Source organism: Paenibacillus sp. FSL H8-0260 (genome assembly GCF_045040625.1).
In the GTDB taxonomy this organism is placed as follows: domain Bacteria; phylum Bacillota; class Bacilli; order Paenibacillales; family Paenibacillaceae; genus Paenibacillus_AQ; species Paenibacillus_AQ odorifer.
Genome location: NZ_CP150298.1, coordinates 4,958,988 through 5,016,658, shown reverse-complemented (window position 1 = coordinate 5,016,658; position 57,671 = coordinate 4,958,988). Strand labels below are relative to the sequence as shown.

Genomic DNA, 57,671 nt, shown 5'->3' with positions numbered 1-57,671 from the left:
GAGACTTGTTGGAGGCGTTCCGTGCAGGCGTTGCCTCGGGCAGTGCAACCGCATTCTCTGATGACTTAGCGGACAGAGAATTCATTGAACAGCTGAGACCGCTGATCCAAATCTCAGAAGTGTAAGCCGACAGCATTCAAAGTACTTAAGGGAGTTGAGCATGATGAGAATAACGGATTTAATGATAAAAGAAACGATGATCATGGATCTAAAAGCTACAGCTAAGGAAGCTGCAATTGATGAATTGATTGCGAGTCTTGCTGCAAGTGGCCGAATTAATGATCCGATCCTTTTTAAAGAGATGATTCTGAAGCGCGAAGAGCAGTCCAGCACTGGGATTGGCGGCGGCATTGCAATGCCGCACGCTAAGACTAAAGCGGTAAATGAAGCGACGGTTGTATTTGCTAAGAGCGCAAAGGGAGTGGAGTTTGAATCCCTTGATGATGAGCCAGCACGTATCTTCTTTATGATTGCCGCTCCAGAAGGAGCAGGCAATATGCATCTTCGTACACTGGCCTCATTGTCCAGACTACTGATCGATAGCGAGTTCATTGAACAGCTTATGAATACTCAGACTCCTGACGAGGTATCCGCTTTGTTTGATGCCAAGCAGGCGGAAGGTGAAGCTAAGGAGAAAGAGAACGAAGCTGCTGAAACTGCCGCGAAGTCAGAGCCTGAACGTGTAATCGTGGGCAACCCGGATTCCCAAGCTTTTGTCGTAGCTGTAACTGCTTGTCCTACAGGCATTGCACACACTTTTATGGCTGAAGATGCCCTTAAGAAAAAAGCTCTGGAAATGGGAGTTAATATCCGTGTAGAGACGAATGGTTCAGAAGGGGCCAAAAACGTACTTACCCCTGATGAGATTCGGCGTGCAAGCGGTGTAATTGTTGCAGCTGATAAAAAGGTGGAAATGGCCCGTTTTGACGGTAAACCTGTACTGCAAAGACCTGTAAGTGATGGCATCCGTAAGCCGGAAGAGCTTATTCGTAAAGCTATGAATGGGGAAGCGCCGATTTATCACAATGAAGGTCGCGGTGGCAATGACGAAGGGTCTAAAGAGAAATCTGGCAGTATCGGCAGTAAAATATATAAGGACTTAATGAATGGGATCTCCCACATGCTCCCGTTTGTAGTCGGTGGCGGTATTCTGCTAGCAATCTCCTTCCTGATTGAACAAGTAGGTGGAGCAGATCATCCGCTGTTCCAGTTACTGCAGACAATTGGTGGCGGAGATGGTGCCTTCCATTTCCTAATTCCAGTCCTTGCTGGATTTATAGCGCTTAGCATTGGTGATCGTCCGGCTTTGATGCCAGGTATGGTTGGGGGTTACATGGCCTTGAATTCCAACGCTGGGTTCCTCGGCGGGCTGGCTGCTGGTTTCTTGGCGGGTTATGTAATTATCGGATTACGTAAAGTATTTGCAGGACTGCCTAAAACACTTGACGGACTGAAGCCGATCCTGTTATATCCGGTATTCGGGCTTCTAATTACCGGTGGATTGATGTATTACCTGTTCGATCCGGTCTTTAGCTGGATCAATGTAGGACTGATTGATTGGCTTAATGATCTTGGAACTGTTAATGCTGTTATTCTGGGTCTGGTTCTCGGTGGCATGATGGCCATAGATATGGGTGGACCTTTCAATAAAGCTGCTTATACTTTTGCCATCGGTGTATTCACTACCAGTGGCAATACCAACGGCTTCATGATGGCTGCTGTAATGGCGGGGGGGATGGTGCCTCCACTTGCAATAGCACTGGCTTCTACTTTCTTTAAGAATAAATTCACGGAAGAAGAACGTAAATCAGGCTTAACGAACTATGTGCTGGGCTTGTCGTTCATTACGGAAGGGGCCATTCCATTCGCCGCAGCCGATCCGCTTCGTGTCCTAACCTCTTGTATTCTTGGTTCGGCCGTTGCTGGAGGTCTTACACAGCTTTGGAATATCAACGTGCCGGCTCCGCATGGCGGGATCTTTGTAGCTGCCCTTTCAAGCCACGCGCTGTTGTTCCTCTTAGCTGTTCTGATCGGTTCGGTCATCTCCGGATTGATGCTCGGATTATGGAAGAAACCGCTTGAAGCAAAGTAACTTTATAAGCAAATTGAACTGCTGGGTGCCAGAATTTTCATTCTGGTGTCCAGCAGTTTTTGCATGGATTTTAATCACCCGCCTCCTCGCCCATAGGTAGATTTATCTCCATAAATGAGGTTTAATTTTATATAATTGAAAATATATATAATCAGAAGGAAAAGGAGCGAGCGAGATGATATTACATAAGGGGGAAGTCTTGTTCCGCCAAGGAGACAGCTGTGATTTTTTATTTAAGGTAAAAAGCGGGCTGTTCAAGGTCACAAGACTTCATGAGAATGGGAACATGGTGTTATTCAACATCCTGTATCCCGGTGAGATGGTTCCCCATCATTCACTCATTTCGCCAAAGGAGGCGCATGGAACGGCAGTTGCGATGATGAAGAGCGAGGTGGAGGCAGTTCCATCAGCAGAATGGTATCAACAGCTGCGGGAGGATTCTGGTCAAGCGATGGAAATCGCCAGACTGCTTCAGGAGAAGGTACGGTTTATGCAGACACGGCTGGATCATCTTACTGTAGGTACGCCTGCAGAACGTATGGAATTGTTAACCCGCTGGTTTAATGACTACTCTCATGGCGCAGCGCTAACAGAGTTATTGACCCAGGAAGAAATAGGACAATTGATCGGTGTAAGACGTGAAACAATCAACCGTTTGCTGCGGAGTACAGAGTGATTCCTGCTTTTTTCTGGCAAACTGTTTAGAGTAGGGTGGCTCCGTGGTATAATGTAAACAGAACTTATCAAATTAGAGAAAGGATCAGGATACCATGTGTCCCCGAAGGACGATTCCCCAAAGGACGATTTGGAAACGTTATGATCTGTCTTATACTTAGCTTCCCTGTAGAAGGTGCGTAAACCGTTGTTACTTGACGAACCGCCTCTGCGAGGGGAAGGAGTATATATATGCGAAGGAGCAATACCTCCGGTTTTACCCGTCGTAGAGGTTGGTGGGACGTCTAGCCGCCATATACGATAAGGGGAGACCTGTATGAGGAACCACAATTACGGAGTGAATGTACTGCTCCGGTTGACAGTCATTTTGTTTGGAACATTTTTGCTTGCATTTACTTATTATCACATCAATTTTCAGAATCATTTGTCAGAGGGCGGATTCGTAGGATTATCGCTGCTTGGCAAATACGTATTAGGAATTTCACCTTCGATTTCAACTCTGCTTCTAGACGTTCCAGTACTCTTGATAGCATGGATGTTCAAAGGGAAAGCGTTCGTGTGCAACACTTTTGTTTCTGTAGGAGCTTTTACAATCTTCTATGGTCTCATGGAACGTTATTCCGGTTTGGTCATCAACTTGCAGGACAATTTGGCATTAGCAGCTCTATTGTCCGGCGTACTGACAGGTTTAGGAGCGGGAATTATCCTGCGGAGTGGCGGGGCTAGCGGTGGAGACGATATTTTGTCGCTGCTGGTTAGTGAATGGAAGGGAATCAAAGTAGGTACGGTATTCATCATGATGGATGTAATCGTTCTGGCACTATCACTCTTTTATATGCCTGTTAAAGAAACGATGTATACAGTGATGGCAGTAGTCGTAGCCGGCTATGTGATCACCTTTACAACCTCTTTAGGCAAACCAAAGCTAGTGAAGGCGCCAAAGATTCAATCTACACTGCGTAAACCGCATGATGGTACGGTAATGTGAAGAAGGCTGGTATAAACAGCTTATTCGGGGATATACTACATTTAAGGTCAGCCAGAGTTTCTGGTTGACTTTTTTTTGCTGGATATGACGTATATAATGGGTGCAGTCCTTAGGGGAGTTGCTCGGACGTTTCGCTCATAACAAAAGGTGACGTACAGTGAAAATCCTGTACACCACCTTTTAGTTAACTTAAGACTCACTAGTGCTCGTCTTTGAATCGTGTTGAAACAATTGCGGCCAGCTTGTCCTTTTATTTAGCCCACGGCATTCGTGATTGCTTCGCATTCGTCCGAGCAATGACCACTGTGCTGTGTTTCACAGTCCTCACAGCAAATATGCTGAAGATGACAAGCATCGTTAGCACAATTGATAAATTGGTCAGCTGGCTGACCGCAGTGATGGCATCGTCCGACAACGATATCCCCGTCGGTATGATTAATCTGTACGGAAATCCGCTCATCGAAGACATAACATTTTCCATCAAACAGTTGGCCCTGTACCTCAGGGTCTTTACCGTAAGTCACAATGCCGCCATCCAGCTGGTACACCTGTCCAAAACCTTCCTTCATCATAAACCCGCTTAATTTCTCGCAGCGGATCCCGCCTGTACAGTAGGTCAGGATTGGTTTATCCTTAAGGTCGCTCATATTCTCGCGAATCCAGTCCGGGAATTCTTTGAAGCTGTCTACTTCGGGGCGGATGGAGCCGCGGAAATGACCAAGATCGAATTCGTAACCGGTACGACCATCCAGAATCACCACATCGTCGCGCTGCATCATTTCATAGAAATCTTTAGGCGCCAGATGCTTTCCGGTAATCACGTTAGGGTCCAGTTCATCCTCGACCCGGAACGTCACGAGTTCTTTTTTATAACGAACGAAGATCTTTTTGAAGGCATGACCCTCAGCCTCATCGATCTTGAAGACGATATCGCTAAACAGAGGGTTTGCGCGCAAATCCTTCATATATTGCTCGGTTTGGGCAACCGTACCTGATAGTGTTCCGTTAATGCCTTCATCTGAGATGAGAATTCGTCCCTTTACATCAAGCTCTTTGCAGTAAGCCAAATGCTCCTGGGCGAATAGTTCTGCATCCGGCACTTTTACAAATTTATAGTATAGCAGAATTGCATATTCCGATTGTGGATTCATTCATTTCACCTTTATCATTAGAATTAGACTACTAAATAAACATTTAAGTATAAAAAGTATTGTAACATATTATCAAGTATTGACAAGAGATATGGTACAGTAACCTGAAGAAAGCTGGTATAAATAACATTTTTCAGGGATACCAGGATTAAGGTCAGCCAGAACTTCTGGTTGATTTTTTTTGCTGGATATAGGCGGTTTTCATGGATAGTTAGGATTAGCGAAACCGTGAACCACAACGCACGTATATATTTTCATTCATAAGTCACATGTTGACTTTAATTATAAGGAGGAACTGCGGGATGAGTGCTCATGAGATTGATTATGCCATTATGGGTGAGGAAATACAGTGTGTAGAGGTGCAGCTTGACCCAGGAGAGAGTGTAATTGCCGAAGCCGGGAGTTTCATGATGATGGATCAGGAAATAACAATGGAGACGATATTTGGCGACGGCAGCGGAGGCTCGCGTGGAAGTGGGTTGATGGGAAAGCTGATGGGCGCGGGCAAACGTCTGTTGACAGGTGAAAGCTTGTTTATGACCGTCTTTACACACAGTGGTTCTTATGGACGTAAAAGTGTCACCTTTGCTGCTCCGTACCCAGGCAAAATCATCCCGCTCGACCTGCAGCAATACGGTGGAAAAATCATCTGTCAAAAGGATTCATTCCTTTGCGCGGCAAAGGGCGTTTCAATCGGTATTGAATTTCAGCGTAAGCTGGGTACCGGCTTTTTTGGTGGTGAAGGTTTTATTATGCAAAAGCTGGAGGGTGACGGACTTTCATTTGTACACTCTGGTGGTTATGTTATGGAACGCACACTTCAACCGGGAGAGACGCTTAAGCTGGACACTGGCTGTCTAGTCGCTATGACGTCTTCGGTGGATTATAATATTGAGTTTGTAAAAGGGGTCAAAACTGCGTTGTTCGGCGGCGAAGGCCTGTTCTTCGCAACGTTGCGCGGACCCGGCAAGGTGTGGGTACAGTCGCTGCCATTCAGCCGAATGGCCGATCGCATCCTGTCCGCTGCCGGCAACAGCGGTCGGAAAGAAGAAGGAAGCGTACTTGGCGGACTAGGCAATCTGCTGGATGGTAGATAAGTCTGCGTGAGCGCATTGCACAGCGTGGAAGTAGAGGATATATAGAATGTGGAGTGAGCGTGTGAAGTGCTGAGTAGATGAGGCAGAGAGCGTGCGAAATATGGAGTGAGCGTGGCATTGCTGAGCATATGAGGCAAAGAGCGTGCGAGATGTGGAGTGAGCATGGAAATGCTGAGCATATGAGGCAAAGAGCATACGAAATGTGGAGTGAGCGTGGAAATGCTGAGCATATGAGGCAAAGAGCGTGCGAAATGTGGAGTGAGCGTGGAAATGCTGAGTATATGAAGCAAAGAGCGTGCGAAATGTGGAGTGAGCGTGGAAATGCTGAGCATATGAAGCAAAGAGCGTGCGAAATGTGGAACATACGAGGTATACAACATTACAAGAGGACGCGTCGTTTCAGCGGTGGCGCTATAGGGTGTGGTGAAACAAGGGCAGAAATGCCCTTGTTTTGCTGTAAAGGTTTAGTATCGTGTGAGACAAGGGCAAAAGTGCCTTTGATTTGTATGTATTGGCTAGTGTGGCGCGAAAGAAGGGCAATAATGCCTTTGATTTGCTCGAATGAGCTAGTGTGGCGCGAAAGAAGGGCAAAAGTGCCTTTGATTTACTCGACACTGTCAAATGTACGGTATAAATCCCGTAGAATGGAGCCGATGAAGCGTATATGGTCAGATGTACGGTATAAATCCCGTAGAATGGAGGCGATCGAGCGTATACGGTCAGATGAGCGGTATAAATCCCGCAGAATGAAGCTGGTGGAGCAGTTGCGGCCAGATGTACGGTATAAATCCCGCAGATAGAGCCGATGGAGCACATATAGCCAAATGTACGGTATAAATCCCGTAGAATGGAGCCGATCGAGCGTATACGGTCAGATGTACGGGATAAATCCCGCAGAATGGAGCCGATGGAGCGTATACGGTCAGATGTACGGTATAAATCCCGTAGAATGGAGCCGATCGAGCGTATACGTCCAGATGTACGGTATAAATCCCGTAGAATAGAGCCGATGGAGCACATATAGCCAAATGTACGGTATAAATCCCGTAGAATGGAGCCGATGAAGCGTATATGGTCAGATGTACGGTATAAATCCCGTAGAATGGAGGCGATCGAGCGTATACGGTCAGATGAGCGGTATAAATCCCGCAGAATGAAGCTGGTGGAGCAGTTGCGGCCAGATGTACGGTATAAATCCCGCAGATAGAGCCGATGGAGCACATATAGCCAAATGTACGGTATAAATCCCGTAGAATGGAGCCGATCGAGCGTATACGGTCAGATGTACGGGATAAATCCCGCAGAATGGAGCCGATGGAGCGTATACGGTCAGATGTACGGTATAAATCCCGTAGAATGGAGCCGATGAAGCTAGAATAAAAAGTGGACAGTAGTTAACAGACTGGCGATAATGAGTCCACGGAGGTGTGTTCACATGGGAGAACATCGACAACGGTATAACGAAGAGTTTAAAAAACAGACAGTGCAGTTCATTCAAGAGCAAACAAAGACAGTGGGCGACTTGGCGGAAGAGCTTAACATCCCAAAAAGTACCCTGCATCAATGGATGAGCCAGTATCGAGAACTAAAGAATGAACCGGCAGCTAGCGTGGATCGAGTACGGGAACTCGAGGCACAGTTGAAAGAAATGAGCCGTCAACTTCAAGAAAAAGATAACAAGATTGCCGATGTGGAAGAGGAATTAGCGATCGTAAAAAAAGCAGTGCACATCTTCAGCAAACCAAGGAACTGAGATTCCAGTTTATTGAAAAACATCGCTCCGAGTTTCTCTTGGAGAAGATGTGCATGACCCTACATGTGTCACGGAGCGGGTACTACAAGTGGCGGACAGAAAAAACCAGTACGCATATGCTTCGTAAGGCTGCGATAATGAAGCGAATTCAGTATCATTTTACAGACCATCAAAAGCGGTATGGGAGTCCGAAGATCACCCGCCTGTTACATCAAGAAGGTTATACCGTTACCGAACGCACGGTGAGTGTGTACATGCGACATATGAAGCTTCGCTCCATTGTCTCCAAAACGTATCGGGTACAGACCACTGACTCCAATCATGACCATCCGATTTCCCCGAATACGCTGAACCAGCAATTTAAAATACGCAGACCCAATTCAGTATGGGTTACCGACATTACGTACATTCCTTGCCGGGGAGGGCGCTTGTACCTGGCTAGTGTGATGGACCTTTGCACGCGCGAAATCGTGGGGTGGCGCTTGGAGAACCATATGGAAACTAGCTTAATTTCGGGCGCCTTACAAGATGCTTACGAAGCTAAACAACCGGAAAAGGGTCTATTACATCACTCCGATAGAGGTTCTCAATATACTTCTCATGAATACACGAAGCAGTTGAAAGCGTATGGCATGGAGTCCAGCATGAGCCGCAGAGGTAACTGTTATGATAACGCCTGTATCGAGTCGTGGCACAGCATTTTGAAAAAGGAGCTCATTTATTGTAATCCGCGATTCAAAACTAAGGAGCAAGCCTACCAAACACTTTTTCAATATATTGAGTTTTACTATAACCGCAAGCGAATGCATGGCGCGCTGGGGTATCTTTCTCCAGTTCGTTTTGCTGAGCAATTGACTAGAATGTCTGTTGCGTGACTGTCCACTTTCTTGACAGAGGTCCACGATGGAGCATATATAGCCAAATACGGTATAAATCCCGTAGAATAGAGCCGATCGAGCGTATACGTCCAGATGTACGGGATAAATCCCGCAGAATGAAGCCGATCGAGCGTATACGTCCAGATGTACGGTATAAATCCCGTAGAATAGAGCCGATCGAGCGTATACGTCCAGATGTACGGTATAAATCCCGTAGAATGGAGCCGATGGAGCGTATACGGTCAGATGTACGGTATAAATCCCGTAGAATGGAGCCGATGGAGCATATATAGCCAAATGTACGGTATAAATCCCGCAGATGAGCTACTCCAACAAGCAATAAGTTACTTATGTTCGATGGGATATCACCGTTCGGCGTCTGCAATATCAACTTTACATTGTCCTCCACTACCGCTATCGCTACCACTACTACCGCTATCGCTATCGCTACCACTACTACCGCTACCACTACCACTGCTACTGCTACCACCACCACTCCTACACTATCACCACCACTCCTGTATCTTTAAACCAATTTATAGTTTGTTAGAGCCGTAATGAGCTATGCTCATTTACGGTTTTTTATGTTTTTTAAGTAATGGTTGGCCGAAGTAGATGACCACTCAGGTACAATTGGGATAGTTTAATTGATAACTATATAATACCAGCTCATGAGTAGCTGGTTCAGGTATGATGTGTTCAACACTATTTCGTACTTTGGAGGAATGTATATTGGTAATGGACGTGGAATTTGGCAAGGAAATTGAGAGTGCCATTAGTTGGGCTAAGGAGCGGCTGGGGTCGCAGGAGTATCCGCTGCGTTGTCTTGCTTTTGTTGAAGATGCCTATGAAAGAAGCAATGGAATTGAAATGTGGGGAGGCAGCGATGCACGCGAATCCGCAGAGCTGTACGATGCGCACAAGAATACCGGGGCTCCGCCAGCTGGCGCGTTTGTTTTTTATGCTTGCTCAGGGTTGGTAGACGGTGAGCTTAAGGATTGGGGGCATGTAGCTTTGGCCTTTGGGAATGGCGAGGCCATTCATGCCTGGGATATAGTTAGGATAGATCACTACATGGAAATTTGCCATCTGCAAGCTGCTCCGGGCTGGAGCCAACCAGAACTTATCGGCTGGGCACCTGTAGAGAGAGTTCTTGCCGGGATTCAGAAGAAACAATGGGACTAGTTGATATCCTTAAACCTAACTTATCCAAGAACCTAGAAGGTGCCGTAAACAGGAGCTTCATGGGTTCTTTTTTCTTCCTTCCGATTTGACTAACCCTATGCACGGTGTATATATTATTTGGCAGACCCCCTTATATTGTTAAGGCTGGACCGGAGGCATGATATGTTCAAAATATTTATTATAGAAGATGACCGTGGACTTGTGGCTTTGCTGCAGGATTATTTACATAAGTTTGGATATGAAACGCAGGCGGTGAGTGATTTTGAGCAGGTCCGCACTCAGTTTGAGGCGTTCACGCCACATCTGGTACTCCTTGATGTTAATTTGCCAAAATACGATGGTTATTACTGGTGCCGCCAGATTCGCGGAATTTCAACCTGCCCTATTCTTTTTATATCTGCCCGCGATGGCAAAATGGACCAAGTAATGGCACTGGAAAATGGAGCGGACGATTATATCACTAAGCCTTTTGATTACGAAATCGCGATGGCCAAAATCAAAAGTCAGCTGCGGCGCGCCTACGGCACCTATGCCGGTGGGAATAATGAACGCACACTAAACGTTGCCGGAATGACGCTGGATGTAGAGCGGCTAATCCTTACCCGAGGCGAAGCTAAAGTGGACTTAAGCCACACGGAAGCCAAGATACTAGATGAGCTAATGCAAAAATCAGGAGTCATCGTTACCCGGGACAGGCTGCTCGAAAAAATCTGGGATGATCAAGCCTTCGTGGATGAAAATACCTTAAATGTATATGTTACACGTGTACGCAAAAAACTTGCCGCTCTCGCTATCACAGATGGACTACAAACCGTGCGCGGTCAAGGCTATCGTTTGATTCCGAATTGGGGGGATGAGGAATGAAGTTGTTATTACGGGAACAGTTCCCCCTGATTGTGGTCTATCTAGCCCAGCTAGTCCTGATCACATTAGTGTACCGGCTGGATGGAGGCAGCGGTCTGAATGTAAGTTTATATGCCGCGCTGCTCAGCACTTGTCTACTGATTGGCTACCTCGCTTACCGTTACGTCACCAATCGCACGTTTTATGAACGTTTGGAGACTACGCCCTCCTCTCTCGATGAGGCAGGTGGCCCTACACAGGATTCTCCGCTAGCCGTAAGCTTGCGAGGTTTACTGGGGTCGCAATTCCGCCTCTACAAAAATGATTTGCACAGCTACCGCCACAAATTAGAAGAACATATTCACTTTATTAATCAATGGGTACATGGCATGAAGACGCCGTTGTCTGTCATTCATCTGATCATTCAGGATAAGGATGGCCCTCCTTTTACGGCAATTGGTGATGAACTGGATCGTCTGAAAAAAGGACTGGATACCGTGCTTTATACGGCCCGTCTGGATACTTTTGAGCACGATTTCTATGTGGAACGGCTGAATCTGGAGACCATTGTACGTGGTGTGACCTCTGAGCAGAAGCGGCTTTTTATTCGAAAAAGAGTATTTCCAGCTATACAAATAAATGAGCAGATTACCGTAACCACGGATGAAAAATGGCTCACTTTTGTCCTTACGCAGCTGATTACGAACGCTGTACGTTATACGACTGAAGAAGGCAAACATGTTTTTTTCCACGGGATGGTCACGGAAGATAAGCAGACTGTGCTTGAGATCCGGGATGAAGGAGTAGGCATACCAGCAGGAGATCTGCCGCGCGTGTTCGATGCATATTTTACCGGGGTGAATGGACGAACCTTTCAGGAATCTACGGGGATGGGTTTATATCTCGTGAAGCAGATCTGCGGCAAGCTTGGACATGAGGTGAGTATCCGTTCCGAAGAAGGAAGCGGGACCACCGTGCGGATTGTATTTAGGGAGCAGGATATAACAAACCTTACAAATGTGTAAGGGCATTGTAAGTTTCAGAAATAGCAACCTATGTGTACACTTTGTATAATGAAGGCAATCCAGTCGAAAGAAGGAGAGGTAACACTTGCCCATTCTAGATGTTCATAATTTATCAAAAATATATGAGGGTAAAGTGTCCACTCAGGCGCTGAATCATATCCGCTTTTCTGTAGAAAAGGGGGAGTTTGTTGGCATAATGGGTCCATCCGGGAGCGGGAAAACAACGCTGCTCAACACGATTGCCACCATCGACCAACCGACCTCTGGTCAGATTCTGATCAACGGCCGAGATCCTAATCTGCTTAGCAGAAAAGAAAAGGCGCTTTTTCGCCGTCATGAGCTAGGCTTCGTCTTTCAGCATTTTAATTTACTGGATACGCTCACTGTAGAGGAAAACATCGTATTACCTTTGACGCTTGCAGGTGCTCGTGTCCCAGAGATGGAGAGCAGGCTGAAAGAGGTCACTACCTTGCTTGGCATCGAACATTTGCTGAAGAAGCGCACGTACGAGGTCTCAGGCGGACAAATGCAGCGGGCGGCTATCGCCCGGGCGATGATTCATCGTCCATCGTTAATTTTGGCGGATGAGCCCACAGGCAATCTGGACTCCAAAGCCTCAGGGGAAGTCATGAATATGTTGACAGAGGTGAATAAGGAAGAAGGAGCTACGGTGCTGATGGTCACACATGACGCAGTGGCTGCAAGCTTTTGCAACCGGGTCATCTTTATTAAAGACGGACGTTTCTATAGTGAAATGTACAAGGGCAGTAATAGAGGCGCTTTCTTCCAAAGTATTATTGATATGCTGTCTCTGCTTGGGGGAACCAGCCATGACCTTTCGGCAATTCGCTTATAGGAATGTAACACGTAATAAACGCAAATATGCCGCTTATTTTGTCGTCAGTGCTTTTTCGGTGATGATCTTTTTCGTGTGCGCTTTGTTTATTTACCATCCGGATATTTCAAAGAGCTTAATTTATAGTACGGCGGCTCATACGATGATGGTGGCAGAGGCAATTATTTATGTCTTTTGTTCTTTGTTCGTACTCGTATCCGTTGGATCCTTCCTGCAGTCGCGCAAGATGGAGTTCGGAATTTTATTGATGCATGGAATGACGAAGAGACAGCTGAACACCATGGTTTTCCTGGAAAATATGATGATCGGCACCTCTGCCATCCTGACAGGTACCCTTCTCGGGTTACTTCTGGGCAAATTATTTTTGATGATCGGATCTACTTTTTTGGGAATTCCCCTGTTAACCTTTCATCTCCCATGGCAGGCACTTGTGCTTACGATTTGCAGCTTCGTGTTATTGTTTTTTCTGATATCGCTTTGCACCTTTGTTTTTATCGGCAATGAGTCACTGATGCGTCTGTTTCAGGGAGAGCGTAAGGCAGAAGAAGAACCCAAAGTATCCTTTGTATTATCTATTATTTCTGCTGTACTGCTGATCAGTGGTTATTATATGGCGGCTACTGCAAAAGCTGCTTCCGTAGAGAAAGTCATGTTTCCGGTCGTTGCGATTACGGTTATCGGGACGTATCTCTTTTATACCCAGCTAAGTATTTGTTTGGTTAAGCTGCTTAAGGACATTCGGCGCTTGTATTGGCATCGTACGAATATCATCACTTTATCCGGTTTGTCCTACCGCTGGAAAGAGAATGGCCGAATGTTTTTTATGGTGACGATTGTATCCGCAGTCTCCTTCACTTCCGTAGGGGTATTTGCATCGATACATACACTTTCCAGAGAGCTGAAATTGGATTATCCCGCAGCAGTGGGTTATGTAGCCAAAGGAAATCAGACGGGTGTACCCTTTGATCAGCATCTGAACGAAATTAAGGAAGAGCTCAAGACGCACGGACTCCCTTATGAAGCGCTTAGTATCCCGATTAAATATGCCGAGGTTGAGGCTCAGACTGGACCCGATCGCACTTTACGCCTTCCCTTGATTGCTTTCAGTGATTATAATCTCGCCCTGCAACGTGCAGGTTTCCCAACAGATGAGCATGCTCTGGTGGGCAACGAAGGTCTGGTGATGATTGGTTCACAGCGGGATCGCAGTTTAACAGAAGGCAGAGTAAAAGCGGTCTATTCCTTGCAGCACGGACTTGCCATTAAAGAAATAGGTTATACCGAGCAAGTTCCCATCGCCGAATATTTATTGCCGGAGCTGGATGGTAGAGATGGCGGGGATTTTAGTGGTGTCGTGATCAGTGATGAGCTCTACAGCGCTATTGATCCCGTGCAGACGGATCTTTATACAGGTTTTTATGTAGAGGATTTTCCACAGACGGTAGGTATTGCTGCTGATCTTGCCCATAAAGGCAAACAGTCCTATGAAAGTGATTCTCCGTATGCGATTGTGATCAGCGGCACGCTGTTTGAGCTTCAGAAAACATTGTATAACACAATGCTTTTTGCTTCCTTGCTGGTGGGTACTGTCTTTTTTATCGCGGCAGGCAGCTTTCTTTACTTCCGGTTATATACCGATCTTGATCATGATCGCAATCAATATTCCACTTTGTCCAAGATGGGGCTTACGGATAAAGAACTCAATCGAATAGTTACGATTCAGCTGTCTTTGTTGTTTTTTGTGCCGGTCGGAATAGCTATTTTACACAGTGTGTTTGCCTTTATTGCGCTTCAACGGTTGTTCTACTTATCTATCGCAACGGAGACAGGCGCGGTGTTACTCGGATATTTGGCTGCTCAAGGACTATACTTCTTTTTTATTCGCAGCCGCTATTTACGCAACCTGAAGAAGAACTTGATATGAGAAATGGGGGTAACAAGATGCAAGCATGGATTACAGATTTTATGGAGCAGTTTGGTTACTTCGGTATTTTTCTGATGCTGGCCTTTGAAAATATATTTCCACCAATTCCTTCAGAAGTGATCCTGCCCTTTGGAGGATTTATGACCACTACGACGAGCTTAACGATTCCTGGTGTAATCATTGCTGCCACGGCTGGATCACTACTGGGTGCAGTAATTCTCTATTATATTGGCCGATTATTGGATGTGAGCCGGTTAGAGAAACTGGTTGAACGCTGGGGTAGCCTAATTAGGGTCAGTAAAAAAGATATCCACAAGGCTGACGCCTGGTTTGATAAATATGGCTATTGGACTGTATTGTTTTGTCGGATGGTTCCGCTGGTCCGCAGTCTGATTTCGATTCCGGCGGGAATGTCGGGCATGAAATTTGGAGTATTTATGATCTTCACAACGATTGGCACATTGGGATGGAATTTGCTGCTTGTGCTTATTGGCGCGGCATTGGGCGAATCCTGGGAAGACATTGCCATGTACATGGATGTGTACTCCAATGTAGTCTATGTACTAATTGCTGGCGGATTAGTTATTCTTGGGTTTCTGTACTTCCGCAAACGCAGCCGGAGAATGAACACTGAGGGCTAAGCGGGTAGTGGACTGATAATAGAAATGACTATTAAAAAGGAGGGAAACACATGGAGCTATTAACGATTATTAAAGCCATTATTTTGGGGCTTGTTGAAGGTTTAACCGAATTTGCTCCAGTATCCTCCACGGGTCATATGATTATTGTTGATGATATGTGGCTGAAATCTCAGGAGTTATTTGGACAATATACGGCAAATACCTTCAAAGTAGTTATTCAACTGGGTTCAATATTAGCGGTTGTTGTGATTTTTAGAAATCGGTTCATTGATTTGTTAGGCTTAAAGCGTTTCAGCCGTAAGCAGTTGGATCCTGTAACAGAGGAGCTACCGCAGTTGGAGCAGGGCGGGCACCTCAAGCTGACTCAGGTTCTGGTAGGGTTAGTGCCTGCAGGTGTGTTAGGTGTTCTGTTTAATGATTATATTGATGAGCATTTATTCTCTACCTCAACAGTGTTAATTGGTCTAGTGATTGGGGCTGTATTAATGATTATTGCCGATCTGTTTGGGCCGAAGAAGATCAGAACTGAGAGTGTAGATCAGATTACATACAAACAGGCACTTGGTGTAGGTCTTGTACAGTGTTTTTCGTTATGGCCTGGATTTTCACGCTCGGGCTCGACGATTTCTGGTGGAGTACTCCTCGGGATGAGCCATCGTGCCGCTGCTGATTTTACTTTTATTATGGCAGTACCCATCATGGCAGGTGCCAGTCTGTTGTCACTGATGAAAAACTGGCAATATTTCACCATGGACGCGTTGCCGTTTTTTATTGCAGGCTTTATTAGTGCCTTCCTATTTGCGCTGTTATCGATGCGTTTCTTCTTAAAACTGATCAATCGTATCAAGCTCTTACCGTTTGCTATATACCGTATAATTCTTGCTGCTGTAGTATATTTCGTATTTTTCTAAGTCCGTTATAAGGAATCGATATAACAGAAGCCCCAGTAATCTATTGCAGATTGCTGGGGCTTTCACGTATGATGACATCAGATTAAGACACTCAAATGATGAATGATATCGGAGACAGGTGCTGACCGGAAAATAGTAATTCGGTAGGCTTAATAGGGAAATTCGGTTCGAAGCCGATGCGGTCCCGCCACTGTAACGGAAGAATCTCGAGCAACAGAGGTCACTGGCAATTTACTACTGCTGGGAAGACTGCTCAAGATGTTGACGCCGCTAGCCAGGAGACCTGCCTGTTTCAACAGCACTGCTTCACCTACGGAAGATAGGGAGGTGTTAGACGTTAACCATGGGTATATCATGGGCGTCTTTCCCTTTGACTTTTTTAGGGAAGGGCGCTCTTTTTTATAGGAAAGCAAGTAGCTTTGGAGTTTGAAATAAGAGATGGAAGAGGGAGTGTATCGAGATGACGAATAAAGTAAAAGTAAGTAATCTTGGATATCCGAGAATCGGAAAGAACCGCGAGTGGAAAAAGACACTGGAAGCCTACTGGCAGGGGAAAATAAATGAAGAGCAATTCCGCTCCGAAATGGCAGCAATTCAGCTGCAGCATTTGAAGACCCAGCAAGAGGCAGGAATTGAGCTTATTCCGGTGAATGATTTTACTTTTTATGACCATGTGTTGGATACGGCTGTTATGTTTGGAATTGTACCTCCACGGTACACGTATGATGGCGGCGACATCGGGATTGATCTTTATTTTGCAATGGCCCGTGGTAATGCTGAAGCTACTGCCTGTGAGATGACCAAATGGTTCAATACGAACTATCACTATATCGTTCCAGAGATCGGCACACAAACACCACGCCTGACTGAAAATAAACCTCTAGCGGCTTATCGTTTTGCTAAATCGCAGGCAGGGATTGAAGGTAAACCGGTACTTTTAGGTCTGTATACCTTCCTTAAGCTGTCCAAAGGTTACGCAGCGGCAGATATCGCCAAGATTGCTGCACGTTTTGTTCCAGTCTATGTTCAACTGCTACAGGAACTGAAGCAAGAAGGGGTAAGCTGGGTACAAATCGATGAGCCAGCGATTGTTACAGGCATAAGTAAAGAAGAATTAACACTGCTTAACTCGATATACACAGAAATTGCCGGCTCCGTGCCGGGCTTGAATATTATTTTACAGACGTATTTCGAAGCTGCTGAACCGTTGGAGGCACTTCTAGAGTTGCCTGTTCAAGGCTTGGGTCTTGACTTTGTGCACGATGGTGGAGCGAATCTGGCTTCTATCGAACGTCTTGGTTGGCCGAAGGACAAATGGCTGGGTGCCGGAATTATTGATGGACGGAACATCTGGCGTTCCGATTTAGACGCTAAGCTGCAACTGGTAGAAAAGCTCAGCGTTCATGTGCCGCTTGATCGTCTTATTCTTCAGCCTTCTTGCAGTCTGCTGCATGTCCCAGTCACCGTTCAAGGTGAGGTGAAGCTGAAGGCGACTGTTAAGAATGCGTTAGCGTTTGCCGATGAGAAGCTTGCAGAGCTTAGTCTGCTCGGAGCAGCCCTCGCAGATAAAGGAGAAGCTTCTAAAGCAGCGCTGGCCGCTAGTCGTGAAGCTATTGCAGCATTCCGTGCACTACCTGAGCGTGGCCGTAAGGATGTGGCGGAGCAAGTGCTTGCACTTGCAGCTTTGCCTGACCAACGCAGTTTGCCTTTTGCTGAACGCTTAAAGGTGCAGCAAGAGAAATGGCAGCTTCCACTTCTGCCAACCACTACAATTGGTAGCTTCCCGCAGACAGTAGAAGTGCGTCAGGCGAGATTGAAATGGCGTAAAGGGGTCTGGAATCAGGAGCGTTATGATGGATTTGTTCGTGAGCAGATCGCGGATGCAATTACCTTCCAAGAAAAGCTAGGTTTGGATGTTCTGGTCCACGGTGAGTTCGAGCGTACAGATATGGTGGAGTTTTTCGGAGAAAAGCTGGACGGATACTTGTTTACTAGTAATGGCTGGGTTCAATCCTACGGTTCCCGTTGCGTTAAGCCACCGGTGATCTACGCGGATGTTGCATTTATACAGCCTATGACTGTTAAAGAAAGTGTCTATGCACAATCGTTGACGAAGCTTCCGGTTAAAGGAATGTTGACGGGTCCTGTAACTATCCTCAATTGGTCATTTGTACGTGATGATCTCAGCCGGGAAGAGGTAGCCAATCAAATTGCTCTTGCCCTTCGCCATGAAGTAAAAGCGTTGGAAGATGCAGGCATCGAAATGATTCAAGTGGATGAGCCGGCTATACGTGAAGGACTTCCGCTTAAGGCAGAAGACCGTGAGCATTACCTGAACTGGGCAGTGAAGTCGTTCCGCGTTGCTACGAACCATGTGAAGGCTACGACACAAATTCATACGCATATGTGCTATAGCGAATTCAATGACATGATCGATTCCATATCGGCTATGGATGCTGATGTAATCTCCATTGAGACTTCACGTAGCCATGGGGAGCTGATTATCAGCTTTGAGGAGCAGGCCTATGATAAAGGAATCGGTCTTGGAGTGTATGACATCCATAGTCCGCGGGTTCCGGCTGTAGAAGAAATGACGGCGAATATCGATCGTGCGCTGCGGGTGCTGGACCCTGAACAATTCTGGATTAATCCGGATTGCGGTCTGAAAACACGTGGCTGGCAGGAGACAGAGGATGCACTACGTAACATGGTAAGAGCTGCTGCTATTGCGAGGGAAAAGTCAGGGGTTATTGCATCAAAATAGACATAAATAAATTAGAGCCAGGGTAATTTACCCTGGCTTTTTAGTTCACTTATTTTTTTATAATCAGCTACTTGATAATAATTCTCAATCTTGTTAGAATGAAAAAGAAGGAACCGTGGAGGGTCCCTTCAGGCATTTACTTATTTACTTTCGAAAGTTTTGCAATCTGTTTCTTCTGCGCGTTTTGGTTCTTGGGAGCTGTGGAAAGCTACGAAGATCGATTCAGCGCTGCATTTGTTCTCTTCTGCCCAGTGGGTGCAGGAGTTAACTTCACAAACTACGTCTTTTGCCATGAGGGTTCACCTCCCCTTTTAGTAATTGATAGTATCATTCAATGAACGGCTCTGTTCAGCAAGGTGGAGCTTGTCTCAACAAAGCCGTGTCACGCCCTCATTCATTATGAATAGAGGGTATTTGGCTTTTTTTACTAGGTTAGACGTGGTAATTGTACCAAATAATGAGTTTGTAAGCAAATGAGTTCTTTAACTTTCGGGTCACCCTCCCACATCAAAAATATGTCCAATAAGAGCCGCAGAAATGCGGCTTTTTGTGTATTCAACAAGAAAAACCAAAAGAAATTTACCGAAATTCCATATTCCAGTGCAACCTTCCAAGTTTTGGGGCGTTATAGAAATGAGAGACGGAAGAGATCTGTACAGAACATGACATTCCGTAACGTTACAATGCTAGGGATAACCACTACACTTTTGGAGGAATGAGAATGCGCAAATGGGGTCTGCATTACTTATGTTTATTAATTCTTGCGGTGGTATTGGCAGGTTGTGGCTCGGGTGATAACAATTCGGCGGCAGACAAATTAGCTGGTGACGGCGGAAATACGAGTAATTCTGCTGCAGCAACCACTGAGCAATCTTCGAAAGCTGCATTAGCGGATAAGAGCACCTCAGCAGAAGCTGAGACAGCAGCGGGAGGCAACGAAGCCCCAGTTGAAAAAGGTTTGACATCAGAGAACACGGATCAAGGGAACGCGGGATTCACGGGCAGTGATGTCGTGGAAGGATTGAACAAGAAGCTAATCTATCATGCCAATCTGACTATGGAAGTAGAAGATTACGGTAAAGCTCAGACTGAAATCCGCAACATGGTAACGATGGCTAAAGGATATATTATAGAGTTTAACGAAAACATGTCGCAATATGAGCAAGGAGGGACGTTTATCCTTAAGGTGCCTGCCTCCGGGTTCTCTCCTTTTCTGAATAATTTGGAAAAAGTAAAACACGAATCGCTACAGCGCAGTATTCAAGGTCAGGATGTCTCGGAGGAGTATGTTGATCTGGAGTCGCGTCTAAAGGCAAAGCAGTTAATGGAAGCTCAATACACAGAGTTTATGAAAAAAGCAACGAAATCAAGTGATCTGGTCGCCTTTGCAAACGAGCTTGGTTCGATTCAAGAAACGATTGAGCAGATCAAAGGCAGAATGCGATATATAGATCAGAACGTATCTTTTTCAACGGTAGAGCTTAGAGTGTACCAGACGGATGAGAGCTTAGCCGTGAAGGAAAAGGCAGAGCAAGGTCCATTGCTAGAACGGGCATCGGATGCTTTAAAAGGAAGCCTGAACGCACTATCTGTTATGTTTCAGTGGATTTTTGTAATTCTTGCAGGTGCATTGCCGATTCTAATCGGTGCGGGCATTATTTTAGTCATCGTTTGGTTTGCCCGCAAAAATATCCGTGCACGACGGGAGCAGCAGACCCAGCGGATACGGCAGGAAAATCGGGAACTGAACAAGGCGGTACTCCCTGGACCAGCAGAGCCAAAGGTGACAACCTCAATAAAGGATAAGAAAGCTAACGGGGACGAGAATAAAGAATAAGCTCCTATGAATTAAAAAGCCTCCAATTCATGGTATACCGTGAATTGGAGGCTTTTCTATAAGACAGTACAGTATTTCGCTTTTATCGAAGATTAGGCAGGCTGGAAGAGTACACGATACTCGCCATAGCCCTCTTTCTCCAGATCCTCTTTTGGTATAAAGCGCAGTGCCGCTGAATTAATGCAGTAGCGCAGGCCGTTTTCCCCTGGACCATCGTCGAAGACATGACCTAGATGGGAATCTGCTACTTTGCTGCGCACTTCTGTGCGAACCATCAAATGGCTGAGGTCCGTCTTTTCCTTCACGGCGTAATCGCGAATCGGACGTGTAAAGCTGGGCCAGCCACAACCGGAATCGTATTTATCCTGCGAACTGAATAATGCTTCACCAGATACGATATCTACATAAATGCCTTCTCCGTGGTGATCCCAAAAATCATTTCGGAAAGGTGACTCTGTAGCGCTATTCTGAGTGACTTCATATTGAAGTGGCGTCAGACGTTCTTTTAAGCTTAGTTTGTCTTCTTTATGTGTCCAGTGGGTTTCGATAAAATCCTCTCGGCCGGAACCCTTACGGTAACGTTTGTAGTGACCCGGGTTCTTACGATGGTAGCCCTGATGATATTCTTCGGCAGGATAGAAGGTTGCTGCCGGGAGGATCGGGGTAACAATCGGGCTAGCGAATCGGCCGCTTTCTTGCAAAGCTGCCTTGGAAGCCTCTGCTTGTTGCTTCTGTTCTTCAGAATGGGTGAAGATAGCCGTTCCGTAAGAGGTGCCGCGATCATGGAATTGTCCACCCGCATCGGTTGGGTCAATTTGCTGCCAGAATAACTCAAGCAGCTTGCTATAAGGGAAAATTTCTGGATTGAACGTAATTTGTACGGCTTCAACATGTCCTGTAGTTTCGGAGCATACCTCTTCATAGGTAGGATTCACTGTATGCCCGCCAGTATAGCCGGAGACGACACTAATAATGCCTGGCAATTCCTCGAACGGCGAGACCATGCACCAGAAGCATCCACCTGCAAAGGTTGCTTTTTCCGCCTTGGAATTTATATGGTTAGTCTGATGTTCACTCATTAATATCCCTCCATTCATGTAATGCAATTAAATAGATCACAATCTAATTATAAAGCAAATAACCACAGCCTGCCAGCTTCCGCCAAATAAGCTCTCTGTTACCTAGTGTTTTTTACTTCCTGTGAACTGTAACGAAAGCTTAGTCCGGCTATAATAAGCACAATGGCATAAACAATAATGGCTATAATCGCATTACCTGGGTTCTGGAACAGTTGATCCCCAAGGAAGGCATACAAGGCGATGCCTGGGATTTTTCCAATAGCTGAGGCAGCAAGATAACCCCAGAAGGGCAGTCCGGCTGCTCCGGCATAGATGTTAACTGCTGTCTGCGGGATAATCGGCAAGAGACGTGCTAAGACAATAGAAGCAAAGGGCCGCCGTTCTATGCCTTTTGTGAATTTTTCGAGTAGGGGAATAGAAGTCAGATAAGCTCTCGCTTGATCTTGAAATAAGAATTTCACTACGCCAAAAAGGAATGCGGCAGCAAGGGTTGTAGCTACCCAGCAAATTAAAGCACCTGCCAAACTTCCGTATGCATAACCAAAAAATCCGATGACCGCTTTGTACGGTACAACTGGAAAGAGAGCCAGTAAAGTTGCGATCCCTATAGAGCTGAAAAGATTATGATCCTCTTTCATCCAGCTAAGGATGTCATATCTGTAGATAAACGCAAGGATTGTGCCCGAAACATAAAGAATAATCGAGAACCATTTTCTCATAGCTAATATACCCTTTCTTCCACTCATTCATCTCATCATACGGGATAAAAAGTAAATATTGAAGTGTAGATCATTGTCGGCGGACGCCAAGCAGGTATAATAGCATTTATAGAGAACAAAGAGAGAGATAAATTCTTGAATTATAAAGAGGGGAGTTAGATCATTGATTGTTTCTGCACGCAAAAGAGTCGCCATCATCGGGATTGGAAATATCGCCCGCAAAGTATATTTGCCACTGCTCTCTCAGCATGGACAAGTTGAGGTAGTGGGGGTTCTCAGTCACTCATCCACAACAGTAGAGCAAGCTGTTAAAGCCTACCGTTTTCCTAAAGGTACGACAAATTTGGACGAGCTGTTGTCTTGGGATCTGGATGCAGTATTTGTGCATAGCCCAACGACGACCCATTATGATATAGTAACAAAATGTCTCGAACATGGGATTTCGGTGTATGTAGATAAGCCGCTGTCCTATGATCTGGAAGAATCCAGAAGGATGGCAGAACTGGCAGAAAATAAAGGGCTGCTGCTAGGCGTGGGCTTTAATCGGCGTTTTGCCCCAATGTATGTCACTGCCAAGAGTTGGCTCGAGGAAGCCGGAGGCATTAGCCATTGCCACGCGATTAAACATCGCACGAAGCTGCAGTTAGGCAGCAGCCGTGAGACTGTGCATGACGACTTGATTCATATGCTTGATCTGCTGTTATGGTTATGTGGAGATCAGTATGAGCTGCTTCGCAGTAATCTTCAATCCAATGGAGAGGGGCGACTTGTGCAGGCATCTGGAATGCTGGGTTGGGAGCAAGGCTCAGTGGGGATGTATAGCATGCTTCGTGAGGCGGGTGTTGATTTGGAGAAGCTGGAGCTGCACGGTAATGGACGTTCGGTGGAAGTGGCAGATCTGGACCAAGCCATCCTATATGAAAAAAATGCTTTGCCACGGACCCAGAGCTTTGGAAGCTGGGATACGGTGCTGGATAGAAGAGGTTTTGGTGGAGTGGTAGATCATTTCCTGAACAATATAAATACACCAGAGTTATGCAGTATTGCTGCTTCAGCAGTTCTGCCTAGTCATAGATTGGCAGCTCAGCTTGCTGAATGATGTCTCTAAGAAAGGAGTAAATTATGGAAGACAACCGTAAATTAGTGGAGGAACAAATCATCGAAAGCTATAAGCGTGAGGAAGAGATGATGATCCTTGTATTCGCCCAGTGGTGCGTGAATCAAGGACTCGACCCGCACAGTTTGTATTTGCAGGCTTATCCACAGCAAGAAGGGAATGAAGCCTTGCGAAAAGCGCTTGCCCTAACGGTTTCAGCGGAGGAAGCAGGGGATATTTCTGATGACACAGTTCTGGGCGTACTCTCCTTATTCGGAAATGATGACTTGGCGCAAATCGTGACAGAAGCGATCTCTAAAAGGGAATCTAAAGCACATACAGGGGATTGACAACGAGGATATAATGATAATGTCAGATGAACTTTTTTTAGTAAACGATGTTCATCAGGGATGAAATGTGTTAATATTATATATACTAACTAATAGTAAGTTTCGCTAGTGAGAGGTGAGAACAATGGAAGAACATCAAATTTCGATGTGTCCCAGATTTGAGACAGCCTTCTCTTTCTTAGGCAAACGTTGGAATGGACTTATTATTCAGACATTGATGAGTGGACCGAAGCGGTTTAAAGATATTTCCGGCCTCATTCCTTCAATGAGCGATAAGATGCTGTCCGAGCGGATGAAGGATTTGGAAGGTGAGGGTATTCTGGTTAGACATGTATACCCGGAAACACCTGTGCGTATTGAATATGAACTAACAGACAAAGGCCGTGCGCTGGAGCCTGTTATGCAGCAGATTCAGTCTTGGGCTGAGAGCTGGGTAGAGTAGAAATCAAAGTCGTGTTGTGGCCCTTTTTCCTGAAGAACGGAGGAGGGCTTTTCAATTTTCAAATAAAAACCTTGCACAGATCGAAAAAATCTGTAATATAATAGAAAAAACGTTGTATGTTCCTTGCATGGAAACGCTTGCAATATTGGTTTTTGCTCAAATCTACTCAGCTGGAGTACAGGCATAGCAAAACTATTAGGAGGCGAGGGAGATGAAGACCACCCTGTTTTCCCGGGAAATAACGTATGGAAAAAAGGATGTTGCTGAGCTGGAGAACGCTTCGATCAAAGTACAGCTCATCTATGACAAGACGTTGTTCATGCTGCATAGCCATCTTCCAGATTCCTTATGGGATGCGTGGATTGGCGTGCCTTACAGCATTATCTCTTCACTCTACAAAGGCAACAATGATAGCGGGACTATTTTTCAAAAATGGATTCAAAGTCCTTCTGGCTGGAAATGTATCGGCTGTGAACGGCATTGCCTGGAGTCGACGGAACCTCTTCAAGAAGTGAATGTGGCGAGTAATCAACGACAATATAAGTTCCATAATGGCATTCGCCAAAGCATGGTGCTACAAGCCCTAATTTGGTCCATGTACGAGAATACCGTATTATTCAAACCCTTTTTAGGGGATGAGCCCTTTTTTGATGAAGATGATTTGCATACGATATCCTCTTATTTCGTGCCAACTTACCTTAATGATCTACGTCTTCTGGAGCAGTCTAAGCCTTGTAAAGAGTACAAAGATCAGAATATACAGATTTATCAGGAATGGATAGCCGCCCCTGACCTTGTCCTCAAATGGAACGGAGGCCTAACAGAAGGCAGATGGATGACTGGTGTTTATATGGATCACTCCCGCTTTGCTGGTTTAGGACCTTATTTGAAGGACGCAAAGGGTAAGCGAACGTATATGCAGGCTTATGTTCAATAGAAGATACAGATTTTAGTGTCAGGTCGATTGTGGAGATTTATCTCCATGATTGACCTGTTTTTGTTATCTGCTATTTTCAGGGCAGTAATTAGAATTAAAAAATTAATAGAAAGGATTTAAAGTAAAATAATGGGAAGTTAAGCCGATATATAGGTTAGATACGCGCTCCTTTTACTTAAGTATTTAAAGATAAAATAGTACATAAAGATCTGGAATGATGAGTCGAAGAGTGTAGCACATTGGATGGTCTAAGTGTAAGAACTGGAGGTCATGAATGGCAAGCTTCATATTGGGAGAGGGCATTCCTTTTTGGCAAATGGGGAGTCTGTTCAAGCGGCAGGAAAGCTAAAACTTAATAATCAGGGACAGGTCCGAAGCATATCTAACTTATCCGGTCACTATACTCCTTCAATTGAGCAAGCAAAATTATTCTCACAAGTTCTTGAGCAAATAGGGGTGAAAACTAAAAATGCATGGCTTGAAATATACACCATAGAAACAACTCCTTCAGGTTACGTTAATACAAATGAACTTGTTAAGATTTCTAGTATTCAGATAAAGTAGGTGATGAACGTGGAAGAGATAAAACAGATGAATAAAGATATTTTTAAAGGGAATTTATTAAAAACTATTGAGGAAATATCAAGAAAGAAAGGATTGATTTTTACCGATTGTAAATTTGTTATAGAGCCTGTGAAAGAAAAAGACAAGCCGCTAAACGGTGCAGATGATATGATGAGGCTAAACATTTTAAGTGAAGAAAACATTGGGAATAAGCAATTAACGCTGGATAAAACTATAAATATACTTTGTGGACTAGAACCATTAGTACCAATATGGATAGATGTAATCTTCATTGAAATGAATGAAGACACGGCTATTTATAAGTTGCGGTGCAGTTTAAGGTTTAGAAAGCCGACTTTATTAAGAAATGCAGAAACTGGACACGCTCCTTTTAAGGCTGTAACAGAAGAAACTTTTTAAGTATTGCTCAAGTTTCTTCTTTTGGTGGGGCTACCGAGTGCCTAAGTAATCTATTATTCAGCCAATAACACATATAATACCTGTATAAAATTTCGTCATTTCGTTTGTACATACAATAATGCTTGGTAATTTTAACCTAAAGTACGCTAAAGCGTTATGTAAACAGGTTGATTGTGGTCAGAGATCACCATAATTGACCTTTTTCGTTCAACAAAGAGATACAATTTTCGTGAGTACAATCACAAGTCAAAAGTCCTTTCAGGGTTAAGGTGAACAGGTAGAAAAGATTTTTTTCAGAACCTGATCACATATCCCGAGGAGGAACTATTATGGAAACTAAACTACCTAATGATAGAATTTCGGATTTACAGCATACGCAATCGGTGCAACCTGGATTTACTCCAGATGCCCTGGTAAAAGATATTGTGCTGCAATTCCCAAAAGCTGCGGATTATTTCAAGTCCAAACGGATTGATTTCTGCTGTGGAGGCGCCAAACCTCTTGCTGAAGCAGCTGTAGAGCGTGGACTAGATCAAGAGATGATCATTAGTGATCTCAACAAGCTGTTCGAGGAATATCCGGTACCTCAAGAAGAACTCGCATGGAACACAGCACCTTCTGCAGAGTTAATCGAGCATATCGTGAGTAAACATCACCATTACCTGCGGGAAGAGCTGCCCCTGATTAGCCAAAATGTAAGCAAGGTATACCGGGTTCATGGCGGAGATTCCCCCCATTTAGAAGAGTTATATAGTTTGTTTAATGCACTTAAGGAAGATCTGCTTCAGCATACAGCTAAAGAAGAGGAAGATGAGTTTCCAAAATTATTAGCGTATGATGCCAATCCAAGTGAAGAAGGGCTGACCATACTTCGCGAGGCATTAATTGAACTCGAGAGTGAACATGACACAGCAGGCGATATATTGAGACAAATACGCAAAATAACAGCTGATTTCACCCCACCGGCTCATGCTTGTACAACCTATCGTTTGACTTATGCCCGGCTAGAGGAGCTGGAGAGCATGACTTTTGAACATGTTCATCTGGAGAATAATATATTGTTCCCTAGATTCCAGTAGAAAAAATGAGTTTCATAGAGTCCCTTAGGGGACTTTTTTTATATTTGAGAACAAAGCTTATTTACGTTATTCTTAAATAGACAGTATGCATAACTTACTACAAGCCTGAGACGCTGTGTGGTCATTAGGCGGGACAAGGCGGTGTCACTATGCCCACGAAATATATGTGGAGGTTGTTACTAGGATTAGTCATCGTATTCATAATAGGTGGGTGTTCCACTCTTGCTGACATTAATAATGAAGGGAATAATGGCTTAGCAGGATCAGACGGGCCTACGCTTTCGCTTATCGTTGCGGGAAATGACTTGCTTACCAACCCTTTGGACAAGCAGCTTAGCGAGAGCTACAGAAAAGGGATAACGATCTTTGACCTACTGAAAGGTAGTGGGAAGGCCACCTTTTCTGAGGATAACACAAGCATTCTAACGGTAAATAATATTTCACTCGGTCCAGGAATGAATTGGGAGCTGCAAATGGATGGGGGGACCATTGGACCTGAGGATTGGGGTCGAACAGTCGGGCATGAATCAAAATTAGTAATTACGGCGATGTCTAAGGAACAAGAAGAACCCCTTCAAATTGTGTTGTTGACCGTGAATGGTGGAAGTGAGCAAGTGAATTTGAATCATTCATATGTTATGGGATTTACTGAAGATTTAACAGTGAGAGGTTTGTTGAAGAACAGCAGTGTGGTGCAGTTAACCGAAGACAACAAAAAGGTGTTATCCATTGGTGATTATACTCCTCTTAGCAATGAAGTTTGGAAGATGAAGGTGAATGGGAAGCAGCTGCTTGAGAATGGAATGGACATGAAGCTTAGAGTGCAGGATGAATTGGAGATTTTATTGGCTATACGTTAAAAAAAAGTACATAAATGCCAGATCTACGGTTGCTCAGAACCCGTGATCTGGCTTTTTTTATTGGAAGTTATAACCTAATAAAGTTGCCTTACTTTTATGTGAAAACATTCACATTTAATGTGACTGTAATCACAATCTCTCTTAAATTTTGAAATGTATAATTCCATTATGTAGAAGAGAAGTTGAAGCAAAGTTCAACAAACGGATAAGAATGAGGAGGCACCTAACCATGGCAGCGAAGAGAGAAAAATTAGTATTAGTCGGCAACGGTATGGCAGGCATAGGTACGCTAGAGCAAATATTGAAGCTAGGTGGAGCTTATGACATTACGGTCTTTGGAAGCGAACCTCATCCCAATTATAATCGGATCATGTTGTCCTATGTTCTCGAAGGGAGCAAAACCATCAACGATATCATCCTAAACGACTGGAATTGGTATGAAGATAACAACATTACCTTGCATACAGCAACAACAGTTACACGAATTGACGAGCATTCTAAGCAAGTAATTGCGGATAACGGTATGGCTGTTTCTTACGATAAAGTGATTATTGCAACGGGTTCGAATTCATTTATTTTACCTGTACCTGGTTGTGATAAGGAAGGCGTTGTGGGTTTCCGGGATATTGCAGATTGTGATGCAATGCTGGCTGCGGCTAAACAATACAACAAAGCGGCGGTAATCGGCGGGGGTTTACTTGGCTTGGAAGCGGCAAAGGGTCTTGTGAACCTTGGCATGGACGTTACTGTAGTGCATCTGATGGAAGATCTAATGGAGCGCCAGCTGGATCGTAATGCCTCCTCTATGTTGCAAGCTGAGCTAGAGCGTCAAGGCGTGAAATTTGCCATGGGCAAACAAACAGTAGAATTGACCGGGGAACAGAGAGTAAGTGGATTACAATTTAGTGATGGCACTTCACTTGCGGCTGATTTTGTAGTTATGGCTGTAGGCATCAAACCGAATATAACTGTGGCAAAAGAAAGCGGAATTGCTGTTAATCGTGGGATTGTAGTGGACGATTATCTGCAGACCTCTATGCAAAATGTATATTCCATTGGCGAATGTGCCGAACATCGCGGAGTTTGTTACGGATTAGTAGCTCCGCTATTCGAGCAGGGGATGGTTCTAGCTAAACATCTCTGTGGAAGCGATACAAACCCATATGAAGGTTCTGTTGTCTCCACCAAATTAAAAATTTCCGGTGTGGATGTATTTTCTGCAGGTGAGTTTATGGATTCCCCTGGACATACTGTAATCTCAAGCAAAGATGAATGGAAGCGAACCTATAAGAAAATTCTGCTCAAAGACAATGTCATTGTTGGTGCAGTCCTGTTCGGCGATGTGACAGAGTCGGCTAACCTGCAAAAGTTAGTAAAACAAGGCGCTGTAATGACCGATGAAATTTATACAGAGGTTATGAGTACGGGCTGCTGCGGAAGTGGAGCCAAAAAGAGTACATCCGTAGAAGCGATGGCGGACGAAGAAATCGTTTGTGGCTGTAACGGGGTTACGAAAAAAGCGATTGTGGATGCGGTCATAGAAAATGGTTTTACTACTGTGGACGAAATAAAAGCATGTACAGGAGCGACGCGCTCTTGCGGAGGTTGTAAACCGGTTGTAGAACAAATTTTACAATTTGTCCTGGGTGATAGTTTTGAGCAGTCTGCCAAGCAAGGAATTTGTAGTTGCACAACGCTTAGCCGGGATGAGATTGTTGCTGAGATTACAGCTAAAGGTCTTAGTACTACTAAAGAGGTTATGCATGTACTGGGTTGGAAACAAGAGGAAGGCTGCTCTAAATGCCGTCCGGCGATTAACTATTATCTGGGGATGATAAATCCGGATACACATCAAGACGAGAAGGAATCACGCTTTGTTAATGAACGTATGGGAGCCAATATTCAGAAAGACGGAACCTATACCGTTATTCCACGCATGTACGGCGGGGTAACGACACCGGAGGATTTGAAGAAAATCGCTGATGTCTCCCTTAAATATGATGTGAAAGTTGTTAAGGTGACTGGTGGGCAACGCCTGGATCTAATCGGGGTGAAAAAAGAGGATCTGCCGAAAGTATGGGAAGAGCTCGATATGCCATCAGGTTATGGTTATGCTAAGTCGCTACGTACCGTTAAGACTTGTGTGGGTTCACAGTTCTGCCGTTTCGGCACACAGGATTCGCTGGGAATGGGCGCGCTCATAGAACGTAAGTATGAACGTCTTGATTTTCCTGCCAAGTTTAAAATAGCTGTCAACGGCTGCCCGCGTAACTGTGCGGAATCCTGTACGAAGGATATTGGCATCGTCGGTAATGATGGCGGTTGGGAAGTGTTTATCGGTGGTAACGGTGGGATCAAGCCACGGATCGCTGACTCCTTTTGCAAAATAAAGACCGATGAAGAGTTGATCGAAGTGTGCTCCGCTGTGATGCAATATTACCGTGAGACCGGCAATTATTTGGAGAGAACCTCCGAGTGGGTTGAGCGTATGGGACTTGAGCAGATTCAAATGGTCATTTTGAATAATGAAGATAACCGCAAAGAGCTGGCCGCACGGATTGACTTTGCTCTGACTCAGGTTACGGATCCTTGGAAAAAAATGCTCAATGACAGCAGCACTCGTACTGCGCTTTTTGAAGAAACAAGAGTCTAGCGGATATAACGCACACAGAAGGGGAGAGACCAATGAATAAGACCACACAAACGTATGCAATAGGATCAGTACAGGATTTCCTGCTGCAAATTGGCCGCGTAGTGATTGCTGGAAATGTTGAACTGGCTGTGTTCCGTGCCTCTGACGGAGCCATCTATGCAGTAGAGAATCGCAGTCCTCATCCTAAGGGGGGCCCGCTTGCTGAAGGGATCGTGTCAGGTCACTATCTGTACGATCCACTGTACGATTGGAAAATCGATCTGCGCACGGGTGAGGTGCAGGCACCAGACCAAGGTAGTGTGGTGACTTATCCAGTCACACTGGACGGAGAGAAAGTTACAGTGAGCATGTAGACACCGAAGAGTGTAGTAATAGATTTAATAGAAAACGGTGGGGTGGAGTATTATGTTTACGCAAAGTGTGGAGAGCATCGTAGAGACGGCAGTCAGTAAGCGGGACAAAATGAATGAAAGCTTGCCAAGATATTTTCTAGCAGCCCTATTGGCAGGTGCTTATGTAGGCATTGGGATTATCCTTATTTTCTCCCTAGGAGCACCGCTAGCGGCTGCCAAATCTCCCTTCCAACCGCTTATTATGGGCACATCCTTCGGCATCGCCCTGACGCTTGTAGTATTTGCAGGCTCAGAGCTGTTTACCGGGAATAATATGTTTTTTACTGTAAGTACACTGGCAGGCAGAACCAGTATCTGGGATACCGTTAAGAACTGGATTCTTGTATTCATCGGGAATGTGGTAGGTGCAGTGATTTTAGCACTTTTAATTCGTGGGACTGGGTTGTTCAGTGCTGCGCCGCCGGAGCATTTGATTTTTACAGCTGCTGCTAAAAAAATGAGTCTCCCGTTCTCTGAGCTGTTTTTTCGTGGAATCCTATGTAACTGGCTGGTCTGTTTAGCGCTATGGATGTCCTCACGCGCTAAAAGTGAATCTGCTAAGCTAATCTTAATCTGGTGGTGTCTGTTTGCCTTTATCGCAAGCGGATATGAGCATAGTGTGGCTAATATGACTCTGCTTAGTGTTGCTGTGTTGCTTCCAAATCATCCGGAAACCATTACGATAGCTGGATGGCTGCATAATATGATCCCTGTAACTTTGGGGAATATCATTGGTGGAGGCGTATTCGTCGGTATGGCCTATTGGGTGATCTCACCAGTGCGTGGTGCTCGCAACAACCGTTAAGATCCATTTTTAATTAACTATATTAGAGCTGAACCGATCTTGGGTTTAGCTCTTTTTTTGTTGAATATAAAAAAAAGACACCTGCATTAGGCGCCTTGGACCACTCTATTTTATATTATGCAGAATAATTGGGTCATGTATGTTTCATTGAGGTGAATAGAGGGTATATTATAACGGAATTAGATCCGGCAGATTTCGTTCGGACACAATTCGCAGTGGCAAATTTCTTGCAGCATGCCAAGGTCCTTGATGACAATCATACCGTTCTCATACTCAACAGCATCTTTTTTACGCAGGTCGCTCAGCATCCTGTTAACACTTTCACGAGTGGCACCGATCATGTTGGACAAATCTGTATGCGTAATTTTTTTGTTGATAAGGATATTCTCACCGTCGCTGCTCTTCTCACCGTAGGTGTTGCCAAGACGAATGAGCGTGGAGCAGAGTGCACCTGGTTTGCCGTACATCATTAGATCACGGAATTTAGTTTGGGTGAGACGGTGATGAATACCCATCCATTTCATAAAGTCGATAGCAAAGTCACAATGTTGGCAGATGAGAATTTCTAGATCCTTTTGTTCGATGACGCCAACTTCACTTTCTTCAATCACTTCGGCTGTAAAGCTATGCTTAGTGCTGAAGAATGGATCTGCTTGACCTACCATATCACCAGCTTGATACATATAAAGAATGAGTTCTTTACCTTCATCAGTAGATTTAGTTAATTTCACACGTCCACGTTTGATATAAAACAATTTATCCGAGTAGTCGCCTTCCCAGAATAGATGTGAACCCTCTGGAACTATGCGCTCTTTCATTGTAACTAGAAGTCTGTTGAAATTCTGTTCGGAGAAACAGTTTGTATTTCCGTGGGCTTCGATAACATTGTAATGTTCTTTTAGCATAATCGACATCCCCTTTATTCCCTCAGTTTTTCAGTAAATTTTAAATTAATTATACCTTGAAAATCCCTCGAATTGGTTATAAAAAATCGTTTAAAAGTGTCGAATTTTCAACATTGTGATAAATTTCACTTCTAAAGTGTTCGATGTAATATTCTTTTTAACTAAAAAAGAGTAAGTGATCTCACGTTTATGATATATGAACAGCGGCTATCCATTATTCTCAAATACTGGGTTAATCGCTGTTTTTTTGCGTCCCCGTTAGATTGTAACATATAACACAGTTGAAATTCATGTTCAAGAAATTAGTTTTATCTCAACTCCGTATAAATGCACACATCTTCATTACGGTCGGACATTGGCTCTACTGCTATGCAGCGATATCCTGAAATTGGAGCAAAAATCAGGAGAAGGAGAAATCATAAATGGCTAAAGTAGCAGACAAATATCTTAAGGTTGATCCGTGGGCAATTATTGAAGAGGGCTTTGATCCAGAGCGAAATCGGACTTCGGAATCTATTTTTTCATTGGGTAATGAATATATGGGTGTACGGGGATATGCAGAGGAAGGGTATTCAGGTGACACCCTGCAAGGAAGTTATTTTAATGGATTAAATGAACAATTGGATATTGGCAATCACTACAAAGGGATTATTCGCTCGCTGAGATATATGGTGAATGCAGTGGACTGGCTGTATACACGTCTATCTGTAGATGGTGAACAGCTTGATTTAGCAAAAAGTAACGTAACGGATTATGTGCGTAGGTTGGATCTTCGTAAGGGTACGTATCGGAGAGAGCTAATCTGGCATCTAAACGATGGCAAGTCACTAAAAGTAGTCTTTACACGTCTGGTCAGCATGACTATGTCTCATTTGGGGTTGCAGCGGGTGGAATTTGAACCCCTTAATTTCTCGGGGAGCGTGGACATTTGTGCAGGTCTTGATTTCGGCATTATTCATGAAGAACGCGGCGAATGTATGTGGAACAGTCTCCGCAGCGGAGTAAGTGGAGCGTCCTCTGCTATTATGGCGAGTACAGTGAATACTGGGAATAAGCTGTTCTCAAGCTTTACCTTACAATCCTCGCAGCCGTTACAGCTCACTGCTACTGAGAGTGATAAGTTTATTGGACAAAATTTCACCCTCAACCTTACGAAAGGAGAAGTCTCCTATTTTACCAAACTGGTTATGAACTATTCGGATAGTGATTCTGCCCATACAGATGAAGAGCTGTGGAGCAAAGGTCAGTCTCTTGCTGAAACCGCAAGCCAATTGACGGATACTCAAATAATCGCTGATCAGACAGCTTATTGGAAGGGCATCTGGGAGACAAGTGATATCCGAATTGAGGGCGATCCTGAGAATCAACAGGGTATTCGTTTCTGTATCTTCCAGCTTTATCAGACCTATCATGGCGATCATCCCGGTTTTAATATTGGTGCCAAAGGGCTGACGGGGGAAGTATATCGTGGGTTGGCTTTTTGGGATACAGAATCCTATTGCTTACCGTTCTATATGTTCAATAATCCAAAGGCTGCCCGGAGCTTATTGGAATTCAGATATAAAACATTGCCACAGGCTATGCAGCGCGCTAAAGAGGTGGATTGTGAGGGAGCTTGTTATCCTATTGCTACTATAGATGGAACAGAAAGCTGTGATCTCTGGCAGCACTCTAATCTTCAGCTTCATGTAGGGACTGCTGTTTCTTATGGGATTTGGCATTATGTCAAAAATACCGGTGATAAAAGCTTCCTGCATAGTAAAGGGGCTGAGATGCTGATTCAGATCAGCAGATTCTATGCTACACGTGGTCAATGGGGGCAACGCAGCGGGGAATATGGTTATTTTGGCGTAATGGGTCCTGATGAGTTCCAATTGATGGTCAATAACAACTGTTACATTAATCTGATGGCTCAACAATCTTTTGAATACACCCTAGAGACTCTTCGGGAGATGAAAGAACAGGCTCCTGCTGCTTTTGCAGCTGTGGTAGAGAAAACAGAACTTCATGACGAGGAACTCACCGATTGGGAAAATAAGGCGCAGCATATGCGGATTCCGGTTGACGAAGTGACAGGAGTTTATGAAGAGCATGATGGGTTCTTCGATATGCCACATATTGATATTCATTCGATTCCGGTAACAGAATTCCCATTATATTCGAACTGGTCATATGATCGTTTGTATCGCTATGACATGATTAAGCAGCCGGATGTACTTATGTTTATGTTCTTGTACAGCGGACAATTCTCTAAAGAAGCGAAGCTGGCGAACTACGAATACTACGAGCCTAGATGTATTCATGAGTCTTCGCTGTCACCTTCGATCCACTCCATTTTGGCAAGTGAAATCGGCAAACCCGAGGAAGCATATTCGTTTTTTGAATTTGCTACTCGACTGGATTTAGACAACTATAACCGCAATACCCGTGAAGGGCTGCATACTACCTCAATTGCTGCTGCTTGGATGAATATTGTTTACGGCTTTGGCGGAATGCGTTCGGATGGAGCGCGTCTGTCCTTTCAGCCAACCCTGCCAGAACGCTGGGATGAATATAGCTTCCAAGTGTTGTATGAAGGAGTGCTTCTGAGAATTGTGGTGGACAAAAATTCAGTAACAATCACTGCGGTTAATGGTGGAAGTACCGAAATTATAGTGTACGGACAGTCGATTAAAGTGGATGCTTCCGGGAAGACGCTTCCGCTAGGCGAAGGGATGCTGGCAGGATGAATTGGACCGCAAAGGATAGTTGTTTTGATAAACAGCTGGTGACGACAAACGGTAACAAATATATGTTAGGCAACGGCTACATGGGATATCGCGGCACACTGGAGGAATTCAGCAAAACCGAGCTAGTAGCTGTCACCCTCGCAGGTCTATATGACAGAGCAGGAGACAAATGGAGAGAACCCGTTAATGCCCCTAATGGATTGTTGACCAAGATTTTCTGTAATGATCAGCTCTTAAGTGTGCTTGACCGTGAACCGGCCGCTCATACTCAGGAGCTAAATATCCGAAATGCCATTCATCATCGGAGCACTGAATATGCTGTATCTGACGGAGGGACGTTGACGTTTACCGCAGATCGATTCGTAAGCCAGGATAATCTTCACTTGCTCGTTAGTAAATACTCTATTCGCAGCACACAAGACTGCCGAGTAGTCATTGAGACGGGAATTGACTTAGATGTGTGGGATATCAATGGACCTCATCTCTACGGACAAACGGTGCAATTGAAGGACGAGGTGCTGATCTCTTCATCTGTCAGCGGAGAATTGAAGATTCCGGTTGTTGTGGCGGAGAGGGCGGTATTCAGTTTTGGTGAGGAGCTACTGGAAGATGGGGCTGCTGTTCGCCGGATTTCTTTTCATGCCCGTGCGGGTGAGACGTATGAATGGTTTAAGTGTGTAGCAGTCTATACTGGACTTGATGCTGATCAGCCGGAGACGGAAGCTGTTAAATCTGTCCATGCTGCTGAGGCGCTGGGTTATGAGGCGTTATTTAAGTCTCACCGTCTGATATGGGATGAGAGATGGTCACACAGTGATGTAATCATCGAAGGTGATGAAGCTGCCCAATTTGCCTTGAGATATAGTATCTATCAGCTGTTAATCATTGCGCCTACAGTTTCGGAGAAGGTGTCTATTCCAGCCCGGGGATTATCGGGTCAGGTATATAAGGGAGCTGTATTTTGGGATACGGAAATGTTTATGTTGCCGTTTTTCCTGCACAGTGATCCTAAGGTAGCGCGGAACTTGATGATGTACCGGATTCATACATTGGATGGTGCACGCCGTAAGGCAGCGGAATATGGATTTTTGGGCGCATTTTATGCTTGGGAAAGTCAGGATACGGGAGACGATGCCTGTACTTTGTTTAATGTGAATGATGTATTTACAGGCCGGCCGATGCGCACCTATTTCCGCGATAAGCAGGTTCATATCAGTGGTGACGTTGTGCATGGGATCTGGAAATATGTTCAATTCACAGGCGATGAAAGTCTGCTTACTAGTGGAGGAGCAGAGGTGATCTGGGAATGCGCTCGCTTTTTCTACTCTTACGCTTACTATAATTCGGTTAAACAGCGGTTTGAGATTCTGGATGTTACAGGTCCGGATGAATATCATGAACGTGTGAACAATAATGCTTTTACGAATGCACTGGTTAAAGAGACGCTTGAGATTGCCTTGCGTACGGCAGCTTTGCTGCAAGAGAAGTATCCTGAGGATTACAGTCAATTGTCCGCTCAGTTTAGCTCAGGGCCATTCCTAGAGGAGTTCAAAACGATGCTGGATAGCTTTTATGTTCCACAGCCTGATCCTGCCAGTCTTGTTATTGAACAATTCGACCGGTACCTCACCTTGGAGGATGTAGAACTAACAGAACTGAAATCACGTGTGCTTAATAAAAATGAGTATTTTGGCGGCGGCAATGGCTTAGCTACCACCACAACCATACTTAAACAAGCAGACGTTGTGTTGATGCTGAATTTGTTCAAGCACTCCTTTAGCAAGGAAGTGAAACAAGCGAACTGGGAATTTTACGAACCGCGTACGGAACACGGATCAAGCTTAAGCCCTTGTATCTACGCTTTGGTAGCTGCTGATATTGGTTCACCGGATTGGGGCTATCCGTATTTTATGCGTACGGCTACCGTCGATCTCACCGGCGAATCTAAGCAATATGTAGGGGATCTCTACATCGGAGGGACTCATCCGGCTGCGAATGGTGGTGCTTGGATGGCGGCGGTTCTTGGCTTCGCTGGGTTGGACTACGATGGAGGGGTTGTGCACATCAATCCATCTCTGCCGAAACATTGGCAGTCCGTTCAGCTTCCGGTTACCCTGCGCGGCGATACCATCCAACTGCGGATTAGTAAGGATGAAGTCACTGTGATCACAGCTGCTGATTACAGTGGAGACTTGGTATTCTCGGTGCAAGGCGGAGAAGGTAAGTCCTGCTCTGCAGGTGAGACCCTTCGACTGGCCTTTGACGAAACGGGATTATAAATATTAATACACAACGGAGAGGAAGCAAATCAATGTTGGAAAATATGAAAGGCGCCATCTTTGATCTGGATGGCGTGATCGTAGATACAGCCAAATATCATTATTTGGCGTGGGCGAGTCTTGCAGATGAGCTTGGCTTTAAATTCACGGAGGAGGATAACGAGCGGCTTAAAGGTGTGAGCCGGATGAGATCGCTTGATATCCTGTTGGAAGTGGGTGGCCTGGAATTTAAGGAAGTAGAGAAGCTGGCAATGGCGGAGAAGAAAAACCGCCTGTACGTAGAATACATTTCTCGACTCGAGGAATCGGAGCTGCTGCCTGGAGTGAAAGAATACCTGACAGGAATGAGATCACGTGGGATTGGGATTGCGTTAGGTTCAGCCAGTAAGAACGCTGAGTTTATTTTGAATAAGCTGAACATTACAGACTTATTTGATGCAGTTGTTGACGGCAACAAAGTGTCACTAGCCAAACCAGACCCAGAGGTGTTCCTGATCGCGGCTCAGGAGATAGGCTTGCAGCCGGATGAATGTGTTGTGTTTGAAGATGCTGAGGCAGGCGTTCAAGCAGGTAAAGCTGCTGGGATGAAGGTTGTAGGTATCGGCAAACCTGAGGTGCTGAAGGAAGCTGATCTGGTCGTAAAAGGATTGTATGAGCTGCTGACAGACTAAAGCTCTAAATGAACATGGGACCGACTCCAAAGTAGCGGATGATTTTGGGGGCGGTCTTTTTTTTGTGCAAAGTCTCTGTATTTAGCTAGCTCTGACTGTCTATCGGACCTCATAGTCGCTATTAGCTGCAAATTAAGTCATTCAGATAGTTAGTCTTAAGCTCAGACGGTGATCGGACCGTATAGTCGCTATAAGTAATAATCCGGCTCATTTGCGATCCTATCGGACCCCATAGTCGCTATTGGCTCGAAAAGTCCTCGTTTCGCGCATGTTTGGAACGAATAACGCCTCTGGAGTCCGAACCTCCCTGTAAAAGCCAAAAATCATCCCAATAGCTGCATCTGAGTCCGATAGCTTATCATGAAAATAGTGTGTGTTGGAATGCAAAACGCCGAATAAGTAGCTGAGCTGCAAATTAAGTCATTCAGATAGTTAGTCTTAAGCTCAGACGGTGATCGGACCCCATAGTCGCTATTAGCCGTATATTAAGTCATTCAGAACGTTAGTCAAAAGCTCGGACAGTGTATCGGACCTCATAGTCTCTATAAGTAATAATTCGGCTCATTTGTGATCCTATCGGACTCCATAGCCGCTATTGGCTCGAAAAGCCCGCGTATCGCGCATGTTTGGAACGAATAACGCCTCTGGAGTCCGAACCTCCCCGTAAAAGCCAAAAATCAGCCCAATAGCTGCATCTGAGTCCGATCGCTCATCGAGAAAAGAGTGTGTGTGGGAATGCAAAACGCCGAATAAGTAGTAAGTCGCACATCAAGCAATCCAACGCACAATAAGCACCACCATCGCACATCAAGTAATCCAGACGCCCAACAACAAAGCACATCCAAGTATTGAAGTACTTGAGTATTCAAGTGTTCAAGAACATACATCGCACTTCTTCCATATAGAGATCATTCCTCCTAGCCCCACGCAGTGATCTTTACGCCGCCCTCCCTTTTTCTGTTTGCGGTTTTTAGAAAGGGAGGAAGATCATGGAGAGGAAATTTGGAACTGGAGGAGCGGAAGCGTCCGCCTTTGTCTCCGGATTTTATCCGCCAGTAGCGGTATAAATCAAAAAATCTGGAGACAACAGCGGCCGGAAGTCCAAAGTTTCCTCGTAATGACCCCATGACTCCCTCTCTCACAAATTCGCCCAACAGAAAAAACTACATACAAATGAACATAAAAAACTTTAAAATAAACATATGTAAGCGTTTATCACTTTGATATAGTTATTGAACCCGGAGGTGTATCTCGATGTTGTCTAGGCTGATTAGGCCGATTTTGAAGCTAAACGTCAAACAACAGCTTATCCTGCTGTTTCTGATTATGATCTCGCCGATTCTGTTTTTGAACATTTACGGGAATATGAAGGCTGAGCAAATTCTGAAGCGCCATGTGACGAATGCTTATGTAGAGCTGAACAAGCAAAACTTCACCATTATTAACCGAGATATCGATACCGTAAATAAAATTACTACCACTGTAATTCAAAATCCTCTGATTCAACAGATTAATATGACGGGTTCGGATACCATTCTGGAGCGGGTTAAACGTTATGAGACGATAGAGAAGCTGTTGGTCAGTTACTCGCAGGGAGCGGAGCGTGGGGACGGCATCTATTATTCCCTTTATATATACGATCCCGAGGATTATTATTTTTTTGCACCCAATTTCCCACAGGTTAAGAAGGCGGGGGTATATTTCTTTTCTAAAGCGGAAGAGCCCTATTGGTTCGAGGAGGTTGTCCAGAAAAAGGGCCGCGGATCTCTAAAATTTACAGGGAAGCTAAGTGCACAAGCAGAAAACTTGAAGACTCTTACCTATATGAGAGCTGTCAATAACATCTCCAGAAAAGCTGAGACCATTGGGGTTTTAGTCATTACCAAAATGGACGCAAAAATCGGAGAATCCCTTAAATCCATATCGTTGCCTGATGGTGATATTTACTTAACAGATCTGGATAATCGTGTACTCGCTTCTACTACGAATAATACTGGTGAGATCATTACGCTGCCGGAGACGGTCGTTGCTGAGGATTTGGAGGGAACCGTGGATGTTATTACCTCGGATTTTATTTATGTGGTCAATAATAACCATGCCTTAGGACAGAAGCTAGTCTACAAAATCGCCGTAAAAGCGCTGCTGCAGCAACAAAACGAAATGAAAAGTGTGATTCAATACATAACTGTGGCCTATGCTGTTTTTGGATTAATCATGATTACTTATTTCTGGCGTTCATTAATGACGCCTTTGCAAAAGTTAGCTTTTTTCGTCCGGAAGTTTGAGCCAGGCAATCGTGTCCCTGAGACGCCAAAAAGAGGGAGTAACGATGAGGTCAGTGTGCTGATTGGATCTACCTATGACATGGCCCGCAGGCTAAATGGACTAATTACTTATAAATACCAGATGGAGCTAAAACAGAAGGAATCACAGCTTCAACTGCTCTATCAGCAGATCAATCCGCATTTGCTCTACAACACTTTGGAGAGTATTTACTGGAAAAGCTCGCTGGAAGGTAACGTTGAATCCGCCGAGATGATCAAGGAATTATCCAAGCTTATGAAGATTAGCCTCAGTCGGGGAAGGGAGCTGATTAGCCTTGAAGAAGAGCTGGAGCATGCAACGGCCTACATCAAGCTGCAGCAGCACCGGTATGATTATATATTTCGTGTAGTAATGGAGATTCATCCAGATACGAAAAGAAATCTAATTCCTAAAATTACCCTGCAGCCGTTAATTGAGAATGCTATTATTCATGGTGTCAAAAATATGGGCGAGGATGGGGAAATCATCATTAGCGCAGTTTGTGTGGACGATACCGTCGAGATCACTATTGAAGATAATGGCTATAAGACTGTTGATTATCAGGCCATCGAAGCTGTGCTGAATGACGACAGTCCAAATCCGGCCAGCGGTTACGGGATTCGCAACATTAACCAGCGTATTCATTTACACTTCGGCTCTGATTATGGCATCAGCTATACCCCTCGTAAAGAGGGCGGTACATTGGTGACGGTTAAGCTTCCGAAATCAGAGAATCAGGACTAAGGAAGGGGAGCATACAGATATGTTCAATATATTAGTTGTGGATGACGAACCCTTGATTTGTAAAGGGCTGAGCAATTTATTAGCTTCTTCGGGGTTAAACATAGACCATATTTATACAGCAAACAGTGGTTTTGAAGCGCTGGACTGCATTCGGATGGAGGAAATAGACCTGCTCGTTACTGATATTCAGATGGGTGCAATGAGCGGGATTGATCTAATGCAGCATGCAAAATTGGCCAAACCCTGGGTACAGACCATCGTGATTTCTGCACACGAGACGTTTCAATATGCGCAAATGGCCGTTAGGCTTGGAGCGAAGGATTATTTGATCAAACCTTTGAATAGTGAGCAATTTCTGGATTCGGTGCGAAATGTGCTGCTTAAGATGGGGAAACCATCACCAGAATTGGATATTTTCATGTCAGGAATTAACGAAAGCTTTCGGCTGGAAGAGCCGCTTCCGGAATACAGCAAGTTATTGAATGAGCTGCTCATTGAGCCTGAAGGTGTACTGTGTGATGCAGAATGCTTGCAAAAGCTGGATAACCTGAAGCTGCAAGGGCCGTATTTTTCCGTCTTAAAAATTAAGGTACCTCTGGCTGGAACGAATCAGGAGAAGCACTACACCCTGCGGGACAGACGGCTTCTTTGTTATGCCGCGCTGAATATCGCCAAAGAGCTGATGGATCAGGAGTGGAACTCGACAGCCTTTTACGCAGAGGATGAAGAGATTACGATCATTATTCAGTGGGATGAAAAAAGCTATGAAGATTCGTCTGCCAGCCAAATTAATAGGCTAGATATCCTTGGCCGTAGTCTTCATTTTAATATTCAAAAATATCTGCACTTAAATGCAGTTATCGGCATCAGCCAGATTCTCAAGGGTCTTTCTTTTATGGCTGTATTGAACCGTCAAGCCTCCAAAGCCATTCTCTGGAATAAAGAACACAATGACCATTATGTGTTTTACTACGGGGATTTTAATTGGAACAGCTACACAACCGATCCTTCAGTAGAAGAGCTTCATACACGCAGCAATCTGATTGTAGAGAAAGCGAGAGAGTATATTGACGAGAACTATGCGCAAAAAGGATTAACCATCCATGAAGTGGCTAAGAAAAACCATGTCAGCCCCAATTATTTGAGCTATCTGTTTAAGAAAAATACAGGTTACAACCTGTGGGAATATGTAATTAAGCTGCGGATGGAAGAAAGCCGGGAGATGATTTTGAACACAGATCTTCGCAGATACGAAATCGCCGAGCGTGTAGGTTATGAATCACCGGAGCATTTTAGTAAAATTTTCAAAAAATATTATGGGATTAGCCCCAGTGAATTGAAGAAGTAAAAACACATACTACTTCGGTAGATTTAGACATGTTCAGTACAACCCTCATTTTCTACAATTTAAGGTAGGAAGCATTTTGCGAAAAATGCTGAAAGAAAAATGGAATGAGGGAGCCTGATGAATCAAACCGCAGTTGTATCCGAAAATCCGCCGGCGCTGAAGGGTACACCTTACAAGCAAAACCGCTGGAAGAAAAACTTTTGGGGATATATGTTCCTCGTACCTGCTGTGATTATTTTTGTAATGTTCTTGTGGGTGCCAATTTTTAAAGGCTTGTTGTACAGCTTCTACCATGTTGATTTTGTAAAAGGGAATAGCTTTGTTGGCTTTGAGAACTATGCTAGAGCCCTTAGTGATCCGGATGTTTTGACCGCGTTAAAAAATACAGGGTATTACATGCTTCTATGTCTTATTATCGGGTTCTGGGTTCCGATTGCTTTTGCTATTATGATCTCGGAGCTGAGAAGGTTCGGGGGCTTTGTGCGGGTAGCGGCTTACCTACCTTTTGTAATGCCTGGTGTGGTGCTATATGGACTCTGGAGATGGCTTTATGATCCTGTGGGCCCAATCAATGCAGTGTTAAGCTCGCTTGGTGTGGACCAGGTTGCCTTCCTGACAGATACAAGGTGGTCGATGATTTCCCTTGTTTTTATGGAGACGTGGCAGCAGTTTGGATCAGGGATGTTAATATACTTGGCTGCTGTACTCAGCATTCCGCGGGATTGGTATGAAGCAGCTGAGATTGATGGGGCGGGTGTGTGGGCACGTATAAAGTACATCACATTGCCTTCGCTACGTAATTTGATCATTTTGATGTTTATATTACAGATTATCGGGACTTCACAAGGGTATCAGTCACAAATGGCGCTGCTTGATGGTGGGCCGAATAATACTACGCTTACCTATGCGCTGCTGATCGTAAAATATGCTTTTACGCGACTCGATTATGGAACAGCGACTGCGCTTGGCATGCTAATGTTCATAGTCCTAGGTGGTTTGGGCATTTTACAGTTCAAGCTTAACAAGGAGGACAACTAAGATGAAGAGCGCAGATAGAGGGATTCTCTCAGAACATGATTTGAAAAAAACAAGCAATAAGATCGTTTATGGCTTGATGTGCGTGGTTATTTTGATTATGGTGTTTAGCATGCTGTATCCGATCTGTATGACGTTATTTAACGGACTGAAATCGAATCAAGAGGTGAACTCATTCCCACCGCATTTTTTCCCGCAGGAATGGCACTTCAGCAACCTTAAAGAAGCGATGAACTACATTGATCTGCTGATGTTCCTTAAGAACACTATTTATATTTTTGTGGGGAATATGGTCGTGACACTAGTCGTATTGGGAATGTCTGCTTTCAGCATTTCTCGTATGAATGTTCCTTACAGAAAGGCAATTTATTTCTTTTTCCTGATGACATTATTTATTCCGGCGACCAGCTACATGATTCCCAACTTTGTCAATCTAAAAGAGCTTGGATTACTGAATCAGTACGCTGCCTTTTGGCTGCCGGCTGGTGCGAATACATTCTATTTTCTACTCTTAAAGAACTTTTTTGATGGGATACATCCTGAAATTTTTGAAGCCGCGCGGATTGACGGCTCCTCTGAGCCGAGAAGCTTTTTCTCCATTGCAGTGCCATTGTCGGTTCCGATATTTGCTACGCTGGCGATCTTTATCTTTTCTACTGCATGGAATGACTGGTTCTGGCCATCTCTGGTTATGCACAGTGAAGAGAAATATACGCTCGCGACAGCAATCTATAAATACGTTATTAATGTAAAGGCACTTAATACGAATATTAAATTCGCTATCCTATTTATCGTATCGTTGCCGCCGATCCTTGTCTTCCTGATCTTCCAAAAGTTCATTATGCGTGGTGTCGCATTATCAGCAGTTAAGGGATAAGCGCGGATCGACGAATTTAGTCACGGATCGTAAACATGCACATGAAAGGAATATAAATGCACCTCGTTTGTAAACGATTTCTCTTTTATGATCGATATGTAAGATAACTATGAATTGAAAAGGGGAGTTTCAATGCGTAAGTACTCTAGCGTGCTACTAAGCCTCCTTGTGGCCGGATCATTGTTAACCGCATGCGGCGGTAACAACAATAACGGAAACACAACAGGAAACAAGGAAGGGGAAGCGACTACTGCGCCAACGAATGCTGCAACAGATAATGCTGGCAGTGCTACAGCAGCGCCAACTGATGATATCACACAAAGAAAAGTGACCATCAAAATTCACTATCCAACCCCTGACCTAACCGAAGTTAGAGCACAGGAAGATGACAAGATCAAACGTTTCCAAGAGGAGTATCCGAATGTTGAAATCGTCAAAGACGATTGGCAGTACAATGTAAGTGAAATCGGCATCAAAATGGCAGCGAATGAAGCTCCAACCTTCTTTAACACTTACGCTACAGAAGCAAAATTTCTTGTTGAAAAAGGCTGGGTAGCTGACATTACGGATCTGTGGAATAAATACGAATTTAAGGATCAAATTAACCCGGTTCTCCAAAACCAATTTATCATTGACGGAAAAGTATTCGGCGTAACTCAAAAGGGTTATGTAACAACCACAATGATCAACAAAAAAATGCTGGATGAAAAAGGCGTTGCTGTTCCATCTATGGATTGGACTTGGGATGATATGCTGAATACCGCGAAAGGCGTAGCTGATACCAAAAAAGGGATTTCCGGTATTGCTCCAATGGGTAAAGGGAATGAAGCTGGCTGGAACTGGACCAACTTCCTGTTCGAAGCTGGCGGTGAAATTCAGAAGATTGAAGGCGGTAAGGTTGTAGCTACTTTTAATTCTGAGGCTGGGATTAAAGCGCTGGATTTCTACAAGAAACTTAGATGGGAAGCAAACGCGATTCCTCAGGACTGGGCACTGGGCTGGGGCGATGCTGTAGGCGCATTCCAACAAAGTCGTACAGCAATGGTAATGGCTGGATCTGACGGTGTTATTGAGCAAGCGTTGAATCAAGGCGGTCTGAAACCAGAAGATGTACTTACGTATCCAATGCCTGCGATGGAAAAAGGCGGAAAACACACTGGGGTACTTGGTGGTGACTACCTTGTAATCAATCCAAATGCAACACCAGACGAGCAAGAAATGGCATTCCGTTATATTACATTTGATTACTTCTCCGATAAAGGTCTAGAAGCACTGGATGCGGTTCTGCAACAACGTACAACGGATGGCAAATACTTTATTCCGCCGCTCTTAGATTACTATTCTGCAGATTCTGACTTCGGCAAGAAAACAAAAGCTGTGTATGATAAATATACAAATGTATATCAATACAGCCCTGATATTTTAGGCTTGCTGGACGGTAAACCGGAAGCGCAATACAATACACAGGACTACTACGCAACCATGTCCAATGTAATTCAAGAGCTGTTCTCCAAAAAGGGAACAGATTCCAAGACACAGCTTGAAGCTGCTGCCAAAACAGTGCAAGAGAAATTTTTCGATACAATTAAAGTAGAATAGGCAAGGAAGGACAGAACCGGCTCCTTTAGGAGTCGGTTTTTTTATGTTTATATTATTGATATTTTTATAAATCAACCCAACGGATGGCTCCCGACTATTTTTTAGAGGGTCATGGGAAAAATAGAGTGTCAACAAAATTAGATTTGCATTTTTAAAATATTTTTGCGAGCGGAAAGGTAGAAAATGGGTATCGGTTCTTGTCTTTTTAAACATAAACTTTAGATTTAAGGAATAATACAGCATAAATAATGGTAAAACACCTATAATATGATCGAATGAAAGCGCTTTGAAAACAAATCAAAAAAACTTTATACTTTGTGAAAGATTTCACTATACAAGGTGGAAATGATGTGATAAGATAAATGTGTAGAGAAAAACAACCTAAAAATTGACAGGAGGACGAGGGAGATGGCAGTTAAGAACGAAGTCGCCGCCCAAGTTAAACAAACTACCGCTGAAGAGTATATTCAGACTTTGGTGGATAAAGCGAAAAAAGCACATGAGGCATTCATGGCGCTGGATCAAGAGCAAGTTGACACAATCGTTCATGCAATGGCGTTGGCTGGACTCGACAAACATATGTACCTCGCTAAATTGGCTGTAGAAGAAACTGGCCGCGGGGTTTACGAAGACAAAATTACTAAAAACATCTTCTCGACAGAATATATCTGGCACGGAATTAAATACGATAAAACAGTAGGCGTTATTGAAGACAATGCTTATGAAAGCTTCCAAAAAATTGCTGAGCCCGTCGGAATTGTAATGGGTATCACACCGGTAACCAACCCTACATCCACCACGATGTTTAAAGCGTTGATTTCGATTAAGACACGGAACCCTATTATATTCGGTTTCCACCCATCTGCGCAAGAGTGTAGTGCAGCAGCTGCTAGAATTCTTCATGATGCGGCTGTAAAAGCTGGCGCACCTGAGAATTGTATCCAATGGATTGAAATGCCAACGATGGACAAAACAAACGCTTTGATGAATAACCCTGACGTTGCACTTATTCTTGCAACTGGCGGTTCTGCAATGGTAAAAGCAGCTTATAGCTGTGGTAAACCAGCTCTTGGCGTAGGTCCTGGTAACGTACCTGCATTCATCGAAAAGAGCGCGGATATCGATCAAGCCGTAACGGACATCATTCTTTCCAAAACATTTGATAATGGTATGATCTGCGCTTCCGAGCAAGCTGTTATTATCGAAGAACCAATCTTCGATCAAGTGAAAAAGAAAATGATCGCTAATGGCTGCTACTTTGTTAACAAAGAAGAAGCTGCCAAACTTACTAGCGGCGCTATGAACGTTGATAAATGTGCGGTTAATCCAGCAATCGTTGGACAATCCGCAGTGAAAATTGCTGAAATGTGCGGCATTCAAGTTCCTGCCGGCACTAAGATTCTGGTAGCAGAACTTGAAGGTGTAGGCACTAAATATCCATTGTCCGCTGAAAAATTGAGTCCTGTGCTTGCTTGCTACAAAGTTAAAAACGCAGATCAAGGTATTGAACGCGCAGCACAAGTTGTTGAATTTGGTGGTATGGGCCATAGTTCGGCTATCCACTCCAACAATGAAGAAGTAATCATGAAGTTCTCCAACCGTCTGCAAACAGGACGTATTCTCGTTAACTCGCCTTCCACTCATGGTGCGATCGGCGATATCTATAACACTAACATCCCTTCGTTGACGCTGGGCTGCGGATCTTATGGTCGTAACTCCGTGTCGCAAAACGTTACAGCAATTAATTTGATCAACGTGAAAAGGGTGAATCGTCGTACCGTGAATATGCAATGGTTTAAAGTACCTGACAAGATCTATTTCGAAAAAGGCGCTACTCAGTACCTAACCAAAATGCCTGATATCACACGTGTCGCAATTATCACTGACCCAATGATGGTTAAGCTTGGATATGTTGAGAGAGTTGAACATTACCTGCGTCAACGCCAAACTCCTGTAGCGATCGAAGTGTTCTCGGAAGTTGAACCAGATCCATCGACAACTACAGTTGAAAAAGGTACAGCAATGATGAACAGATTCCAACCGGACTGCATCATCGCACTTGGTGGTGGTTCCCCAATGGATGCTGCAAAAGGAATGTGGTTATTCTATGAACATCCAGACGCTGACTTTAACGGTCTGAAACAAAAATTCATGGATATCCGTAAACGGGTTTACAAATTCCCTAAACTTGGAAACAAAGCTAAGTTTGTAGCGATTCCAACTACTTCGGGTACAGGTTCGGAAGTAACATCTTTTGCAGTTATTACCGATAAAACAACTGAACAACACACTAAATATCCTTTGGCTGACTACGAGCTAACTCCAGACGTAGCTATCATTGATCCAGAGTTCGTATATAGCTTGCCAAAAACTGCTGTAGCTGATACGGGTATGGACGTATTGACACATGCCATCGAAGCTTATGTATCTGTTATGGCGAGTGACTACACGGATGGTCTGGCAATTAAAGCAATCCAATTGGTATTCCAATACCTTGAAAAATCGGCTCTTGAAGGCGACAGAGTTGCCCGTGAAAAAATGCATAACGCATCAACACTTGCTGGTATGGCCTTTGCTAATGCTTTCCTGGGTATTAACCACAGCTTGGCGCATAAATGGGGCGGTCAATATCACACTGCTCACGGTCGTACTAATGCGATCCTTATGCCACACGTTATTCGTTACAATGCTAAGAAACCTACGAAGTTCGCTTCGTTCCCTAAATATTCACACTTCGTAGCTGACGAGCGTTATGCAGAAATCGCCCGTATTCTGGGATTGCCAGCTCGCACAACTGAAGAAGGTGTAACTAGCCTGATCAATGCTATTCGCGACATGAACAAAAAACTGGGTATCGAAGAATCCTTCCAACAATTGGGCTTTGATCCTAAGGATTTTGAATCCCATGTAGATTACTTGGCTGACCGTGCATTTGAAGATCAATGTACAACTGCCAATCCTAAGCTGCCACTGGTATCTGAACTTGCAGATGTATATCGTAATGCTTTCTACGGAAGATTTGATAATTAATATTTGGTTAAGTAGATAATAGGATGGTTGTGGATTAGATATAAGTGACAAATATCACCGGAAAGGTGATATTTGTCACAGTCTATTTATAGAAAATAAACTAAAATGTTTATATAAACAACGGTCCCATATATGGAACAATGATTGTGAATTTTCGAACAACCATATTTTTCTTGGGATCACGAGACACGGGATCAACCTTCAAGCCCGCGATCTCTACAAATATAATATAAATATAGATGGAGGGATTTAGCATGTCGGTGATTGAAAAAGATGTACAAGAAGTGAAATCCGGTTGGAGAAGTTTTACAAAAGGTAAATGGTCCAGAAAAGTTGACGTTAACAACTTTATCGCAAGCAACATTAAGCCTTATGAAGGAAACGAAGAATTCCTCGTAGGACCTACTAGTAACACAACTGAACTGTGGAAGATTATTTCCCAATTGAGCAAGGAAGAAAGAGAAAGAGGCGGCGTATGGGATGTTTCCCTAGATACTGTCTCCACAATCACTTCACATGCTCCAGGCTACATTGACAAGGACAAGGAACAAATTGTAGGCGTACAGACTGATGCTCCTTTCAAACGTTCCATCCAGCCATTCGGCGGGATCAAGATGATGGTTGATGCTACGAAGGCTTATGGCTTCGAGCTTCCGCAAAACATCGTTGACATGTTTACGAACATTCGCAAAACGCATAACCAAGGCGTATTTGATGCATATACACCAGACATGAGAGCTGTGCGTAAATCCGGCGTAATTACAGGTCTTCCTGATGCTTACGGCCGCGGACGCATCATCGGCGACTACCGCCGCATTGCTCTGTACGGTATTGATTTCCTCATTAAAGACAAAAAACAACAACAAACTGAGCTTGAAGTAGATTCCATGACTGAAGATATCATTCGTTTGCGTGAAGAGCTGTCCGAACAAATTCGTGCACTTGGCGAATTGAAAGAAATGGCAGCTGCTCATGGTATGGATATTTCCAGACCGGCGACCAACTTCAAAGAAGCTACTCAATGGGTATACTTCGGATATCTGGCAGCAGTTAAAGAGCAAAATGGTGCGGCGATGTCCCTGGGCCGTGTGTCCTCTTTCCTGGACATCTATGCAGAACGCGATATTGCTGAAGGCACTTTGACTGAAGAACAAGTACAAGAAATCGTCGATCATTTCGTAATGAAACTGCGTATCGTGAAATTCTTGCGTACACCTGACTATAATGATCTGTTCTCCGGCGACCCAACATGGGTAACTGAATCCATCGGTGGTATGGCTGAAGACGGAACAACTCGTGTTACTAAGAACAGCTTCCGTTTCTTGAACACCCTGTACAACTTGGGTCCAGCTCCGGAACCAAACTTAACTGTACTGTGGTCCGAAAAATTGCCTGAAGCCTTCAAAAAATATTGTGCTAAGGTTTCCATCGAAACTAGTGCAATTCAGTATGAAAATGACGATGTAATGCGTCCATACTGGGGTGAAGATTATGCGATTGCTTGCTGCGTATCTCCAATGCGTATCGGTAAACAAATGCAGTTCTTCGGTGCTCGTGCCAACCTGGCAAAAGCATTACTGTATGCTATCAATGGTGGTGTGGATGAAAAATCCGGAGCACAAGTTGGACCGGAATTCCCAGCGATCACTTCTGAATATCTGGATTATGACGAAGTAATGAAACGTTTCAAACCGATGATGGAGTGGTTGGCTAAGACTTATGTTAACACTTTGAACATCATTCACTATATGCATGACAAATATTCTTACGAACGTATCGAAATGGCGCTGCATGACCGTGACATTCTGCGTACGATGGCTTGTGGTATTGCTGGGCTGTCCGTTGCAGCTGACTCACTAAGCGCAATTAAATACGCCAAAGTAAAACCTATTCGTAACGAACAAGGTATTGCGATCGATTTCGAAACCGAAGGCGAATTCCCTTGCTACGGTAACAATGACGATGCTGTTGACAGCATCGCAGTAGAATTGGTTGAAACCTTCATGACTATGATCCGTAAAAACAAAACATATCGTGATTCTGTGCCGACTCAATCGGTACTGACCATTACTTCGAATGTAGTGTACGGTAAGAAGACAGGTACTACACCTGACGGACGTAAGAAAGGTGAACCTTTCGCACCAGGTGCTAACCCAATGCACGGACGTGACAAGAAAGGTGCCTTGGCTTCCCTGAACTCTGTAGCTAAACTGCCTTACTCCGATGCACAAGATGGTATCTCTAATACGTTCTCCATCGTACCTAAGGCACTTGGTAAAGACGAGGATTCCCGTAAGTCTAACCTGGTACACATGATGGATGGATACTTCCATAACAACGCTCAGCATTTGAATGTTAACGTATTTAACCGTGAACAGCTGATGGACGCTATGGAGCACCCAGAGAACTATCCACAATTGACTATCCGTGTATCCGGTTATGCAGTTAACTTCATCAAGCTGACTCGTGAACAACAAATGGATGTAATCAACCGTACATTCCACGGTTCGATGTAATTTGTTCCTGTCATGAAGATCTTTGAATTAGTACTACTATTGAAATAATTGCAAGGAAGATACCGCCCTTGTCTCAAGGGCGGTAATATCTTGTTTAAGAATTGTTAAAATTTTAAATTTTATTGCCGCGATATAGGGATATGACAGTCTCAAGGACAGGGATCTTCATCGTTGAAAAAGGGACTGTTAGTCTGGCGTGGCGAAAGGATGACATCCTATGATTAAAGGTCGCATACATTCTTTGGAAACCTTTGGAACCGTTGATGGACCTGGTATTCGATTTGTCTTATTTATGCAAGGCTGCTTGCTGAAATGTCAGTATTGCCATAACCCTGATACCTGGGCTTTAGATGAAGGTAAAGAAATGACTCTAGAAGAAGTGCTTTCGGAAATCGAGCCATATATAAACTATTATCGTTCATCCGGTGGCGGGTTAACTGTATCCGGTGGAGAACCAACCTTGCAGGCGCAATTTGTAAAGCAGTTATTCACGGAAGTGAAGAAGCGTTGGAATTTGCACACCACATTAGACAGTAATGGTTACAACGAAGGTGACAAGATTAATGACTTATTGGATGTAACAGATTTGGTTATGCTTGATCTGAAGCATATTGATGAAGAAGCGCATATCAAATTAACCGGTAAATCCAATGATCGAACTTTGAAGCTTGCACGCTGGCTCTCAGACCATAATCGTAAGATGTGGATCCGACATGTATATGTTCCTGGTATTCATGATCGTGAAGAGGATCTCATTAACTTAGGTCGTTATATTGGAACCTTAAATGGCGTCGAGAAATTCGAAATCTTACCTTATCATCAGATGGGTATCTATAAATGGGAAATGCTCGGCAAGGCTTATGAACTGGATGGAGTACCTTCTCCAACAGAAGAAGAAGTGCAACGGGCATATCGCTTGGTCGAAGAAGGTCGTAAGCAAACGGCATTGGTATAATAGATATCTATTTTTTAGAGAGACCGTACCCTCAGTGGTTGATCATCACTGAAGGTGCGGTTTTTTGTTATGAGGAAGTAAAAAGGGAGGGGTTAAATCTCCTCTGAGGGGGAATTTTATATTATTCCTAATAAAGACATGCTATAGTTACACGTGGTTTATGGGGTAGATAATAAATGAATATGTCAGGTAATATGACTAATTTGATATTTTAATTAAATGTTTTTAAAGAAAAACAAACTTTTGTGATGAGAAAAAGAAATGAATGAAGCGATTTAACATTTTTATGTTATAAAATATAACTTATCATGTAGTTGATTCCGCTTACATTAGAGATTTTTATCCCTATAGTGGATGAATCTTAACCTTACGATAATGAAGTCTGTTTTCTATAATAAGAAGTGTAAAGCACATCAATATATAGGGAGGGTCACAAGAAATGAAAAAAAGTATGACTTTGCTATTGTCCCTGATTTTCGTATCATCAGCTTTACTGACTGGTTGCGGAGGCAACAACAATGCGTCTTCTAACAAAGGAGATGGAAACGCTACCGCGACTAACTCAGCCGCTACAAATGCTCCAGCAACAGAAGAACCGGTAAATAACGAGCCATTTGAAATGACGATTCGTCACACTCAAATCGGTGCAGACAAGCAGAAACGTCTGGCTATTCTCGAAGAAGTAGTTAACAAAGTACAAGAGGATGTACCGGGTCTGACCTTTAAACTCGATGGGGTAGATTCAGATGTAAACCGTAAAGAAAAATTGCGTGGTGAAATGGCTGCGGGTAATCCACCGGAAATCTTCGATCTGTTCGGTAGCCCTGACTCCAAGATCTATGCTAAAGAAGGTAAATTACTTGACCTGACTCCAATCCTTGAGGAACTTGGAATTAAGGATAAATTCTCAAATCTAGATCCTTTCACTTATGAAGGAAAAATCTATGGATTGCCAATCGGTGGTTCTGGTGAAGGTTTCTTCTATAACAAAGAATACTATACAAGCAAGGGCTGGAAGGCTCCAACAACATTTGCTGAATTGGAACAACAATTGGCTGATATCAAGGCTGATGGAAAAGTACCTTTGGCTGGTGCATCCAAAGCTGGTTGGGTACCACTTATGTTAGCTAACCACCTGTGGTCACGTTATGCAGGTCCGGATGTAACTGCTAAATTTGCAACAGGCGAAGCTAAATGGTCTGATCCAAATGTAGTAAAAGGATTTGCGAAATACAAAGAATGGGTTGATAAAGGATACTTCAAAAAAGGCGAACTTGGCTTTGAATATGCTGAATACACAACACAATTCACTAGTGGTGAAGCGATCCTGCTGTATGATGGTACTTGGAAATCTTCCGTATTTAAAACGGGCCAATCTGGCGAAGGTTTGATCGGTAAAGTTGGATTCTTCAACATCCCAGCAGTTGAAGGCGGAGCGGGTGACCAAACTGCATTGATGCGCGATGTGAACAATGGTTATGGTTTCTCTGCATCTGCTGAGAAAGATCCACGTCAATTGGCTGCTGTGAAATCTTTTATTAAAAACTTATTTAATGAAGAAATGCAATTGCGCGGACTTGTTGAAGATGGTGTATTGCCAGCAATGAAGATTGACCAAAACGTATTGAATGAGAATATTACTGATGATCTGATGAGCGAAATCGTAGGTGTACTTAACAACTCACAATCTTCGTTCCCAGCATTTGACTCTCTTGTTCAAGCTGATGTAACTACAGAAATCAGTAACATTCAAATTCAAAAACTGATTGGCGATCAGACGACTCCTGAGAAAATGGGCGAAGCTTTGCAAAAGGTACAAGAAGAAGCAAACGCAGCAGTTGAATAAATAGCTGCAAACTGAATGTACCCTGGTGCTAAATCCAGGGTACATTTTTAAAATCAAAGAAAATATGTGTTTGCACTTGATCTGAAGCATTCACTATTCGCCAGATGTCAAAGCAACCGGAGGTAGTCATGAATAAAGCATTAAGAAATCCAGTGGTGTTTTTCCTTTTCGTTCTTCCAGCATTGATATTGTTCACGATGTTTTTCATTTACCCCATTTTTAGCTCTATTTATTACAGCTTTACTAGTTGGAACGGTGTATCGGAGACGGTTAAATCAGCCGGATTAAGTAATTATGAGAAAGCACTAGGAGATGAACGATTCTGGATATCCGTTAAAAACAACGGTTGGTTTATTCTTTTCTCCGTATGTATACAGGTACCGTTGATCGTATTCTTCTCGTTATTGATTTCTAATGTGAAGAAGTTAAAGGGCTTATATAAGACAGCAGTCTTTATGCCTTCCATTATGTCTACAGCGGTTATCGGTATTCTCTGGGGGTTTATCTATGAGCCCAACATTGGACTTTTTAATAAGCTCCTTAGTCTAGTAGGAATTAATCCTATTTACTGGCTGTCAGATGAAAGATTTGCAATGCTTTCTATTTTGTTGACGAACGCTTGGCAGTGGACTGGATTTTATATCGTTATGGTCCTAGCGGCGATTCTAGCTATTCCTGGTGAATTGGATGAAGCTGCAGCCATTGACGGCGCAACTGGATTTCAACGCGCTACTCGTATCACGCTCCCACTAATCGTACCGATCATCTCGGTTGTAATTATGCTATCCATTGCTGGAGCAATGAAAGCTGCGGATATCGTCATCGTTATGACTAAGGGGGGACCTGCAGGTTCAACCGATGTAATGGCAACTTACATGATTAAATATGCGATCACGAACTTTAAGTATGGATACGGAAATGCCATCGCTGTCCTGATCTTTGCATTTACACTGGTGGTTACAGTCCTTTATCAGCTGCTGATTGCACGTCGTACAGAAAGGATTGAATACTGATGCCACGCGCCCTGAAAAAGAGTCTGCCACATATTGCCCTTTTATTCTATTTGTTAGTGATCCTGTTTCCTTTCCTATTCGTATTATTCTCATCTGTGAAAAAGGATAATAATGAGATTGCGCTTAATCCTTTTGGCATCCCAAAGGAATTCGTCTTCAATAACTACGTGGAGGCTTGGGTAAATGCCAAGATTAGTACTTACTTTTTCAACAGTTTGTACATTTCGATCCTTGCCTCTGTAGTGTCCATTCTGCTTGCGTCTATGTTTGCTTTTGCGGTTACGCGGATGCGTCAGGGGAAATGGAATACTATTTTGTTCTCACTGGTTTTAGTAGGAATGCTCATCCCGAATAATGCTTTAATGCTACCGATTTATACGATCGTACGTAAGTTAGGAATACTGAACACCCACTGGGCGTTGATCATTCCTTATATCGCCAATGCGATTCCATTTACCATCATTATTTTAGCAGCATTTATGCGAAATTTACCTAGAGAAATAGAAGAAGCTGCGGTCATGGATGGCTTGAAGGCACCGGGTATCTTTGCTAGAATTATTGTACCTCTAACGGTTCCGGCTATGGTTACGGTATTCATTGTTAATTTCCTGGGAAATTGGAACGAGTTCTTGCTAGCTAACTACTTCCTGTCGAATGACGAGCTGCGAACGCTTCCAGTAGGTATGGTCCAATTCCGTGATCAATACCAGATGAACTATGCACAAATGTCAGCCGGTATCGTCTTCAGCGTACTGCCGGTAATAATCATTTATGCAATTCTTCAGGAGAAGATTATTGAAGGTGTAACAGCGGGTGGCGTAAAAGGATAACCTTATTCTCAGTCAGGAGCACTAGCCGATGAATTTGCGCTATAAATTATTTACGGCATTTTTGGGCCTGATTATCATTCCTTTATTTATTCTAGGCATGCTTATGTTTTTTGTGACTTATAATTCTATTGAGAAAAAGTACAGCCAGCAGTCGGAATACTCACTTAAAGCGATTAGTTACAGTATTTCTAATGTATTAAAAGATATGGATAACGTTACAGACAACGGAATTGCTACCTCGGTGTTTCATATGGCCCTTAGTGCAGATGATCCTAACAACCAGGATTTGACTGATGCTGAGCAACTGAATCTGAATGCGAGCCAGCGCAATTTCCGTAGTCTGTTGTTTAATCATCCATCGATCAGTTATGCATTTTTGTACAATTTTAACGGTAGAGGTAACTCTGAAATCGTGTCGCTTTTTAACAAGGAAAATTTCCGAACGCTACCCTATGATACATTCAAAAAAAGTGATCTGTACCAGGAAGTTATGGACTTAAATGGTGTGCCGAAATGGCTGGCTCCTCACGAGTATCCCGAGCTTACGGGTACTGAACCTGTGTTTACACAAATTCGGCTAGTGAAGGAATTGAGCTTCTTTCAGAACATAGGTATCCTAGTTGTGCAGATCAAGAATTGGGAGTTCGAATCCATATTTCGCAATTTAAAAATTGGGGATAGCAATCAGGATGTTTCCTTTATGCTTGTAAATGATGATGGAATGATTCTTTTTGACCCAGATCAAAAGCTGGATGGACAGGACTTCCAGTCTTTCGCGGATAAAGAAATTACCTTTAAAAAAGGGTTTCAGAGTTTCAAAACAGAGTACAACGGGGAGAAAAGCATTCTTTCCATGTATCATTTGAAGGACTATCCATGGAGTCTGGTATCTGTGACTTCTTGGGATACGTTGTCTCACGAAGTTACAGTATTTGCTCGCTGGTTCGTCGCTGTGATTTTCCTTTGCTTATTGG

General features: G+C 43.9%; 49 protein-coding genes and 1 riboswitch (2 of these 50 cut by a window edge). Of the genes, 42 read left to right on the top strand and 7 right to left on the bottom strand.

What is annotated here, in order from left to right; genetic code table 11:
* The 4 genes from pfkB to MHI51_RS22390 all read left to right on the top strand — a co-directional run.
* Nucleotides 1-125, top strand: the final stretch of a protein-coding gene (gene pfkB / locus MHI51_RS22405; RefSeq protein WP_405173270.1) for a 1-phosphofructokinase. The gene continues 787 nt to the left of window position 1, outside the view; only the last 125 of its 912 coding nucleotides appear in the window; its start codon lies off the left edge, out of view; its stop codon occupies nucleotides 123-125.
* A gap of 38 nt (nucleotides 126-163) precedes the next feature.
* Nucleotides 164-2,092 carry a fructose-specific PTS transporter subunit EIIC gene (locus MHI51_RS22400; protein ID WP_076217942.1) on the top strand — a complete coding sequence of 643 codons (1,929 nt, stop codon included), beginning with the start codon at nucleotides 164-166 and terminating at the stop codon, nucleotides 2,090-2,092.
* Nucleotides 2,093-2,267: 175 nt separating this feature from the next.
* Nucleotides 2,268-2,768, top strand: a complete 501-nt coding sequence (locus MHI51_RS22395; RefSeq protein ID WP_076217941.1) for a Crp/Fnr family transcriptional regulator — start codon at nucleotides 2,268-2,270, stop codon at nucleotides 2,766-2,768.
* 315 nt (nucleotides 2,769-3,083) lie between these two features.
* Nucleotides 3,084-3,755: a YitT family protein gene (locus tag MHI51_RS22390; protein ID WP_076130250.1), complete on the top strand. Its 672-nt coding sequence runs from the start codon at nucleotides 3,084-3,086 to the stop codon at nucleotides 3,753-3,755.
* A 254-nt stretch (nucleotides 3,756-4,009) separates the two neighbouring features.
* On the opposite strand, the gene MHI51_RS22385 is transcribed toward MHI51_RS22390, so the two are convergent.
* Nucleotides 4,010-4,906 (bottom strand): rhodanese-related sulfurtransferase, encoded by an 897-nt coding sequence (locus MHI51_RS22385; RefSeq protein ID WP_342410018.1) that lies wholly within the window; start codon nucleotides 4,904-4,906, stop codon nucleotides 4,010-4,012.
* Between the two features lie 302 nt (nucleotides 4,907-5,208).
* Between MHI51_RS22385 and MHI51_RS22380 the strand changes: the two genes are divergently transcribed.
* On the top strand, nucleotides 5,209-6,003 hold the full coding sequence (locus tag MHI51_RS22380) for a TIGR00266 family protein (RefSeq protein WP_038572584.1): 795 nt from the start codon (nucleotides 5,209-5,211) through the stop codon (nucleotides 6,001-6,003).
* Between the two features lie 719 nt (nucleotides 6,004-6,722).
* On the opposite strand, the gene MHI51_RS22375 is transcribed toward MHI51_RS22380, so the two are convergent.
* The gene (locus MHI51_RS22375) at nucleotides 6,723-7,226 is read right to left on the bottom strand and encodes a hypothetical protein (RefSeq protein WP_405173269.1); all 504 of its coding nucleotides are present in this window, start codon (nucleotides 7,224-7,226) and stop codon (nucleotides 6,723-6,725) included.
* Between the two features lie 212 nt (nucleotides 7,227-7,438).
* Here MHI51_RS22375 and MHI51_RS22370 point away from each other — a divergent pair, with 212 nt between their 5' ends.
* Both MHI51_RS22370 and MHI51_RS22365 read left to right on the top strand, forming a co-directional pair.
* Complete coding sequence (locus MHI51_RS22370) at nucleotides 7,439-7,756, top strand: transposase (protein WP_036683594.1); 318 nt, start codon at nucleotides 7,439-7,441, stop codon at nucleotides 7,754-7,756.
* Nucleotides 7,705-8,631 carry an IS3 family transposase gene (locus MHI51_RS22365; protein WP_405174072.1) on the top strand — a complete coding sequence of 309 codons (927 nt, stop codon included), beginning with the start codon at nucleotides 7,705-7,707 and terminating at the stop codon, nucleotides 8,629-8,631. The genes MHI51_RS22370 and MHI51_RS22365 overlap by 52 nt, the downstream gene beginning before the upstream one ends.
* Here MHI51_RS22365 and MHI51_RS22360 read toward each other — a convergent pair.
* Nucleotides 8,612-9,124, bottom strand: coding sequence for a hypothetical protein (locus MHI51_RS22360; protein ID WP_405173268.1), 513 nt, complete (start codon nucleotides 9,122-9,124; stop codon nucleotides 8,612-8,614). The genes MHI51_RS22365 and MHI51_RS22360 overlap by 20 nt on opposite strands.
* Nucleotides 9,125-9,366: 242 nt before the next feature.
* On the opposite strand from MHI51_RS22360, the gene MHI51_RS22355 reads away from it, so the two are divergent.
* The 8 genes from MHI51_RS22355 to metE all read left to right on the top strand — a co-directional run bounded on the left by MHI51_RS22355 (nucleotide 9,367) and on the right by metE (nucleotide 18,783).
* Nucleotides 9,367-9,819, top strand: coding sequence for a hypothetical protein (locus tag MHI51_RS22355; protein ID WP_405173267.1), 453 nt, complete (start codon nucleotides 9,367-9,369; stop codon nucleotides 9,817-9,819).
* 162 nt (nucleotides 9,820-9,981) lie between these two features.
* Nucleotides 9,982-10,683 carry a response regulator transcription factor gene (locus MHI51_RS22350; RefSeq protein WP_076218901.1) on the top strand — a complete coding sequence of 234 codons (702 nt, stop codon included), beginning with the start codon at nucleotides 9,982-9,984 and terminating at the stop codon, nucleotides 10,681-10,683.
* A complete protein-coding gene (locus tag MHI51_RS22345; protein ID WP_405173266.1) occupies nucleotides 10,680-11,687 on the top strand; it encodes a sensor histidine kinase in 1,008 nt (335 codons plus the stop codon). The genes MHI51_RS22350 and MHI51_RS22345 overlap by 4 nt, the downstream gene beginning before the upstream one ends.
* Before the next feature lie 85 nt (nucleotides 11,688-11,772).
* Nucleotides 11,773-12,543 carry an ABC transporter ATP-binding protein gene (locus MHI51_RS22340; RefSeq protein WP_076184196.1) on the top strand — a complete coding sequence of 257 codons (771 nt, stop codon included), beginning with the start codon at nucleotides 11,773-11,775 and terminating at the stop codon, nucleotides 12,541-12,543.
* Nucleotides 12,518-14,467, top strand: a complete 1,950-nt coding sequence (locus tag MHI51_RS22335; protein ID WP_341003412.1) for an FtsX-like permease family protein — start codon at nucleotides 12,518-12,520, stop codon at nucleotides 14,465-14,467. Before MHI51_RS22340 ends, MHI51_RS22335 begins: the two co-directional genes overlap by 26 nt.
* 17 nt (nucleotides 14,468-14,484) lie before the next feature.
* Complete coding sequence (locus MHI51_RS22330) at nucleotides 14,485-15,108, top strand: DedA family protein (protein ID WP_076218903.1); 624 nt, start codon at nucleotides 14,485-14,487, stop codon at nucleotides 15,106-15,108.
* Between the two features lie 50 nt (nucleotides 15,109-15,158).
* The gene (locus tag MHI51_RS22325) at nucleotides 15,159-16,019 is read left to right on the top strand and encodes an undecaprenyl-diphosphate phosphatase (RefSeq protein ID WP_076184194.1); all 861 of its coding nucleotides are present in this window, start codon (nucleotides 15,159-15,161) and stop codon (nucleotides 16,017-16,019) included.
* Between the two features lie 99 nt (nucleotides 16,020-16,118).
* Nucleotides 16,119-16,325: riboswitch (cobalamin riboswitch) on the top strand.
* Nucleotides 16,326-16,479: 154 nt separating this feature from the next.
* Nucleotides 16,480-18,783: a 5-methyltetrahydropteroyltriglutamate--homocysteine S-methyltransferase gene (gene metE / locus MHI51_RS22320; RefSeq protein ID WP_405173265.1), complete on the top strand. Its 2,304-nt coding sequence runs from the start codon at nucleotides 16,480-16,482 to the stop codon at nucleotides 18,781-18,783.
* Between the two features lie 140 nt (nucleotides 18,784-18,923).
* On the opposite strand, the gene MHI51_RS22315 is transcribed toward metE, so the two are convergent.
* Nucleotides 18,924-19,076 carry a DUF1540 domain-containing protein gene (locus MHI51_RS22315; protein ID WP_076098619.1) on the bottom strand — a complete coding sequence of 51 codons (153 nt, stop codon included), beginning with the start codon at nucleotides 19,074-19,076 and terminating at the stop codon, nucleotides 18,924-18,926.
* Between the two features lie 428 nt (nucleotides 19,077-19,504).
* Between MHI51_RS22315 and MHI51_RS22310 the strand changes: the two genes are divergently transcribed.
* Nucleotides 19,505-20,620 carry a DUF4349 domain-containing protein gene (locus tag MHI51_RS22310; RefSeq protein WP_341003410.1) on the top strand — a complete coding sequence of 372 codons (1,116 nt, stop codon included), beginning with the start codon at nucleotides 19,505-19,507 and terminating at the stop codon, nucleotides 20,618-20,620.
* Nucleotides 20,621-20,712: 92 nt separating this feature from the next.
* On the opposite strand, the gene msrA is transcribed toward MHI51_RS22310, so the two are convergent.
* A complete protein-coding gene (msrA, locus tag MHI51_RS22305) occupies nucleotides 20,713-21,699 on the bottom strand; it encodes a peptide-methionine (S)-S-oxide reductase MsrA (protein ID WP_038572566.1) in 987 nt (328 codons plus the stop codon).
* Between the two features lie 98 nt (nucleotides 21,700-21,797).
* Nucleotides 21,798-22,418: a TVP38/TMEM64 family protein gene (locus MHI51_RS22300; RefSeq protein ID WP_076193058.1), complete on the bottom strand. Its 621-nt coding sequence runs from the start codon at nucleotides 22,416-22,418 to the stop codon at nucleotides 21,798-21,800.
* A 166-nt stretch (nucleotides 22,419-22,584) separates the two neighbouring features.
* Here MHI51_RS22300 and MHI51_RS22295 point away from each other — a divergent pair, with 166 nt between their 5' ends.
* From MHI51_RS22295 to MHI51_RS22245, 11 genes are all read left to right on the top strand, one after another.
* Complete coding sequence (locus tag MHI51_RS22295; protein ID WP_370510707.1) at nucleotides 22,585-23,517, top strand: Gfo/Idh/MocA family protein; 933 nt, start codon at nucleotides 22,585-22,587, stop codon at nucleotides 23,515-23,517.
* A gap of 23 nt (nucleotides 23,518-23,540) precedes the next feature.
* A complete protein-coding gene (locus MHI51_RS22290) occupies nucleotides 23,541-23,864 on the top strand; it encodes a hypothetical protein (RefSeq protein WP_076184188.1) in 324 nt (107 codons plus the stop codon).
* Nucleotides 23,865-23,988: 124 nt separating this feature from the next.
* Entirely contained in the window at nucleotides 23,989-24,306 is a 318-nt protein-coding gene (locus MHI51_RS22285; protein ID WP_036682958.1) for a helix-turn-helix domain-containing protein, read from the top strand.
* A 211-nt stretch (nucleotides 24,307-24,517) separates the two neighbouring features.
* Nucleotides 24,518-25,243 (top strand): hypothetical protein, encoded by a 726-nt coding sequence (locus tag MHI51_RS22280; protein WP_076204958.1) that lies wholly within the window; start codon nucleotides 24,518-24,520, stop codon nucleotides 25,241-25,243.
* A gap of 270 nt (nucleotides 25,244-25,513) precedes the next feature.
* Nucleotides 25,514-25,807: a hypothetical protein gene (locus MHI51_RS22275; RefSeq protein WP_076218895.1), complete on the top strand. Its 294-nt coding sequence runs from the start codon at nucleotides 25,514-25,516 to the stop codon at nucleotides 25,805-25,807.
* Nucleotides 25,808-25,834: 27 nt separating this feature from the next.
* The gene (locus tag MHI51_RS22270) at nucleotides 25,835-26,227 is read left to right on the top strand and encodes a hypothetical protein (protein ID WP_081387696.1); all 393 of its coding nucleotides are present in this window, start codon (nucleotides 25,835-25,837) and stop codon (nucleotides 26,225-26,227) included.
* A 383-nt stretch (nucleotides 26,228-26,610) separates the two neighbouring features.
* Nucleotides 26,611-27,306: an iron-sulfur cluster repair di-iron protein gene (gene ric, locus MHI51_RS22265; protein ID WP_405174071.1), complete on the top strand. Its 696-nt coding sequence runs from the start codon at nucleotides 26,611-26,613 to the stop codon at nucleotides 27,304-27,306.
* A gap of 149 nt (nucleotides 27,307-27,455) precedes the next feature.
* Entirely contained in the window at nucleotides 27,456-28,166 is a 711-nt protein-coding gene (locus MHI51_RS22260; protein WP_076218893.1) for a hypothetical protein, read from the top strand.
* A gap of 229 nt (nucleotides 28,167-28,395) precedes the next feature.
* Nucleotides 28,396-30,819, top strand: coding sequence for a nitrite reductase large subunit NirB (nirB, locus tag MHI51_RS22255; protein WP_076218892.1), 2,424 nt, complete (start codon nucleotides 28,396-28,398; stop codon nucleotides 30,817-30,819).
* A 32-nt stretch (nucleotides 30,820-30,851) separates the two neighbouring features.
* Nucleotides 30,852-31,172: a nitrite reductase small subunit NirD gene (gene nirD / locus MHI51_RS22250; RefSeq protein ID WP_076218891.1), complete on the top strand. Its 321-nt coding sequence runs from the start codon at nucleotides 30,852-30,854 to the stop codon at nucleotides 31,170-31,172.
* Between the two features lie 52 nt (nucleotides 31,173-31,224).
* A complete protein-coding gene (locus MHI51_RS22245) occupies nucleotides 31,225-32,016 on the top strand; it encodes a formate/nitrite transporter family protein (protein WP_076130683.1) in 792 nt (263 codons plus the stop codon).
* Nucleotides 32,017-32,195: 179 nt separating this feature from the next.
* Here the strand turns inward: MHI51_RS22245 and MHI51_RS22240 are convergent, their stop codons facing one another.
* The gene (locus tag MHI51_RS22240) at nucleotides 32,196-32,921 is read right to left on the bottom strand and encodes a Crp/Fnr family transcriptional regulator (protein WP_036682945.1); all 726 of its coding nucleotides are present in this window, start codon (nucleotides 32,919-32,921) and stop codon (nucleotides 32,196-32,198) included.
* A 422-nt stretch (nucleotides 32,922-33,343) separates the two neighbouring features.
* Here MHI51_RS22240 and MHI51_RS22235 point away from each other — a divergent pair, with 422 nt between their 5' ends.
* The 15 genes from MHI51_RS22235 to MHI51_RS22165 form a co-directional block, all read left to right on the top strand.
* Nucleotides 33,344-35,650: a glycoside hydrolase family 65 protein gene (locus MHI51_RS22235; protein WP_405173264.1), complete on the top strand. Its 2,307-nt coding sequence runs from the start codon at nucleotides 33,344-33,346 to the stop codon at nucleotides 35,648-35,650.
* Nucleotides 35,647-37,929 carry a glycosyl hydrolase family 65 protein gene (locus MHI51_RS22230; protein ID WP_076278118.1) on the top strand — a complete coding sequence of 761 codons (2,283 nt, stop codon included), beginning with the start codon at nucleotides 35,647-35,649 and terminating at the stop codon, nucleotides 37,927-37,929. The genes MHI51_RS22235 and MHI51_RS22230 overlap by 4 nt, the downstream gene beginning before the upstream one ends.
* 32 nt (nucleotides 37,930-37,961) lie before the next feature.
* The gene (gene pgmB, locus MHI51_RS22225; protein ID WP_405173263.1) at nucleotides 37,962-38,600 is read left to right on the top strand and encodes a beta-phosphoglucomutase; all 639 of its coding nucleotides are present in this window, start codon (nucleotides 37,962-37,964) and stop codon (nucleotides 38,598-38,600) included.
* 1,254 nt (nucleotides 38,601-39,854) lie between these two features.
* Nucleotides 39,855-41,648, top strand: a complete 1,794-nt coding sequence (locus tag MHI51_RS22220) for a sensor histidine kinase (protein WP_076193077.1) — start codon at nucleotides 39,855-39,857, stop codon at nucleotides 41,646-41,648.
* A gap of 19 nt (nucleotides 41,649-41,667) precedes the next feature.
* On the top strand, nucleotides 41,668-42,996 hold the full coding sequence (locus tag MHI51_RS22215; RefSeq protein WP_076278165.1) for a response regulator: 1,329 nt from the start codon (nucleotides 41,668-41,670) through the stop codon (nucleotides 42,994-42,996).
* 210 nt (nucleotides 42,997-43,206) lie between these two features.
* The gene (locus tag MHI51_RS22210) at nucleotides 43,207-44,034 is read left to right on the top strand and encodes a carbohydrate ABC transporter permease (protein ID WP_370510708.1); all 828 of its coding nucleotides are present in this window, start codon (nucleotides 43,207-43,209) and stop codon (nucleotides 44,032-44,034) included.
* A gap of 1 nt (nucleotide 44,035) precedes the next feature.
* Nucleotides 44,036-44,908, top strand: coding sequence for a carbohydrate ABC transporter permease (locus MHI51_RS22205; protein WP_036682930.1), 873 nt, complete (start codon nucleotides 44,036-44,038; stop codon nucleotides 44,906-44,908).
* A gap of 132 nt (nucleotides 44,909-45,040) precedes the next feature.
* The gene (locus tag MHI51_RS22200) at nucleotides 45,041-46,507 is read left to right on the top strand and encodes an ABC transporter substrate-binding protein (RefSeq protein ID WP_076129626.1); all 1,467 of its coding nucleotides are present in this window, start codon (nucleotides 45,041-45,043) and stop codon (nucleotides 46,505-46,507) included.
* Between the two features lie 408 nt (nucleotides 46,508-46,915).
* Nucleotides 46,916-49,537: a bifunctional acetaldehyde-CoA/alcohol dehydrogenase gene (gene adhE, locus MHI51_RS22195; protein ID WP_036682925.1), complete on the top strand. Its 2,622-nt coding sequence runs from the start codon at nucleotides 46,916-46,918 to the stop codon at nucleotides 49,535-49,537.
* A 254-nt stretch (nucleotides 49,538-49,791) separates the two neighbouring features.
* Nucleotides 49,792-52,053, top strand: a complete 2,262-nt coding sequence (gene pflB / locus MHI51_RS22190; RefSeq protein WP_076218917.1) for a formate C-acetyltransferase — start codon at nucleotides 49,792-49,794, stop codon at nucleotides 52,051-52,053.
* 217 nt (nucleotides 52,054-52,270) lie between these two features.
* Nucleotides 52,271-53,008: a pyruvate formate-lyase-activating protein gene (pflA, locus tag MHI51_RS22185; RefSeq protein WP_036682920.1), complete on the top strand. Its 738-nt coding sequence runs from the start codon at nucleotides 52,271-52,273 to the stop codon at nucleotides 53,006-53,008.
* A 439-nt stretch (nucleotides 53,009-53,447) separates the two neighbouring features.
* Nucleotides 53,448-54,854: an extracellular solute-binding protein gene (locus tag MHI51_RS22180; RefSeq protein WP_076129628.1), complete on the top strand. Its 1,407-nt coding sequence runs from the start codon at nucleotides 53,448-53,450 to the stop codon at nucleotides 54,852-54,854.
* Nucleotides 54,855-54,982: 128 nt separating this feature from the next.
* Nucleotides 54,983-55,867 carry a carbohydrate ABC transporter permease gene (locus MHI51_RS22175; RefSeq protein WP_036682917.1) on the top strand — a complete coding sequence of 295 codons (885 nt, stop codon included), beginning with the start codon at nucleotides 54,983-54,985 and terminating at the stop codon, nucleotides 55,865-55,867.
* Nucleotides 55,867-56,697 carry a carbohydrate ABC transporter permease gene (locus MHI51_RS22170; protein ID WP_036682912.1) on the top strand — a complete coding sequence of 277 codons (831 nt, stop codon included), beginning with the start codon at nucleotides 55,867-55,869 and terminating at the stop codon, nucleotides 56,695-56,697. The genes MHI51_RS22175 and MHI51_RS22170 overlap by 1 nt, the downstream gene beginning before the upstream one ends.
* 28 nt (nucleotides 56,698-56,725) lie before the next feature.
* A protein-coding gene (locus MHI51_RS22165) for a sensor histidine kinase (RefSeq protein ID WP_076278166.1) crosses the window boundary here: on the top strand, nucleotides 56,726-57,671 show its 5' portion. 908 nt of this gene lie beyond the right edge of the window; 946 of the gene's 1,854 nt are visible here — the first part of the coding sequence; it begins with the start codon at nucleotides 56,726-56,728; its stop codon lies off the right edge, out of view.

Bases quoted from the DNA above. Each gene is read 5' to 3' on its own strand.
- MHI51_RS22260 (WP_076218893.1), top strand. From the start codon at position 27,456: ATGCCCACGAAATATATGTGGAGGTTGTTACTAGGATTAGTCATCGTA.
- adhE (WP_036682925.1), top strand. From the start codon at position 46,916: ATGGCAGTTAAGAACGAAGTCGCCGCCCAAGTTAAACAAACTACCGCT.
- MHI51_RS22285 (WP_036682958.1), top strand. From the start codon at position 23,989: ATGGAAGAACATCAAATTTCGATGTGTCCCAGATTTGAGACAGCCTTC.
- MHI51_RS22270 (WP_081387696.1), top strand. From the start codon at position 25,835: ATGAATAAAGATATTTTTAAAGGGAATTTATTAAAAACTATTGAGGAA.
- pflA (WP_036682920.1), top strand. From the start codon at position 52,271: ATGATTAAAGGTCGCATACATTCTTTGGAAACCTTTGGAACCGTTGAT.
- MHI51_RS22245 (WP_076130683.1), top strand. From the start codon at position 31,225: ATGTTTACGCAAAGTGTGGAGAGCATCGTAGAGACGGCAGTCAGTAAG.
- MHI51_RS22330 (WP_076218903.1), top strand. From the start codon at position 14,485: ATGCAAGCATGGATTACAGATTTTATGGAGCAGTTTGGTTACTTCGGT.
- MHI51_RS22280 (WP_076204958.1), top strand. From the start codon at position 24,518: ATGAAGACCACCCTGTTTTCCCGGGAAATAACGTATGGAAAAAAGGAT.
- MHI51_RS22380 (WP_038572584.1), top strand. From the start codon at position 5,209: ATGAGTGCTCATGAGATTGATTATGCCATTATGGGTGAGGAAATACAG.
- MHI51_RS22300 (WP_076193058.1), bottom strand. From the start codon at position 22,418: ATGAGAAAATGGTTCTCGATTATTCTTTATGTTTCGGGCACAATCCTT.
- pgmB (WP_405173263.1), top strand. From the start codon at position 37,962: ATGTTGGAAAATATGAAAGGCGCCATCTTTGATCTGGATGGCGTGATC.
- metE (WP_405173265.1), top strand. From the start codon at position 16,480: ATGACGAATAAAGTAAAAGTAAGTAATCTTGGATATCCGAGAATCGGA.
- nirB (WP_076218892.1), top strand. From the start codon at position 28,396: ATGGCAGCGAAGAGAGAAAAATTAGTATTAGTCGGCAACGGTATGGCA.
- MHI51_RS22335 (WP_341003412.1), top strand. From the start codon at position 12,518: ATGACCTTTCGGCAATTCGCTTATAGGAATGTAACACGTAATAAACGC.
- msrA (WP_038572566.1), bottom strand. From the start codon at position 21,699: ATGAGTGAACATCAGACTAACCATATAAATTCCAAGGCGGAAAAAGCA.
- MHI51_RS22235 (WP_405173264.1), top strand. From the start codon at position 33,344: ATGGCTAAAGTAGCAGACAAATATCTTAAGGTTGATCCGTGGGCAATT.
- MHI51_RS22325 (WP_076184194.1), top strand. From the start codon at position 15,159: ATGGAGCTATTAACGATTATTAAAGCCATTATTTTGGGGCTTGTTGAA.
- MHI51_RS22175 (WP_036682917.1), top strand. From the start codon at position 54,983: ATGAATAAAGCATTAAGAAATCCAGTGGTGTTTTTCCTTTTCGTTCTT.
- nirD (WP_076218891.1), top strand. From the start codon at position 30,852: ATGAATAAGACCACACAAACGTATGCAATAGGATCAGTACAGGATTTC.
- MHI51_RS22210 (WP_370510708.1), top strand. From the start codon at position 43,207: ATGTTCCTCGTACCTGCTGTGATTATTTTTGTAATGTTCTTGTGGGTG.
- pflB (WP_076218917.1), top strand. From the start codon at position 49,792: ATGTCGGTGATTGAAAAAGATGTACAAGAAGTGAAATCCGGTTGGAGA.
- MHI51_RS22390 (WP_076130250.1), top strand. From the start codon at position 3,084: ATGAGGAACCACAATTACGGAGTGAATGTACTGCTCCGGTTGACAGTC.
- MHI51_RS22275 (WP_076218895.1), top strand. From the start codon at position 25,514: ATGAATGGCAAGCTTCATATTGGGAGAGGGCATTCCTTTTTGGCAAAT.
- MHI51_RS22345 (WP_405173266.1), top strand. From the start codon at position 10,680: ATGAAGTTGTTATTACGGGAACAGTTCCCCCTGATTGTGGTCTATCTA.
- MHI51_RS22370 (WP_036683594.1), top strand. From the start codon at position 7,439: ATGGGAGAACATCGACAACGGTATAACGAAGAGTTTAAAAAACAGACA.
- MHI51_RS22350 (WP_076218901.1), top strand. From the start codon at position 9,982: ATGTTCAAAATATTTATTATAGAAGATGACCGTGGACTTGTGGCTTTG.
- MHI51_RS22200 (WP_076129626.1), top strand. From the start codon at position 45,041: ATGCGTAAGTACTCTAGCGTGCTACTAAGCCTCCTTGTGGCCGGATCA.
- MHI51_RS22220 (WP_076193077.1), top strand. From the start codon at position 39,855: ATGTTGTCTAGGCTGATTAGGCCGATTTTGAAGCTAAACGTCAAACAA.
- MHI51_RS22290 (WP_076184188.1), top strand. From the start codon at position 23,541: ATGGAAGACAACCGTAAATTAGTGGAGGAACAAATCATCGAAAGCTAT.
- MHI51_RS22315 (WP_076098619.1), bottom strand. From the start codon at position 19,076: ATGGCAAAAGACGTAGTTTGTGAAGTTAACTCCTGCACCCACTGGGCA.
- MHI51_RS22240 (WP_036682945.1), bottom strand. From the start codon at position 32,921: ATGCTAAAAGAACATTACAATGTTATCGAAGCCCACGGAAATACAAAC.
- MHI51_RS22400 (WP_076217942.1), top strand. From the start codon at position 164: ATGAGAATAACGGATTTAATGATAAAAGAAACGATGATCATGGATCTA.
- MHI51_RS22215 (WP_076278165.1), top strand. From the start codon at position 41,668: ATGTTCAATATATTAGTTGTGGATGACGAACCCTTGATTTGTAAAGGG.
- MHI51_RS22230 (WP_076278118.1), top strand. From the start codon at position 35,647: ATGAATTGGACCGCAAAGGATAGTTGTTTTGATAAACAGCTGGTGACG.
- MHI51_RS22385 (WP_342410018.1), bottom strand. From the start codon at position 4,906: ATGAATCCACAATCGGAATATGCAATTCTGCTATACTATAAATTTGTA.
- MHI51_RS22395 (WP_076217941.1), top strand. From the start codon at position 2,268: ATGATATTACATAAGGGGGAAGTCTTGTTCCGCCAAGGAGACAGCTGT.
- MHI51_RS22205 (WP_036682930.1), top strand. From the start codon at position 44,036: ATGAAGAGCGCAGATAGAGGGATTCTCTCAGAACATGATTTGAAAAAA.
- MHI51_RS22170 (WP_036682912.1), top strand. From the start codon at position 55,867: ATGCCACGCGCCCTGAAAAAGAGTCTGCCACATATTGCCCTTTTATTC.
- MHI51_RS22180 (WP_076129628.1), top strand. From the start codon at position 53,448: ATGAAAAAAAGTATGACTTTGCTATTGTCCCTGATTTTCGTATCATCA.
- MHI51_RS22310 (WP_341003410.1), top strand. From the start codon at position 19,505: ATGCGCAAATGGGGTCTGCATTACTTATGTTTATTAATTCTTGCGGTG.
- MHI51_RS22375 (WP_405173269.1), bottom strand. From the start codon at position 7,226: ATGTGCTCCATCGGCTCTATCTGCGGGATTTATACCGTACATCTGGCC.